This window comes from Shewanella sp. TB7-MNA-CIBAN-0143, assembly GCF_040310065.1.
GTDB lineage: Bacteria > Pseudomonadota > Gammaproteobacteria > Enterobacterales > Shewanellaceae > Shewanella.
Genome location: NZ_JBEOPL010000003.1, coordinates 115,344 through 173,014, shown reverse-complemented (window position 1 = coordinate 173,014; position 57,671 = coordinate 115,344). Strand labels below are relative to the sequence as shown.

56 protein-coding genes and 1 pseudogene (2 of these 57 cut by a window edge) are annotated in these 57,671 nt (G+C 42.5%); 33 read left to right on the top strand and 24 right to left on the bottom strand.

Going from position 1 to position 57,671, the window contains the following annotated elements; genetic code table 11:
• The 4 genes from AAEY97_RS03600 to AAEY97_RS03585 all read right to left on the bottom strand — a co-directional run.
• A protein-coding gene (locus tag AAEY97_RS03600) for an amidohydrolase (protein ID WP_182743321.1) crosses the window boundary here: on the bottom strand, positions 1 to 1,005 show its 5' portion. Its footprint begins 303 nt before the window's first position; 1,005 of the gene's 1,308 nt are visible here — the first part of the coding sequence; its start codon is at positions 1,003 to 1,005; its stop codon lies off the left edge, out of view.
• 124 nt (positions 1,006 to 1,129) lie between these two features.
• Positions 1,130 to 1,774, bottom strand: a complete 645-nt coding sequence (locus AAEY97_RS03595) for a class I SAM-dependent methyltransferase (protein WP_350996648.1) — start codon at positions 1,772 to 1,774, stop codon at positions 1,130 to 1,132.
• Positions 1,775 to 1,817: 43 nt separating this feature from the next.
• Positions 1,818 to 2,201: a hypothetical protein gene (locus AAEY97_RS03590; RefSeq protein WP_350996645.1), complete on the bottom strand. Its 384-nt coding sequence runs from the start codon at positions 2,199 to 2,201 to the stop codon at positions 1,818 to 1,820.
• A 5-nt stretch (positions 2,202 to 2,206) separates the two neighbouring features.
• Positions 2,207 to 2,818 (bottom strand): tRNA-uridine aminocarboxypropyltransferase, encoded by a 612-nt coding sequence (locus AAEY97_RS03585; RefSeq protein ID WP_350996642.1) that lies wholly within the window; start codon positions 2,816 to 2,818, stop codon positions 2,207 to 2,209.
• A gap of 101 nt (positions 2,819 to 2,919) precedes the next feature.
• On the opposite strand from AAEY97_RS03585, the gene AAEY97_RS03580 reads away from it, so the two are divergent.
• Complete coding sequence (locus AAEY97_RS03580; protein ID WP_157822754.1) at positions 2,920 to 3,885, top strand: putative porin; 966 nt, start codon at positions 2,920 to 2,922, stop codon at positions 3,883 to 3,885.
• 81 nt (positions 3,886 to 3,966) lie between these two features.
• Here AAEY97_RS03580 and AAEY97_RS03575 read toward each other — a convergent pair whose 3' ends face one another.
• Complete coding sequence (locus AAEY97_RS03575; protein ID WP_101084920.1) at positions 3,967 to 5,172, bottom strand: multidrug effflux MFS transporter; 1,206 nt, start codon at positions 5,170 to 5,172, stop codon at positions 3,967 to 3,969.
• A gap of 126 nt (positions 5,173 to 5,298) precedes the next feature.
• Between AAEY97_RS03575 and AAEY97_RS03570 the strand changes: the two genes are divergently transcribed.
• The 4 genes from AAEY97_RS03570 to AAEY97_RS03555 all read left to right on the top strand — a co-directional run bounded on the left by AAEY97_RS03570 (position 5,299) and on the right by AAEY97_RS03555 (position 8,460).
• Complete coding sequence (locus AAEY97_RS03570) at positions 5,299 to 6,282, top strand: LysR family transcriptional regulator (protein WP_101084919.1); 984 nt, start codon at positions 5,299 to 5,301, stop codon at positions 6,280 to 6,282.
• 121 nt (positions 6,283 to 6,403) lie between these two features.
• On the top strand, positions 6,404 to 6,757 hold the full coding sequence (locus tag AAEY97_RS03565) for a hypothetical protein (protein ID WP_350996637.1): 354 nt from the start codon (positions 6,404 to 6,406) through the stop codon (positions 6,755 to 6,757).
• A 379-nt stretch (positions 6,758 to 7,136) separates the two neighbouring features.
• On the top strand, positions 7,137 to 7,475 hold the full coding sequence (locus AAEY97_RS03560) for a hypothetical protein (RefSeq protein ID WP_192114022.1): 339 nt from the start codon (positions 7,137 to 7,139) through the stop codon (positions 7,473 to 7,475).
• Between the two features lie 346 nt (positions 7,476 to 7,821).
• Positions 7,822 to 8,460, top strand: coding sequence for an SDR family oxidoreductase (locus AAEY97_RS03555; protein WP_011635783.1), 639 nt, complete (start codon positions 7,822 to 7,824; stop codon positions 8,458 to 8,460).
• A 310-nt stretch (positions 8,461 to 8,770) separates the two neighbouring features.
• Here the strand turns inward: AAEY97_RS03555 and AAEY97_RS03550 are convergent, their stop codons facing one another.
• The 5 genes from AAEY97_RS03550 to AAEY97_RS03530 all read right to left on the bottom strand — a co-directional run bounded on the left by AAEY97_RS03550 (position 8,771) and on the right by AAEY97_RS03530 (position 14,897).
• Entirely contained in the window at positions 8,771 to 9,181 is a 411-nt protein-coding gene (locus AAEY97_RS03550; protein ID WP_157822753.1) for a hypothetical protein, read from the bottom strand.
• A gap of 371 nt (positions 9,182 to 9,552) precedes the next feature.
• Positions 9,553 to 10,044: a signal peptidase II gene (lspA, locus tag AAEY97_RS03545; RefSeq protein WP_101084914.1), complete on the bottom strand. Its 492-nt coding sequence runs from the start codon at positions 10,042 to 10,044 to the stop codon at positions 9,553 to 9,555.
• Between the two features lie 500 nt (positions 10,045 to 10,544).
• Positions 10,545 to 12,401 (bottom strand): SLC13 family permease, encoded by a 1,857-nt coding sequence (locus tag AAEY97_RS03540; protein WP_350996632.1) that lies wholly within the window; start codon positions 12,399 to 12,401, stop codon positions 10,545 to 10,547.
• Positions 12,402 to 12,633: 232 nt separating this feature from the next.
• Positions 12,634 to 14,142, bottom strand: coding sequence for a DUF4145 domain-containing protein (locus AAEY97_RS03535; RefSeq protein WP_182743338.1), 1,509 nt, complete (start codon positions 14,140 to 14,142; stop codon positions 12,634 to 12,636).
• A 32-nt stretch (positions 14,143 to 14,174) separates the two neighbouring features.
• Complete coding sequence (locus AAEY97_RS03530; RefSeq protein WP_101084911.1) at positions 14,175 to 14,897, bottom strand: hypothetical protein; 723 nt, start codon at positions 14,895 to 14,897, stop codon at positions 14,175 to 14,177.
• A gap of 170 nt (positions 14,898 to 15,067) precedes the next feature.
• Between AAEY97_RS03530 and AAEY97_RS03525 the strand changes: the two genes are divergently transcribed.
• The gene (locus AAEY97_RS03525; protein ID WP_182743340.1) at positions 15,068 to 15,613 is read left to right on the top strand and encodes a DUF2780 domain-containing protein; all 546 of its coding nucleotides are present in this window, start codon (positions 15,068 to 15,070) and stop codon (positions 15,611 to 15,613) included.
• A gap of 125 nt (positions 15,614 to 15,738) precedes the next feature.
• The gene (locus AAEY97_RS03520) at positions 15,739 to 16,188 is read left to right on the top strand and encodes a tellurite resistance TerB family protein (RefSeq protein WP_101084909.1); all 450 of its coding nucleotides are present in this window, start codon (positions 15,739 to 15,741) and stop codon (positions 16,186 to 16,188) included.
• An 11-nt stretch (positions 16,189 to 16,199) separates the two neighbouring features.
• Here the strand turns inward: AAEY97_RS03520 and yjeH are convergent, their stop codons facing one another.
• Complete coding sequence (gene yjeH / locus AAEY97_RS03515) at positions 16,200 to 17,483, bottom strand: L-methionine/branched-chain amino acid transporter (protein WP_350996628.1); 1,284 nt, start codon at positions 17,481 to 17,483, stop codon at positions 16,200 to 16,202.
• Between the two features lie 173 nt (positions 17,484 to 17,656).
• Here yjeH and AAEY97_RS03510 point away from each other — a divergent pair, with 173 nt between their 5' ends.
• Positions 17,657 to 18,085: an Lrp/AsnC family transcriptional regulator gene (locus tag AAEY97_RS03510; protein ID WP_101084907.1), complete on the top strand. Its 429-nt coding sequence runs from the start codon at positions 17,657 to 17,659 to the stop codon at positions 18,083 to 18,085.
• 48 nt (positions 18,086 to 18,133) lie between these two features.
• Here the strand turns inward: AAEY97_RS03510 and AAEY97_RS03505 are convergent, their stop codons facing one another.
• Positions 18,134 to 18,967 (bottom strand): HDOD domain-containing protein, encoded by an 834-nt coding sequence (locus tag AAEY97_RS03505; protein ID WP_162022087.1) that lies wholly within the window; start codon positions 18,965 to 18,967, stop codon positions 18,134 to 18,136.
• Between the two features lie 220 nt (positions 18,968 to 19,187).
• On the opposite strand from AAEY97_RS03505, the gene menD reads away from it, so the two are divergent.
• From menD to menE, 4 genes are read left to right on the top strand one after another with little or no spacing between them, the layout of a single operon-like run.
• Entirely contained in the window at positions 19,188 to 20,927 is a 1,740-nt protein-coding gene (menD, locus tag AAEY97_RS03500; RefSeq protein ID WP_350996625.1) for a 2-succinyl-5-enolpyruvyl-6-hydroxy-3-cyclohexene-1-carboxylic-acid synthase, read from the top strand.
• Positions 20,927 to 21,739: a 2-succinyl-6-hydroxy-2,4-cyclohexadiene-1-carboxylate synthase gene (gene menH / locus AAEY97_RS03495; protein WP_335692083.1), complete on the top strand. Its 813-nt coding sequence runs from the start codon at positions 20,927 to 20,929 to the stop codon at positions 21,737 to 21,739. Before menD ends, menH begins: the two co-directional genes overlap by 1 nt.
• 2 nt (positions 21,740 to 21,741) lie before the next feature.
• Positions 21,742 to 22,836, top strand: a complete 1,095-nt coding sequence (gene menC / locus AAEY97_RS03490) for an o-succinylbenzoate synthase (RefSeq protein ID WP_350996622.1) — start codon at positions 21,742 to 21,744, stop codon at positions 22,834 to 22,836.
• Positions 22,836 to 24,428: an o-succinylbenzoate--CoA ligase gene (gene menE / locus AAEY97_RS03485; RefSeq protein WP_350996619.1), complete on the top strand. Its 1,593-nt coding sequence runs from the start codon at positions 22,836 to 22,838 to the stop codon at positions 24,426 to 24,428. Before menC ends, menE begins: the two co-directional genes overlap by 1 nt.
• Positions 24,429 to 24,687: 259 nt before the next feature.
• On the opposite strand, the gene rpoH is transcribed toward menE, so the two are convergent.
• From rpoH to ftsY, 4 genes are all read right to left on the bottom strand, one after another.
• On the bottom strand, positions 24,688 to 25,545 hold the full coding sequence (rpoH, locus tag AAEY97_RS03480) for an RNA polymerase sigma factor RpoH (protein WP_011635768.1): 858 nt from the start codon (positions 25,543 to 25,545) through the stop codon (positions 24,688 to 24,690).
• A gap of 244 nt (positions 25,546 to 25,789) precedes the next feature.
• Positions 25,790 to 26,755, bottom strand: coding sequence for a permease-like cell division protein FtsX (ftsX, locus tag AAEY97_RS03475; RefSeq protein WP_101084901.1), 966 nt, complete (start codon positions 26,753 to 26,755; stop codon positions 25,790 to 25,792).
• The gene (gene ftsE / locus AAEY97_RS03470; protein WP_350996615.1) at positions 26,752 to 27,441 is read right to left on the bottom strand and encodes a cell division ATP-binding protein FtsE; all 690 of its coding nucleotides are present in this window, start codon (positions 27,439 to 27,441) and stop codon (positions 26,752 to 26,754) included. The genes ftsX and ftsE overlap by 4 nt, the downstream gene beginning before the upstream one ends.
• A 3-nt stretch (positions 27,442 to 27,444) precedes the next feature.
• A complete protein-coding gene (gene ftsY, locus AAEY97_RS03465) occupies positions 27,445 to 29,223 on the bottom strand; it encodes a signal recognition particle-docking protein FtsY (RefSeq protein ID WP_350996613.1) in 1,779 nt (592 codons plus the stop codon).
• Between the two features lie 181 nt (positions 29,224 to 29,404).
• Here ftsY and rsmD point away from each other — a divergent pair, with 181 nt between their 5' ends.
• Positions 29,405 to 30,004, top strand: coding sequence for a 16S rRNA (guanine(966)-N(2))-methyltransferase RsmD (gene rsmD, locus AAEY97_RS03460; protein ID WP_162022082.1), 600 nt, complete (start codon positions 29,405 to 29,407; stop codon positions 30,002 to 30,004).
• Between the two features lie 4 nt (positions 30,005 to 30,008).
• Positions 30,009 to 30,308, top strand: a complete 300-nt coding sequence (locus AAEY97_RS03455) for a DUF1145 domain-containing protein (RefSeq protein ID WP_101084897.1) — start codon at positions 30,009 to 30,011, stop codon at positions 30,306 to 30,308.
• Between the two features lie 81 nt (positions 30,309 to 30,389).
• Here the strand turns inward: AAEY97_RS03455 and AAEY97_RS03450 are convergent, their stop codons facing one another.
• Entirely contained in the window at positions 30,390 to 30,953 is a 564-nt protein-coding gene (locus tag AAEY97_RS03450) for a NapC/NirT family cytochrome c (RefSeq protein ID WP_350996609.1), read from the bottom strand.
• Between the two features lie 730 nt (positions 30,954 to 31,683).
• Here AAEY97_RS03450 and AAEY97_RS03445 point away from each other — a divergent pair.
• The 6 genes and pseudogenes from AAEY97_RS03445 to AAEY97_RS03420 all read left to right on the top strand — a co-directional run bounded on the left by AAEY97_RS03445 (position 31,684) and on the right by AAEY97_RS03420 (position 38,982).
• Complete coding sequence (locus AAEY97_RS03445; RefSeq protein ID WP_350996606.1) at positions 31,684 to 32,454, top strand: PepSY domain-containing protein; 771 nt, start codon at positions 31,684 to 31,686, stop codon at positions 32,452 to 32,454.
• Entirely contained in the window at positions 32,454 to 33,179 is a 726-nt protein-coding gene (locus AAEY97_RS03440; RefSeq protein ID WP_192114013.1) for a PepSY-associated transmembrane domain-containing protein, read from the top strand. Before AAEY97_RS03445 ends, AAEY97_RS03440 begins: the two co-directional genes overlap by 1 nt.
• A gap of 183 nt (positions 33,180 to 33,362) precedes the next feature.
• A complete protein-coding gene (locus tag AAEY97_RS03435) occupies positions 33,363 to 33,809 on the top strand; it encodes a CopL family metal-binding regulatory protein (RefSeq protein WP_350996603.1) in 447 nt (148 codons plus the stop codon).
• 105 nt (positions 33,810 to 33,914) lie between these two features.
• Positions 33,915 to 34,131: pseudogene (locus AAEY97_RS03430) on the top strand (heavy metal-binding domain-containing protein); the annotation flags it as partial.
• Between the two features lie 196 nt (positions 34,132 to 34,327).
• Entirely contained in the window at positions 34,328 to 35,836 is a 1,509-nt protein-coding gene (locus AAEY97_RS03425) for an efflux RND transporter periplasmic adaptor subunit (protein WP_192114012.1), read from the top strand.
• An 11-nt stretch (positions 35,837 to 35,847) separates the two neighbouring features.
• A complete protein-coding gene (locus tag AAEY97_RS03420; RefSeq protein WP_350996599.1) occupies positions 35,848 to 38,982 on the top strand; it encodes an efflux RND transporter permease subunit in 3,135 nt (1,044 codons plus the stop codon).
• Between the two features lie 88 nt (positions 38,983 to 39,070).
• Here AAEY97_RS03420 and AAEY97_RS03415 read toward each other — a convergent pair whose 3' ends face one another.
• From AAEY97_RS03415 to plsB, 5 genes are all read right to left on the bottom strand, one after another.
• On the bottom strand, positions 39,071 to 39,337 hold the full coding sequence (locus tag AAEY97_RS03415; RefSeq protein ID WP_123883622.1) for a hypothetical protein: 267 nt from the start codon (positions 39,335 to 39,337) through the stop codon (positions 39,071 to 39,073).
• Positions 39,334 to 39,597: a hypothetical protein gene (locus AAEY97_RS03410; RefSeq protein ID WP_059745865.1), complete on the bottom strand. Its 264-nt coding sequence runs from the start codon at positions 39,595 to 39,597 to the stop codon at positions 39,334 to 39,336. Before AAEY97_RS03410 ends, AAEY97_RS03415 begins: the two co-directional genes overlap by 4 nt.
• Before the next feature lie 232 nt (positions 39,598 to 39,829).
• Complete coding sequence (locus AAEY97_RS03405; RefSeq protein WP_350996594.1) at positions 39,830 to 40,606, bottom strand: VOC family protein; 777 nt, start codon at positions 40,604 to 40,606, stop codon at positions 39,830 to 39,832.
• Positions 40,607 to 40,750: 144 nt separating this feature from the next.
• Positions 40,751 to 42,007, bottom strand: a complete 1,257-nt coding sequence (gene mtr, locus AAEY97_RS03400) for a tryptophan permease (RefSeq protein WP_162022074.1) — start codon at positions 42,005 to 42,007, stop codon at positions 40,751 to 40,753.
• Positions 42,007 to 44,430: a glycerol-3-phosphate 1-O-acyltransferase PlsB gene (gene plsB, locus AAEY97_RS03395; RefSeq protein ID WP_101085352.1), complete on the bottom strand. Its 2,424-nt coding sequence runs from the start codon at positions 44,428 to 44,430 to the stop codon at positions 42,007 to 42,009. Before plsB ends, mtr begins: the two co-directional genes overlap by 1 nt.
• A gap of 264 nt (positions 44,431 to 44,694) precedes the next feature.
• Here plsB and lexA point away from each other — a divergent pair, with 264 nt between their 5' ends.
• The 6 genes from lexA (at position 44,695) to AAEY97_RS03365 (ending at position 50,836) form a co-directional block, all read left to right on the top strand.
• Positions 44,695 to 45,309 (top strand): transcriptional repressor LexA, encoded by a 615-nt coding sequence (lexA, locus tag AAEY97_RS03390; protein ID WP_059745867.1) that lies wholly within the window; start codon positions 44,695 to 44,697, stop codon positions 45,307 to 45,309.
• A complete protein-coding gene (locus AAEY97_RS03385) occupies positions 45,306 to 45,812 on the top strand; it encodes a cell division inhibitor SulA (RefSeq protein ID WP_350996592.1) in 507 nt (168 codons plus the stop codon). Before lexA ends, AAEY97_RS03385 begins: the two co-directional genes overlap by 4 nt.
• A gap of 395 nt (positions 45,813 to 46,207) precedes the next feature.
• Positions 46,208 to 47,794: a cytochrome c oxidase subunit II gene (gene coxB, locus AAEY97_RS03380; RefSeq protein ID WP_350996589.1), complete on the top strand. Its 1,587-nt coding sequence runs from the start codon at positions 46,208 to 46,210 to the stop codon at positions 47,792 to 47,794.
• 9 nt (positions 47,795 to 47,803) lie between these two features.
• Complete coding sequence (ctaD, locus tag AAEY97_RS03375) at positions 47,804 to 49,399, top strand: cytochrome c oxidase subunit I (protein WP_101084886.1); 1,596 nt, start codon at positions 47,804 to 47,806, stop codon at positions 49,397 to 49,399.
• Between the two features lies 1 nt (position 49,400).
• Positions 49,401 to 49,964, top strand: coding sequence for a cytochrome c oxidase assembly protein (locus AAEY97_RS03370; protein ID WP_162022071.1), 564 nt, complete (start codon positions 49,401 to 49,403; stop codon positions 49,962 to 49,964).
• Positions 49,961 to 50,836, top strand: a complete 876-nt coding sequence (locus AAEY97_RS03365; RefSeq protein ID WP_162022070.1) for a cytochrome c oxidase subunit 3 — start codon at positions 49,961 to 49,963, stop codon at positions 50,834 to 50,836. The genes AAEY97_RS03370 and AAEY97_RS03365 overlap by 4 nt, the downstream gene beginning before the upstream one ends.
• Before the next feature lie 16 nt (positions 50,837 to 50,852).
• On the opposite strand, the gene AAEY97_RS03360 is transcribed toward AAEY97_RS03365, so the two are convergent.
• On the bottom strand, positions 50,853 to 51,071 hold the full coding sequence (locus AAEY97_RS03360) for a DUF2909 domain-containing protein (RefSeq protein WP_041412724.1): 219 nt from the start codon (positions 51,069 to 51,071) through the stop codon (positions 50,853 to 50,855).
• On the opposite strand from AAEY97_RS03360, the gene AAEY97_RS03355 reads away from it, so the two are divergent.
• From AAEY97_RS03355 to AAEY97_RS03335, 5 genes are read left to right on the top strand one after another with little or no spacing between them, the layout of a single operon-like run.
• Positions 51,019 to 51,846 (top strand): SURF1 family protein, encoded by an 828-nt coding sequence (locus AAEY97_RS03355; RefSeq protein ID WP_350996585.1) that lies wholly within the window; start codon positions 51,019 to 51,021, stop codon positions 51,844 to 51,846. The genes AAEY97_RS03360 and AAEY97_RS03355 overlap by 53 nt on opposite strands.
• A 56-nt stretch (positions 51,847 to 51,902) precedes the next feature.
• Complete coding sequence (locus AAEY97_RS03350; RefSeq protein ID WP_350996583.1) at positions 51,903 to 52,454, top strand: redox-active disulfide-containing membrane protein; 552 nt, start codon at positions 51,903 to 51,905, stop codon at positions 52,452 to 52,454.
• Positions 52,454 to 53,434 (top strand): COX15/CtaA family protein, encoded by a 981-nt coding sequence (locus AAEY97_RS03345; protein WP_101084880.1) that lies wholly within the window; start codon positions 52,454 to 52,456, stop codon positions 53,432 to 53,434. The genes AAEY97_RS03350 and AAEY97_RS03345 overlap by 1 nt, the downstream gene beginning before the upstream one ends.
• Before the next feature lie 13 nt (positions 53,435 to 53,447).
• Positions 53,448 to 54,359, top strand: coding sequence for a heme o synthase (gene cyoE / locus AAEY97_RS03340; RefSeq protein WP_101084879.1), 912 nt, complete (start codon positions 53,448 to 53,450; stop codon positions 54,357 to 54,359).
• Positions 54,360 to 54,386: 27 nt separating this feature from the next.
• Positions 54,387 to 55,001, top strand: coding sequence for an SCO family protein (locus AAEY97_RS03335; RefSeq protein ID WP_502959432.1), 615 nt, complete (start codon positions 54,387 to 54,389; stop codon positions 54,999 to 55,001).
• An 18-nt stretch (positions 55,002 to 55,019) separates the two neighbouring features.
• Here AAEY97_RS03335 and AAEY97_RS03330 read toward each other — a convergent pair whose 3' ends face one another.
• Entirely contained in the window at positions 55,020 to 56,078 is a 1,059-nt protein-coding gene (locus AAEY97_RS03330) for a polysaccharide deacetylase family protein (RefSeq protein WP_350996581.1), read from the bottom strand.
• Positions 56,079 to 56,092: 14 nt separating this feature from the next.
• On the opposite strand from AAEY97_RS03330, the gene AAEY97_RS03325 reads away from it, so the two are divergent.
• Positions 56,093 to 57,436 carry an MATE family efflux transporter gene (locus tag AAEY97_RS03325; protein WP_350996578.1) on the top strand — a complete coding sequence of 448 codons (1,344 nt, stop codon included), beginning with the start codon at positions 56,093 to 56,095 and terminating at the stop codon, positions 57,434 to 57,436.
• Between the two features lie 71 nt (positions 57,437 to 57,507).
• Positions 57,508 to 57,671, top strand: partial view of an alpha/beta hydrolase family protein gene (locus tag AAEY97_RS03320; RefSeq protein ID WP_350996575.1) — the beginning only. 1,771 nt of this gene lie beyond the right edge of the window; the window shows 164 of its 1,935 coding nt (coding positions 1-164); its start codon is at positions 57,508 to 57,510; the stop codon falls past the right edge of the window.

Here is a 57,671-nt window from a genome sequence, read left to right as displayed (position 1 = left end):
AGGTTGGATCACGGTTACTGCAATGGCGCCAACTGTTTTAGCGGCATTAGCTGCCACTTCGGCCAATTTAACTTTAATGTCGGCGCGCATATCTTGATCGAAAGTACGAATAGTACCAATAAGTTCTACTTCATCAGGAATAATATTCGATCGAATACCACCATTAATGGCCCCAAAACTCACCACGGCGGGTGCTTTGGTGATATCCACCTGACGACTAATAATGGTTTGTACACTATTAATAATTTGTGCCGAGGCCACGATAGGATCAACACCACTCCAAGGACGTGAGCCATGGGTTTGCTTACCCATCACTTTAATCGTAAATGAGTCTTCACTCGCCATTGCAGGGCCGGAACGTAGACCAATCATACCTGTAGGCATGCTTGAAGTAACATGCATACCAAACACTTGCTCAGGCTTGCGCTTAGCAAATAAGCCTTGTTTGAGCATTAACTCCGCACCGCCTTGCTCACCTTCTGGCGCGCCTTCTTCGGCTGGCTGAAAGATAAACATTACATCACCGGCTAGGCTGTCTTTTACTTTTACGAGGTTTTCAGCCACGCCCATCAGCATGGCCACATGGGTATCATGACCGCAGGCGTGCATCACACCTACTGTTTGATTTCGATAAGTGTCAGTTACTTTAGAGGCAAAAGGTAAATCAACCACTTCGGTAACGGGCAGCGCATCCATATCAGCGCGTAAACCAATTAATGGCCCAGGCTTGCCGCCTTTTAGTATGGCGACAACACCGGTATGAGCAATACCCGTCTGCACTTCAAGTCCGAGAGATTTAAGATGTTTCTCAATCACTTTACTGGTGCGAAATTCGCGATTAGATAATTCAGGGTGTTGATGTAAATCGCGGCGCCATGCAATGACTTTGCTTTCAACTTGAGCGGTTAGCTCTGCAGCATTGGGCACGCTAGCCACGGTAGTCGTGCTGTAAACACTGGTGGCAAATACACTTGAAAGCAGTAAAGCAACAGACGTCAGGCGCATGTTTATTCCATTTATTATAGTAATTAGTGCAACAAAACTACCTTGAAATGACGCTTTTGTTAAATCTTTTACCGCTTTGCTAACAAGTCAATTGTATCTATTTATTAATACCCAACACTCACGACTAAACTGGCGACTTTGGAAGGTGAAAAAACACCACATCGCTGTCGATAATTTCAAGCTGCCAACCTTGCTGTAATGCTAACCATTGAAAGGTTTCTATAGAGTAGAAATTGATATGAGTTGGGTCAATTTTATAGTACCAATTGTTAAACTTATCTAAGCTGGGTACTTGTTTGGTCATTACTGCCAATATGCCGCCAGGCAACAATAATGTACTTAACTGCGTCATCAACGCCTGCGCATTGGCAATGTGCTCTATCACTTCAGTTAAGCAAACAAAATCATATTGCTGAGAGAGTACTTGAGTATCTGGGTGGTAAAATAAATCATAATTAACCACCTTAATACCTTGCGCTGCAGCCATTTTACTTAACACTGCGCCTTCACCGCAGCCAAAATCTAACCCTGTTGCGTCGGGTTTAATACGGGCGATTAATGGCGTTAAAGTACGAGATAAAAATTGTTGATAACCCACATCGGCAACGTCATTATTGTGGCAATCATAATGGGCTTTTTCAGCTATTTGATCCAAATGAAATGCTGCAGGAACCGATACCAAAAAACATTGCGAACAACGGACATAGGGACGACTTTTATCTTGAGAAAAAGCAACTGTTTCATGGTGACACAAAGGACAAGACGACAAAGCGAACTCCAAAATAAACCGAATGGGTCAATCAACAGCAAGACTAATCAGATTGAACTGGCTCTATACTGGTGTCTTTAGGGATTTTACGGGTTTGAGTAGCGGCCTCTTGCGCCTGTTGTAAATACTTTTGCTGACGGGTTAAACGCTCATCCGATTGAGCACGGGCTTTTTCGAGCTGCTGCGCTTCCCAATCGTTTGGCTGCGACTTAGCTAATACTTCTTGTTCACGTTCCGAGGTAGCCTTGGCTGCCTCACGCGCTTTTTGCAATTGCGTTTGCTCAAGTTCAGCCGACTCTTGGCGCGCTTGCTCGCCTTTTTCAGCCAAGGTCATTGTTTTATGTGGCTTATCAGCAGCTACTGTAAAAAACGCCAATGAACTGGCCGTAACGAGCAAAATAAATGAGCCTATTAGCCGATGTCTCATCTTGTCTATCCTTTGATTTTATCGCCGTTATAACGCTCACGAACCACAGCAGGCATGGCCGTTAACTTATGTTGCACCATTGCGTTAAACACTGCAAATATTGGCGCGATTTCAGCAGCGGGATTTAACGCAATCAACGTGTGGGCAACCGCTTCCAGAGTTGACAAGCTGTCGCTACGTTTCGCTTTACGAATGATATATTGCGACTCATCTTCACATTCTAGATGCAATGACGGGTAATTAAGTAACCACGGATTGAGCTGCAACATTCGATATGCTTTACGCCAAGTACCGTCGACTAAAATAATTATCGCAGCCTCACTTGCTCCAGTCTCGGCTACAGTTTGGCTGTGCTCATTTGGATAAACCACATAAATCGGCTTCGTTTGCGCAGCTAAATAATGTTGCAGCTCAATAAAGTCCGCGGCAGATTCACCCACGTAAATTTTCATCTGCGGCATCACCAGTTTCAATAACCTCACGGTGTTCTTAGCATGATCCACTTCAGATGGATGCTGCATCACCACCACCTCGGTATTTGACGTCACCGGTTTGAGCGCATGACACACGCAAGCCGACTGTGGGTATTGGCAATGGATACAATAACTTCTGCTCATTTTTTGTCTTATTTTGTTGCAAATCTGTTGTTGCAAATATGTAAAGTTGAGTTCAATATACTTCGCTCTACACCATAATACCTCAAGGAAGAACCATTACTATGACTAGAACAAAGATGTCTGTGGCATTAATGCTCGCATTGGCCACAATCCCTGCATATGCAGCACAAGATAATACCTATCACCACGAAGCAGAAATCGGTTTTTTAGACTCATCAGGTGAAGCGGATGGCCTAGTTAACGCCAATTATCGCTATTACTTTAAAGCGGTTGAACAAGCAGATAAGCCATATGCATTGGCGGGATTCTTTAATCAAGGATCAACTGTTTCTGCCCGTTATGCCACCACTGACTTCCAAGATTTATATCACATCTCTGGAGAATACGTTTTTGACTCAAAATGGTTTTTGGGGGCTGGAGTCAACCAGTTAAATGCAGATGATGCTGTATTTGACATCACAACATACGAGATTAGTGCTGGATATTTTTTTAGCGAACACTCAAAGTTATCCTTGAACTACACGACCAACTCAGAATCAGAATCTAACAATGGCGCATATCTAGAATATGAATTTGAATCATATTTTAGCCAAAACATTGATGCTATCACGTTAACTTACGAACATTTTATTCCATTACAATCAACCGCTGGAGTGTTTATAACTGGGGCTGTAGGTTATCAAAACCCACAATATATCAACAACGAAATGCTCACTCAAGTTGATGGCTCAACTCCGACTATAGTGCAAGATTCTAAAATAAACTTTGAAAATGACATTTATACTGTTGCAGTGTTTGCAGATTGGTATATCAATAACGCATGGTCAGTGGGTGCGACTTACTACCGGACAGATGTAAATACTGATTTAAGCAGCAGTAATATTGATTACTCAAATAAAAGTAGCCACAGCAACAACATCACTGAAACGGGTTTAAATACACGTTACTTCTGGCATTTTTCAGATGTATTCTCGGCTAAGTTTTCACTAGAACATTATTTCGATAATGGTGAGTATAATAGTGATTCAGAAACTAATGTTGGCATAGCAATTAACGCCCGTTTCTAAGTTTCATCATATTGAGGCAAAAAAATACCCGCGGAATGTGGTTAGCATTCTGCGGGTTAAAGGTGATATTACTAAAGCTAATTAGTCATGTTGTAACTGTTCTTGATGCAGATGGCTTAAACGGTTCATTGCCATAATGATCAGCAATACTGCACTAAAGCCCCCCATCACAACCGCTATCGCATAAGGTGCAGGTATATCTGTTAGCTGGATCAACGCCGTCAGTATTGATGCCCCACTCATTTGAATGCAACCTAACATCGCCGTCGCGGTACCAGCGCGCTCACCGAAAGCCGACAACGCCATACTGGTTGCTGGGCCAAGCAAAATAGCAAAGCCAATACATAAAATCATCATCGGAGCCATAAAGGCTATTGCGGCGGCTAATCCTTCTTGAGGGCCAGCAAAGTACATCGCGGCTTCGATAACAGCAGCAATCAACATCAACGATAATGCCACTACTACTCCCGGACGGTTACCGATACGCTTAACCAACACTGGGGCAGCAAAACATGCGGCAATATTTACCGCAGCATTAAGGCCAAATAAACCGCTGAAAGTTAATTCTGAAATGCCTAAATGACCAATTAACCATACTGGTGAATAAGACACGTAACATAAAATTGATGCCATCGCGATCATGCAACAACTGGCATAAAACATAAAATGAGGGTCGCCAATAACCGGCTTATAGCGGCTCCAACGGTATAAAGGCCCTGTACTGTCGGTATTTAACGGACGTGTTTCCGGAAAACGGAACCCCACCAAAAACAACACAAAAATGGCATACAAAGCCATAAAAATGAAGGTAGAACGCCAGCCAAACTGTAATGCTAATAAGCCACCAAATGTAGGTGCCAGTGCCGGGACCACACAAATTGCACCATTTAGATAACTGTACATCGACACACTTTCTTTGCGCGAATAGCAGTCACGTACCGCACTAAATACCACAATAGAGGTGGAACAAGCCGCTAAGCCTTGAAACACACGGGCAACCTGCAACCATTCAAACTCAACCGCATAAGCCCCTAATAAACTGCTAATGCCATAAAGTACAATCCCAAATAATGCGACAGGTTTACGGCCAAAACGGTCAGCTAACGGACCAATTAAAATTTGCCCTACGCCCATCGCAAATAAAAATAACACTAAGGTGGACTGTACTTCACTGTTTGATACACCGTACTCCAATGCCATTGCAGGCATAGACGGTAGATAAATATCAATAGCCAACGGGCTCAAAAGCACCATAAACATTAACAGTGGCAATAAGTTACGACGCATAAACTTCTTTCTCTCAAATTTTTAATGCACAAAGGTCACCCTTAATAGGGCGCTATAATAAGTCAAATGGAGGTATGAATGAAAATGATATAAAATCCGAAGTGAATTTCCATTTGAGAATATCACATGAATTTAGACAACCTTGCTCGAATCGATCTTAATCTATTAGTCATTCTACAAGTATTACTTGAGGAGCAAAGCGTCACTCGGGCTGCCCATCGCTTGCATGTGAGTCAATCTGCTGTCAGTAAAAGCTTAAATCGGTTGCGAGAAACACTAGACGATCCACTGTTTCAACGCACAGCACACGGCTTAAAGCCAACCGCACATGCTGATGCATTAAGACAACAACTGCCGTTAGTATTACAAAACTTGTATCAACTTACGCAACCGCCAACCTTTCATCCGGCGACCAGTAACCGCCAATTTTCATTCTCGATGGTCGAAAGTGCTTATGAAACCTTAATTCCCTATTTTATCGGACCATTATTACAACAGGCACCGTTAATAAAATTAGATTCCTATGTTTGGACCGAAAAATCCATGCAAGACCTACAGCAAGGACAAATAGATTTTGGCATTGCAGGTCGAGATATTCTGCCTCAAACCGACGTCAATATTGACAACGTACCTGAAGGCATTGAATCACAAGTCTTATTTAACGATCATCAAGTTTGCTTAGTGCGTAAAAATCATCCTATTTTACAGGCTGTAAAAGATGGTCGCTGGGATCAAGCTCACTACCTTAACATGTCTCATGTACAGGTAAGATGTGAAGGTAACGATTGGTGGGCACTAGATTACCACTTAGCCAACTTGGGCTTACATCGTAACCTATCGACCACAGTGCCAGATTTTTATGGTGCTGCCAGCGTTTGTGCCAATACCGATTTAATTTTTACCTTGCCCTCTAGCTTTGCTAACCATGCACAAAAACTATATTCGCTGGTGCCCATTCCCTTACCCTTTGAGTTTATGCCTATGGCTTATGTGTTTTTATGGCATGAACGAAATAATCAAGAGCCGGGACATCAATGGTTTCGCAATATTATTTTCAGCAGCGTCGATAAAGCCATTGCGAACCAACATATTAGTAAACACAACGGCTGACATTGAGCCTAAATTGAACTTTTAGCTCGCGCAACACTCAAATAAAACGACTAGATGACAAATAATCCATCAAGCCAACCTGATGGATTATGTAATAGGGTAAACCCTCGGAGATCAGAGGATGTTCAGTTCAATTTACACTCACAAAATAATGCAACGTCTGCAAAAAATGCGACCATTGGCAACATTAACAACGGTTGCCACAGTCTTGATCGGCGGCTTGCTATTATTACCGTTAATATTACCGTTAATATTACTGTTAATAGTACCGTTAATATTACTGTTTGTGTCTGTAGGTTTTATCGGTATGACACTGTTAAGCCGCCAATACATGCGCCAGCATCGTACTGCATCATCACCCCTTTCAACAGCTAATCCCAAAGATGATATTTATCATGATCATCCAAATATTGAACGAGAAAACTCGAATCAGAAATCTCGTTTGAGTCATGCCAAATCTGCAGGACTATCGTGACTAAAGTTGAAAAATAACAGGTTAGTATTGACTCACCTATTGACCATCATGCAGCCGTTAAAACATGACCGCGAAAGTAACCATCACTAAAAGTATTTTATAAACAGTATTCCTACACCTAGTGTCGATTTACTCTTTTGTATTATCCGTGTGATGAATAAACTTCATTCGGGCTCACAAATGCAATGTATTACATACAACTCAAATCCAAACTGATTTAACTCAATAGACTTTCGCTCTCAAACTTAAAACATTAACTAGGTTTAACGTGACATATTATGTCAAAACGTTGCAAGCTGTATATTAAGTCATCGTTACTAATTTATAGATAACGTTTTTTAGACACCTATTTTCAGACTAAGCGCATTCAGGAGCCATTATGAAATTTAATCAATCATTCCACACTGCCAATTTAAAAAGTCGATTCTCTGCTATGAACCCCATTTTGGCATTACTGATGTTTTTTAGCATCGCATTAACCACAATTGTGCTATTACCCTTTTTATTGTTACTGGGCTTATTAAGCTTTATTACTTTACAGCTATTAGGTAAAAAAATATTGCAGAGAAACCAGTCACAAGCCCAACAAGGTGATATCTACCAAGACCGCGCTGATGTTCAGCGCGAACAAGCAGCACCTTACGCAGATATGTTTAGCCGACCTAAATCGAATCAAACTGAACACACTGGTCGCACATTTGAGCATCAGGCAGATTAACTAACCGTTAGATGCGTTTAGTGACAACCTTACCGATTCTAGCCATTTTTCCAAATTGGTATTGGCTATGTTTATCTTAAGATTACCGTCATTAGTCGTCATTCCTGCAAGCTATTAACGATATCTAAGCCGGTAAAACCTTAAATATTCGCCAAAAATATCGGCTGGCTATGTTTATTATTTATGTAAAACATAAAGAGCGGCTAAACACTAGTCACCTCTTAGGCATTGAATCGCGCAGATCAAACCCCAATGTTATTAGAAGGCGGGCAAATAGAGTAGCAAACGATGCTGCAACATTTGCCAGTAATATAAGCCAAAAATTCGATACTGAGGAGAAGATAAAATGAACAAGACACTCATTTTAGGCGCAAGCGGACAGATCGGTAACATGGCGACAAAGCAGCTATTAGCAGATGGCCAATCAGTCATAGCGTTAGTGCGAGATAAAAATAAATTGGCTGATATCGCCAGCGATAAGAAGCTAGACATAGTTGAAGCGGATTTAGAACAGGACTTTAGCCAAGCATTTAACGATTGCGATCAGGTCATTTTCAGCGCTGGCTCAGGTGGTAAAACAGGTGCAGACAAAACTATGCTCATTGATTTATGGGCGGCCTGTAAAGCCATTGATTACGCAAAAGCGGCTAATGTGTCACATTTCATTATGGTCAGCTCTATCGGCGCTGACGATCCCGACCAAGGCTCAGAACAAATGAAGCCTTACTTAGTTGCCAAACACATGGCCGATGAATACTTGATCAGCAGTGGGCTTAACTACACTATATTTAGACCGGGTTCATTAACCGATGATCGTGCCACAGGTAAAGTCCAAACCCAACGGCCGAGCAGCAAAGAAAAAATGACCATTCACAGAGAAGATGTTGCTCGCGCACTGACTTACGCTGTAGGAAAACCACAGCTAGGCGGCAAAGTCTTTGAATTATTTAATGGCAGTAAATCCCTCACTGATGTCCTAAATTAATCCATTCAGTAGGCATTCGCCTAACAACGCCATAAACACTTAAACAACATTAAGGTCAGCACAACGCTGGCCGTTTTTTAGGGGGATTACCGATTAATTTAAGATACTGAAATATAGCTAGTTAAATAATTTGCAAAGAGGCTAAGGGAAATTGCTGACTACAGAAAAGTGGTAAATACCAATTACATCAAACAGCGCGTTTTCTCGAACTGTTATTGACATAATAAAGAGTAACATCTCATGTGTGCGGGCTTGTTCAACACTTGGGATAGGACGCGGCTTCGCGCGGCCTATCCTTATTTGATAGGTGCTACTTGTAACCCATCAAGCTTATTTCTATTGATGATACAGAACTAGAATCAGAAAAATCACGGCAGACGACTACTTTTGTGAACGTTTTTTCTGTTTCAATATTATATTTATCTACATCAGAGCTACATCTCTGTAGGAATACTCCCTTTTCATCACGAATTACCACTTCAATCTTATACATTTCAAAATTAGTCATCTGAGTAATCTTGTATTCACCCGCGACGACATAATTAGAACCTTCTAGGCGGCTGACTTTACTAGTTACCTCGAAACTTTCTATTTTTGTAGGATTGTAACTTTGCATTTTCTCATATTCACTTGGATTAACATATTGAGTAATTAAAATGATGATGGTTATTGATAGACCAAAACCTAAACCCCATAAGAATCCATTTTTAAGATTATCCACACGATCTCCTTGTATGCCTAACGTTTTAGTATTTATGCGCTGCGCTGTTTGCATGGCATAAACAGCTTGTTGGACTTGGCCGATACCGAGTCCAGATTAATAGGTACACTTTATGCTTTTGGTATTTGCTTTTTTTGATGCTGGCTCTGGGCTACAGAGCCGTTTTTATCAATTGATGTTGAGTAGTAGGTAAGTTTTTCATTGAAATCCCTTTTCATCGTGTTTTCCTTAATTGAAAATGTACAAATTCAACTCTGAAATTGAGGCCGTTGAAGACTCTTTACAACAGAATGCGTGAGCCTGATAGGTCTTCCTCGAACATATCCATGTAGGCTTAACCAAAACCAAATGAATGACCGGTTAGTCGACTTTTACACCGTAGGTTTATGCTTACTTTGAGCAAATATAAGCAGAAAGACACCAAACATTATTGCTATGTCTGCGACATTAAAAATGCCTGTTCGAATCGAGCCTATACCGATATTTAGAAAATCGATAACGGCCCCATTATTAACGACACGGTCGTAGAAATTGCTCATACCACCAGAAAACACTAACGATAATGCAATTAAAGGGACAAGGTGCTGTTTGGCATTAGAAATTAAATAAACCAGTAAAGCCAATAAAAACGTACCGACCAAAACAACAAAAAACCAGAACCGAGCTTGTTCAGATAGATTATTACCTAAGCCTAGAAATGCACCAATATTTTCTGTGTAACCCACTCTAAGAAGGTCATTAAGGTAGCTCGTCATTTGAAATTTAGGAAGATGTTCTGCCGCTAATAACTTCGTGCCTTGATCACAACCTACGCATGACAGCGTCACTAAAAAAATAACCAATAATCTTTTCCAAACGTCCATATTTACTTTATACCTTTTCTGGCTGCTTACGTTGTAGTATTTGTGCATTGGATTGTTTATAAAGCACAAATCTCTTGTTAAACCTAAACGATTTCTAGCTTAGGTTAATTGGTTTGATTTGCTAATAGGAATTTAGTTATTGATGTGGACTCTGAGTTACTGAGTAAATTGGTAGTAAGATATATCGAGTTGCTAGTAAGTTTTTCATTAAAATCCATCGTCATTATTGTGCTCCATCACATCTTTCTCACTCTAGCTGATTCAATGAGCATAATACACTCAACAGAATTCTCATATTGCTCTGTGCTACAGCTTAATTCAACAACTATTAATTCAACAACTATTAATTCAACAACTAATTGGACGGTTCACTCGATAAAGTCGGCCATTTAAGTTATTGCTCAATATCTTTCATTGCCTAATATCTTATTGATATAAATAATTTATGAACAATAAAAAACACATCACATACATTAAAAATAACTACGCCACTTCAAAGATTACCAACTGAGCGAATATATGACCGGCAGTAATAGCGATAAACTCAGCCAGACAATGATCGTTAGTGGGACGCCCACTCGGACAAAATCGGTAAATTTATAGCCGCCAGCATGCATTACCAGTAGGTTAGTCTTATAAGCCATAGGGGTGGCATAACTCATATTGGCACCAAACAGCACAGCAATAACAAAGGGTTCGGGATCAACCTGCAGTTGCTGCGCAATGCTGATAGCAATAGGAGTGCCTATGACTGCAGCAGCATTATTAAACACAATATTGGTCATAATGGCCATTAGCAACATCAGTCCAGATACAATAACCGCCGGAGAAGCCCCTGCGGTTAACGCGACAAAGACTTGTGCTAAATACTCTGCACCACCGGTTTTTAATAATGCCGCCCCCATCGCCAAACTCGCCGCCACAATCAAAATGACCTGAGTGCTTAGCGCCATAGAAGCATGACGCCAGGTTAGGCAGCGTGTGACCAGCATAAGCAGCACACCCCCTACAGCACTTATCGCAATGGGAACATCCCCAAATGCCGACACAAGAATAATTGCCGCCATAATCAGTAAAGCCGTTACCGCTTTATCCGTGTACGGAAGATCTGCGGTGGCATCGAGCACTAATAGCTCACCAGCACGCTTAATTTCGCCAATGGTGTCTTGATCTCCCTGAACTAAAAGAACATCACCAATGCGCAAACGGGCCTGTGCTATTTTTTCACGCAGTGTCTCTACTGAGTTTCCCTCTCGATGTATTGCCAGCACCATTAATTGATAACGATCATAAAAGTTAAGTTGCCTCAAGGTCATACCAAGCAAAGGTGAACCTTGCATGACAACTATTTCGGCAATCTGCTGTCCCTCACCGGATAAGGGATGTTCTTCATCAACAGGCGTATCTCCAACATAGAGCATGGCATCCAGAGCACTTTCCAGTTCCTTCAAATTGTCCGGAGTGTCATTCACCATTAACCTATCTCCAGCCTGAATTTGCGCATCGGGTAACGGTACAACATAGGTTCCAGTGCCCCGCATAATGCGTGATACTTCCAGCAAACCTGAGCTCTTTTCAATCAGTTCGGTCAATGTCTTACCGACTGCAAAACCGTCTTCCAATATAACCAGTTGGGCAGTAAATATTCTTGGGGAGGTATCGCTGAGTATGGCCTTACGAGCAGGCAGTAAGCGTGGCGCAATCAACCATAAATAAACAATAGCAATAGCGGCAACGATTGCTGCCGGTACAAAAAAATCAAACATCTGCAGTCTTCTTAAGCCCATATCTGCAGCAACTGAAACAACTAACAAATTCGTCGAGGTGCCAATACTGGTACTCATTCCTCCCACCAGAGTGGCAAATCCCATTGGCATTAACATCCCCGAAGCTGGCTCTCCGGTTCGCAGCGATACACTGATTAGAATAGGCAGCAGCAATACGACTATAGGTACATTATTAACAAATGCACTCAGAAAAGCGCCAACCAGCAAGGTCAGCAACATACTCAATGCGGGGCTTACAAGCCATAAGCGCGCCAGAATTCGACCAAGAGGTACTAGCGCTCCGGTGCGCACTAAACCATTTCCGGCAATCATTAAGGCACACACTGCCACCAGCGCTTCATGGCCAAAACCACTGAAAAACTGCAACGCCTCAAGATGTTGCCCCTGCGAATTGACGTAAGGAAAAACAGTAAAACCGATGCTCAGCATTGCCAGAATAAACAGACTCGACGTCTCAATGGCAATAGATTCTCTGGTAAATAGAAACAGGGCAAGCAACACAAGCAATAACACAGCCAGTGCATGCGCATCAGGAAGCGGTGGCAAAGTCGTTATATTAATTGCTGTCACCTGTCGTTAACCTTTTCTATTGGTATGAGCATGGTAAGGCTAGGCTTGCTGTGAAGTTTTTCCACAAAGCGCTTCAAAGCAGGTTGAGATATGTTGAATATATATCAGTTAAATATTAGGCATTGTTTCTAACTAAAGCGAATTGAAGAGACACGCTACACACTTATCTAGCGTGAGTCATCACTGAGTAACAACCCCAACTTAAAAACAACCATAACAAAGCAAATGTCATTTACGCGAGTAAGCACTTTGCCTGTTGCAAGGTAGTTAACTCATCTTCCGTTGGATTAAGCGCAATCACACTGTCAATTTGCATCAGTAACGACTGCCAAAGCGGCTCGATGACCTGGCGCTGAATCTCGTTGGCGTGCAAATTAGCTTGTTGTAGTAAATATGCTGCTTGTACCACATCGATACGGCCTAAAATTCCGTCGGCTAAGGCGACACTCAGTTCAATCATCGCGGTGACATTACGGCCGTATTTAATCACTTCATGCAAATAGTGTTCAGCAATATTAAGTTGCTCTTGGCTAGCGTCATCATCGTGCAAGATATCACTGCTGCAACGTAACATCGCATCCAACTGGCCTTGTTCTGCGGCTTCTTGCATCCATTGTTGGCTCGTAGCGATATCAACTTGGCATCCTTCACCTTGTTCAAGCATCAGTGCCAAATGATATTGTGCATGCGGGTAACCGGTTTGCGCTGCTTTATTTACCCATAAGTAAGCTTGTTCAAATTGTTGGTTTTGATAAAACAGCACCCCAAGGTTTGACATTGCTTCAGCATCTTCTGCATTAGCGGCTAATGTCAGCAATGTTTCGGCTTGATTAATATCCACTTCAAATTGATCACTGCCCACCAGATAAAAGAAACCTAACAAGGCCTGCGCATTAACAATACCTTGTGCTGCCGCTTGCGCAATAAACGCCTCGCCCGTCGCAGGATTTTCCACACCACTATAGCCGTGCAATAAGCTCACACCATGTTCAAACAATGCCGCTTGATGATGAGCTGATGCAATATGAAACCAATGTGCTGCTTGGGCAAATACATCCGCTGACGTTTGTTCAACCGTGGTTGATATTGGGCTTGGAGTGTTTGATTCTGCTGAATTTGAATTTGAACTTGAGGATGTTGAGCTTGATGATGCCGAACTTGAACTTGCTAAGAGTGAATCGTCAGTGGTGTGTGCCAACGCGCGCTCTTGCTCTTGTAGCATTAATCCTTTGACTTTAAGTGACATCCCCACTAAATACTGTGCTTCAGGATCATTTTTCATCACTGCGCGATAACATAAATCGCGGCCAGCAAATGAATCAAATGCTTCAAATTGATAATGCGGAGCAACACCTGGATGCAGAGAGGGATATAGCTTTTCAATTATCTGCAGAATTTGATGGATCGACTTTTCCGCGATGTTAACAAGCTGAGTTTGAGTTAAATGATATTTTTCAGGATGTGCGCCGCGATTACCATCACTGCGTAATCGGTGTAACGCCCGCACTGCGGCAACATCAATAACACGTCGCTGATTCAGCTGCTCAATACGATCATATAAGTTTGCTGAGGTAAACGTTACTCCATGCTGCACCGCTAATTGAGCGGCGAGTTTATGGGTAAAGCTTCGAATGTAGACTAACGCTTGGGTAGGAATATCGCGTACATAACTTTTAGCTAAACGATAATCGTCGCTTAACTCAGCAGAGAAACCATTAATAAACTCAATATCATTTAACAATGGTTTCTCCTTTTAGCGAGTTGATTGAATATTTATCCCTCTGCTTTATCGGCATCCGGTGTTTTACGATTAACCATATACAATCTAAATAACGCAATATTAACAAACAAACCTAAGAACGAAAACGTTGCTTCAACCACCAGTTGCAATGGAAAACCAACTTGCATCGCGACTTGTGAAAACATGCCAGCTAATAGAGACAATGGCACGTACAGCATTAATACCGCAATGGTTTTAATCGTTATAGGGCCGCTAAATTTAAAGCTACTCTTAATCGCTTCTAAAGGTGTTAAACGTTCAACCACCACCATAAAGTTCACATAGGCGAGGCGAGAAAACAAGTACAAGCTCACGATTAAGCCAATCAACCATAGTGGGCCAAACGCAGCAAAGATCATCACCGGCGCTAAAATGGCTAAACCAGAAAATACTCCAGCCAGTAATAATGGCGGTACAAAAGGCAAACTAGCCTTTAATATTTGTGCCGGGGCAAGATCATGGCCTTGAGAGCGTAGCTCTAAATACAAAGTTAATGCGGCAATTAAAAACGAAAACACCAACAATAACACCATCATTGCTGCAGCGTGTACTGCACCGAATTGTGGGTTTTCAGCATCAGCCTGTAGCATTTCATTACCTAGCCAAAGTTGAATAGCGACTTGGATTAACAGTAATGGCAGCGTCAGTACGGCAAGCTGACGGATGTGGTTTCGAAAAAAGTTAAATGCTTCAGTCAAAATTGCAAACAATGACATGTGGGTTCCAGTAATCTATTAACAACGAATATTGCGCTTAGGATACCCAAAAAAAATGCATTTTGCACAAGTCTAATGTGTAAAAATCGCGATCATCTGTCGCATTTATGTAAATCAGGGTAAAATGATGCATAAGTTTAGACATTGAGCCACATCAAAGGACACTCATTATGAAATTAGCTTCTGCATTACCGGTACTGTTTACCGTCTTCGTATTCTCAGCGCCAGCAACTGCGGGCTGGTTAGACAACGTTGCTGAAATAACTAAAAAACCAGCAACTGAACAAGCCAAAACCATTGCACTGTCTGAAACAACTGAGCAATCAAGTGCTTTAGTGGGTAACGTTATGTCTCAACTTGGCTTATCTCAAACCCAAGCTGAAGGCGGGTTAGGCTCACTACTTAGCTTGGCTCAAACCAATTTAGGTGAAAATGATTTTAGCCAATTAAGCAACAGCATCCCAAATGCGGACGGTCTACTGGCTGCAGTTCCTGCTTTATCATCAGGCAATGGCATGTCAGGATTATTGTCACAAGCAGGTGATTTAGGCTCTGCGTTACAAGGTAGCGCAATGGTATATGATGCTTTTGAAAAGCTTGGTATCTCAAAAGAATATATTACCCCTATGGTTGATATCGCTAAAAACTATCTCCAACAGAGTGGTGGTGACGGTACGGTTGATTTATTAATGAAAGGCTTAGGTTCAGTCTTATAATCATTATTAAGACGGCTTAAAGCTACCCTAACACCCGCGTTAACATTATTTAATCCCAAGCCATTCGCTTGGGATTAGCATTTTTGCTAGCATAAAAATGAATAGTAACATTGGACAGAATAATTATGATCGCCAAACTAAAGCAATTTCTCCAATCGCATACTCAAGAAAGTAGCCCAGAAGAGAAACAGAAAAACCTCAACCTGGCCGCGGCAACCCTATTGCAAGAGGTTGTGTACGCCGACGAAAATTTGGCTGCTGCTGAAGCTGCTTTACTGCCCGAAGTGCTCATCAGCACTTTAGGCATTAACCCAGAAGAAGCGATAACCCTTATAGAAGAAGCAAATCAAAGCCGTAAAAATGCTACGTCTCTATTTGAGTTTACCGCCGAAATCAATGCTCAATTTAGTATTGATGACAAACAAAAATTACTGCTGTCAATGTGGCAATTAGCTTATGCCGATGGTGAATTGTCGCAATATGAAGACCAAATTATTCGCCGTACAGCTGATTTACTGCATTTAAAGCACAGTGAACTGATTCAAATGCGCAATATCGCCATGGAAACTCGCTAAATAATAGCCAATTAGCCTTGGCTATTATTGAGTAAATACTTACGCGTAAGATGAGCTTTTTGCCACCACATAAAAGGGGCGATAACCAACACCAATACAATGGCGTAAATCATATTACTGCCAAGCGCGATGCCCAAACCAACACAAAACAAACAACCTGCAATCACTAATGGTAGATACCGCTTGCTGAGTAACTTAGCTGCAGACAACATCGCCAATAAGTAAATAATCACAAACACGCCATTACTCCAAGCGATTAAGTCTTCTAATTCTTGAGTGCTATAAAAGGTCACGATGATCACCACCGCCATAGCCCCCAAAATGGCAAACAAGGCTCTAAAGGGCACACCGTGTGGGTTTAATTTATCAAAATAGCGCGGTAAAATGCCTTCTTTACTGAAGCTCCACAATAAACGCGCGGCGCTAGCAGCATACACATTCACGGTTGCTAACCCGCTGGCAATACCTAATACTCCGATGATACACGCGCCATATCCACCCAAAAAGGTGTTTGATAACAAATAATCAAATGCCGATATCATCGCTAAGCCGTCACCCTCGGTTGGTACCATTAGCAATAAAAAAGTACAGGCTAAATAAATAACACCCACTAATACGGTGCCCATCATCATTGCAGGCAGCAAATCTTTTTCGGGTTGGCGAAAGTCGCTGGCAAGATGTGTCATGGCCTCAATGCCTAGAAAACTCCAAAAACCAATACCCATTGCTAGCATCACCCCACTAAACTGCGGATGACTGCCATGCGCAAAGGTTTGTAGCTGATCGACATTTAACCCGCTGGCACCAAATAATATTGCGACTACCGATACAATCAACAAGGTTAACGCAAACTGTAATTTTGCCGACACCTGAATACCTTTAATATTCAGCAGCAATAACACAGCCACAATCAATAACTCTGCGACTAATTGACCTAGCCCAGAAATCGATATTAATGCTTCTAAAAATTGAAAGGTCATTAAAATTGCAGCAGGTGCACCAATGGGGATCACTAATAAAAAAATCAGCCCAATTGTTCGGCCTGCTGTAGCACCAAATGCTTTTTCAATAAAGTAAGCTGGACCCGCTGCATGCGGGAATCGACTCGCTAACAAACCAAATACTAATGCGACTGGAATAATGGCTACCGTTAATAACAACCATGCTAATAGCGAACCTGAGCCTGCTACCTCTATGGTCATTTGCGGTAAAATAAATACCCCAGTGCCTAGCAATGTGGTGGCCATTAAGCCAGCGCCTTGCCAGCGTCCTATTGTTGCGGTCATTTGATTCATTATCTTATTCTTACTGTGATATATTGCGATATTATAAGGCCAAACAGTAAAACATTCTGCGGGTTAATGAGCTCAAGTTGCTTTGCTAAACCGACAATATGACGGATAAAAGGCAACTTTCCGTCATAATGACAGTATGTAGGTGTGACACACAATTATCGGGATATAAATCATTGGATAAATTTGATAAAGCGATTATAAACGAATTACGCCACAATGCTCGACAGAGTATTTCGTTTATTGCTGAGCAAGTGAATTTATCGCGCAGTGCTGTCACCGAGCGAATTAAGAAATTAGAACAAACGGGTGTTATCCGTGGTTATCAGGTGTTACTGAGTGAGTCGCAAAAACAAGGCGTGTCGGCATACTTTGAAATTCAGCATCGTTGCGCCCGTTGCGCCGAAGTCATCCATATTTTCACCACCATACCGGAAGTGATAACTTGCCAAGGCATTACCGGCGACATGGATTTATTGGTTTATGTGCATGCCAATTCTATGCAACGATTACATGAAATTCGCGAATTTATTGATGCTCAAGCTGACATCGTCAAAATTAAAACCCATGTGGTTATGAGCGAATGGATTAACAATCAAGCCTAAAAAAGCTCTGTATAGACAGAGCTTAATGGTTAAGTGTGTTAACTGTAACTAAGCTAATTGCTTACCTATTTCTAACCCTTTACCTCTTAACTCGATGAGCTTCTCGGCTAATCCGGCCATATCCATTTTGATGATACCGGCTTTGTGATTCGTTATATCTGCCAACCAAGCGGTAAAAGATTCATCATCGCGCTGATCATCCCAATGGGCAAACACCTCGTGCGACAAATAGATAACGGCAGCCAGCTTAGATGCAGGCTTAGCGTTAAGCGGTGCGCGTTGATGCTCGATCCCTTGCACTAAAGAGGGAGTAAATTTCCATGCTTTAGCTAATAGAGCACCAACAGAGGGTGAGTCGAAACCTAATAAGCTCGTTTCAAGCTGTTGCTTATCTGCCCCTTCAGCGACAGCGGCTCTGATTTGTGCTGCGACCGAAGGCTCAACAACGGCAATCAGTAAATCACCAATATTGTGTAAAATTGCGCACGTAAAAGCTTCATCTGGTGCAACGCCACAACGTTTGGCTACTTCTTGTGAATACAGGGCGACTTCAAAAGTCTCCCCCCAGAATTGGGCGAGATCAATCCCTTCTGCATTAGGAATTGCACCAATAACCGCAGAAGCAATCACTAACGTCCGCAACGTTTGCATGCCTAATCGAATCACCGCTTCGTCAATAGAACCCACTTCACGACTGCGACCAAAATGAGCTGAATTAGCTAACCTCAATACTCTAGCGCTAATAAGAGGATCTTGAGCCACTTTGGCTGCAATACTCTTTACGGTGGTATTTTCATTATTAACCGCATCTAACAATTCACTAACCGCTTTGGGTAAGCGAGGTAACTCATCAACTCTTTTTAATAATGCAGCAGATTCCATATTCCGAGAGTCCTTGTTATTATTTTTAATACAATAAATAAATCATATTAATAACATTAGCACAACATAAATAAAGCAAGAGAGGATGAGGCTGATATTTGATTGTAGCCTTAACAACTTATTTCGCAGATTTTGGATAAAAATCTGCGCTAAATCTTAGATATAACGCTAACTTGGCGTTACACTAATATTCGTTTATTTATTTGTAATATGAGCCAATATGCAACAACAGACCAGCGCCGATATGAATTTGTTATGGGGTCAATTGATCTTGGAAGAGCTTGCACGCTTAGGGGTTAAGCATGTGTGTATGGCACCAGGTTCTCGCTCAACTCCGCTAACATTGGCCGCTGCTAGTCAAACCCAGCTCACTCGTCATATTCATTTTGACGAGCGTGGTTTAGGGTTTATGGCCCTTGGATTGGCAAAAGCCAGTAATGCGCCAGTCGCCATCATTACCACCTCAGGCACCGCCGTGGCCAATCTTTATCCAGCCATTGTTGAGGCGTGGTTAACCCATGTGCCGCTGATTATTTTATCTGGTGACAGACCACCAGAGCTGATTGATTGTGGTGCGAATCAAGCGATTATTCAGCCTGCTATTTTTGCTCAATATGCTAAACAAGTTAACTTACCAACGCCTGATCTTGGTTATCCGGCTAATGCATTATTGAGTACTATCGATCATGCTGTAGCTAACCAACACCAGCCGGTTCACATAAACTGTATGTACCGTGAGCCGCTATACCCAACAGAATTGGTGACATTGGCTCACGTAAAAAAAACCGCGAGCTTTACAACTGCAACCTATCTTGCACCATTAAACCAGTGGTTTGAAAACACTAAACCACTGACGCGCTATGCTAGCCTAACGACTGCTGAGTTACCCACTACAGACACCTTAATGCGCTTTGTTCACGGTAAAGGCGTGATCGTGGTTGGTACCTTAGCTCCTGAAGATAATCCACAGCAAATCGTCGCGTTAGCACAAAAGCTTGGCTGGCCAGTATTAGTTGATGCACAATCACAATTGCGTCAGCATCCAGGCGTAATAGGCCACGTTGACCAGTTATTATTAAACCCGAAAGCCAACAAACAACTCGAGCAAGCTGAGCGGATATTAGTCTTTGGTGGGCGTTTTATTTCTAAACGTTTACTTCAATATATTGCCCAACAACCTTGGCATAGCTACTGGCATGTAGGTAAATACGGCGATCGTTTAGACCCGAGCCATCAATCTAAAGAATTTTATCAGGCAAATGTTCAAGCGGTATGCCAATTACCTTGGCCACGCTCATCACAAGCCAACTGGGCATTACAATTATTACCGCTAAATGAGTCATTGGAGTCGCTGTTTAAACAACAAATCGACAATACAACCTTTGGTGAAGCCCAAGTTGTGCGTGCCATAGCATTGGCTCAAACAGATCAACATATACTGTTTATCGGTAATAGTTTACCTATCAGGCTCTACGATATGTACGCACCAATTGCCACCAATACACCGGCAATTTATACCAACCGAGGGGCATCGGGCATTGATGGATTAATTGCAACCGCTTGTGGCGTAGCCGCAGACAAAAATGCATCTACAACCCTAGTGATGGGCGACCTATCCTGTTTGCATGATTTCAATTCTCTGGCACTGTTAAAACAAATGACTCAACCATTTGTGCTGGTTATTATTAATAATGATGGCGGTAATATTTTTAATCTATTACCTGTACCCAATGAAAGCCTGCGCAATGATTTTTACCGATTAAGCCACGGTTTAGAGTTTGGTTATGGCGCTGCTATGTTTGGTTTAGCCTATCGACAAGCAGATGATATTGAGTCGTTTAATCAAGCGTATCAAGAAGCCTTTGAGTTTAATTGTGCCTCAGTGATTGAAGTCAATGTCAGCCCAACTCAAGCCAGCGACCAAATAGCACAAATCAGTCAATGGGTGAAACAACACTAATGGTAATGATCAGTCGCTTTGGCCAACCACAATTACCAGCATTATTAATGCTGCATGGTTTTTTGGGTAGTAAAGACGACTGGTCTATTTTAATGCCACGTTTAAGCCAATATTTTCATTGTATTTGCATTGATTTACCAGGCCATGGCACTAACGTAGACACTTTAAACTCACCGGGATTACACCAAACGGCAGAGCTTATTGTGAGTAAAATGCATAGCATGGGTTATATGCAGTTTCATGTATTGGGTTACTCACTCGGCGGACGAATAGCGCTGCATATTGCAGATGATTATGCTGATTCGCTCTTGAGCTTAACGCTCGAATCCGCTCATCCTGGCTTGCAAGATGCTCAGCAACAAGCCGCGCGAGCTAAAAGCGATAGTATCTGGGCGAAAAAACTCCAGCATATGCCCATAGCGGACTTTCTCAGTCTTTGGTATCAACAAGCGGTTTTTAATGACTTGAGTCAATCTCAAAAGCAGCAACTTATTGCAATACGCCGCAGCAATGATCCACAACGCTTAACCAATTGTTACATGACAACGTCTCTTAGTTTGCAGCAAGACTGCCGCACTGTACTTGAGTCGCTAACGTGTCCATGTCATTTTATGTATGGGGTTGATGACAAAAAATTTGCTCAGGTGGCTATAGATTGGCAGGCGACACTGGCAGAGTCTGGTTTAGGCACTTTGCAGTTACATCCTTTGCACGCCGCAGGACATAATATTCACAGCCTGCATCCTCAATTGTTTACCGACACCTTACTGGGGTTATTGTGCTTAGATCCGTTAACGGATCCAAAGGAGTAACAATGTCATCAGATAACTCAACGATAACCAGCTGTACTCTGTATCAATATCAAATTGAGCTCAACCCTAGTTTACCTGTAGGCATACAACGAATTGATTTTCGTAAAGGGTTAGTGCTTGCTATCCAGCTCAATAATCAACAAGTGGCTTGGGTTGAAATTGCCCCATTATCAGGTATCGATATTGATAGCCAACCAATAACAGGGTTTAGCCAAGAGTCGCTTGATGAGGTGACATCACAACTGTTGTCAATATTACCGAGTTTGATCGATCAACCCTTAGCGATTTTAGCCAATATTGCCGAGCAGATGTCGCTGCCATCATTGGCATTCTCATTGAGCTTATTGGATGCAAAACTAACCCATCGATTGCCTGTTCGCATCGAATATCCACAGACTCAGTTAGCTGTGGTGCCATTACTTTACGATGGAATGTCAGCACACGTTATTACTCAAAAGTTACAGACACTGACCAGCATCAACAGCGTAAAAATTAAAGTCGCTCAAACCAGTATGGAAAGCGAAATCCAATTTATTTATCAAGTGCTGGCAATCGCACCTCACGTAACATTACGCTTAGATGCTAATCGTGGTTTTAGTCTTGAACAGGCTATCGACTTTTTAGCGTGTTTACCAAAACACAAAATTGAATATATTGAAGAGCCATGTATTAACCCCAGTGATAATGCCCAAATACACCGGCAATTAGGAATAAAATATGCTTTAGATGAGTCATTAAATTCATCTCAATTTGATCTCGATTTAGCATTACAACAACCCGGTTTAGGCGCATTAATTATCAAACCCATGTTATTGGGTTCGCTGGATAAATTGCAAAACATGATTAGCCAAGCTCATCTTGCTGGTGTGCGCGGTATAGTAAGTTCAAGCTTAGAAGCTGACCTCGGTATCAGCGACTTACGCATAGTGAGCCAGGCACTAACACCAGATGAACCACCAGGCCTTGATACATTAAGCGCCTTTGGCAAAACCTTGCTGTTAGCCACCTCTGGGTTATCTCCACGGCTAAATCATCAAGTGTTGCAATTACTGACTCACATCGGCCAACCACAAGACTCAGGCGAGGCTGATATATAATGATGTCACCTTTGCATCAAGCAGCATTAAATCATCCAGATGCTATTGCTATTGAAAGTAGCCATAAAGCCGTCAATCCGAGCATCACTACTGGTAATAAGACTTGCAACAATACTTGCCCCACGACTCGCGTCAGTTATGCTCAGTTAAGTGGTTTAGTTCACTGCGTAGTGCAACAATTGCAATCACAAGGTGTTAAGCATGGCGATATTGTAGCTTGTGTGTCACACAATAATATTGACATGATTTGCCTATATTGGGCATGCATTGATGCGGGATGGATATTTTTACCTTTGTCACCTCGATTGGCTGATGTGCAGATTAATCAGCTTATCAAACGCTTTGATCTCCAATGGTTATGGACCGATAACGTCAGCAGAAAAACCGCAATTGAGATTGCCTACTGGCTCGATATTGAACTGCCTCAAAAAGTAGATCAACTAAGCAACCAAGCTGTTGAGGTATCACCACATCAAGCTTCCAATATTATTCTCACATCTGGTTCAAGTGGAACACCCAAAGCTGCGGTACATTGCTTAACTAACCATTTGAGCAGCGCCAAAGGGGCTGCAACGTTTATTGCTTTAGCGCCGTCTGACGCTTGGCTATTATCGTTACCACTGTTTCATATTGGTGGGTTGGCCATTATTCATCGTTGCACTTTGGCTGGAGCCTGCATTGTATTGCGAGATCCCGCATTGACACTGGCCGAACAACTTGCAAGTAGCCATATCACCCATGTGTCATTAGTGCCAACCCAGGCGATACAGATACTCCAGCAACATCCCGCGGCGTTTACCAATGTAAGCGCATTGCTGTTGGGCGGCGGAGCCATAGAACCGGCTCTTATTGATGCACTACAACACCTGCACATTAACGCTTACACCAGCTATGGTATGACAGAGATGAGCTCGCAAATTACCACCGCTAAAGCCAATTTATTAAGCCATCATGGTTGTCCTTTGCCTTCAAGACAACTGAGGTTAAAAGACGGGGTGATTTGGGTAAAAGGTGAGTGTTTATTTTTAGGCTATTTAACCGACCAGGGGTTAAGCTTGCCATTAGATGATCAAGGTTGGTTTTGTACCCACGACAAAGGACTGTTAGATCCAGAAGGACAACTGAGTATTTTAGGCCGCATGGATAACATGTTTATTTGTGGCGGTGAGAACATTCATCCAGAACAACTTGAAGCAGTATTATTAACTCATCCCAATGTCGCGCAAGCGATTGTATTTGCCTTAGACGATACAATTTTTGGCCACTTACCTGCTGCCATTATTGATTATTGTGTCGCAGACAATAGTACTAATGCAATTGAACTCGAAACCGTTAATGCCAATCCAGTTGATTTCGAGACCGTTAACATGGAGGCTGTTGACTTAAAGACTGTTGATTTAAGAGCAATTGATGTCGACAACATTAACCTGCAGCTGAGTCAGTTAGTTGAATCAACACTGGCGCGTTTCAAGCGGCCTAGACAATTTTTTGGTTGGCCAAAAGACGTCGTCACCAGTGGTTTAAAAGTGCCAAGAAAAAGCATCATCAACGCCATTCAAACCCAGATAGACGCAGCAAAAATAGCACCATAATAATATTGATTGCTCAACAACGCTTAACCATCGGTGGCTTCGGGCTTATTTGATGGCACTAAATTCGCTTATTCGAAATTTGCCTATATACGACATTGACTGGCTCTAGAGTGAATGGGTCTGCATTGGATTGATCTCAGTTCAATATCAATGAGTGCTGATAAAGCTTCGCAGCCAAATTATCAAATTATCAAATTCCAGCCATAAAAAAACCTGCCGTAGCAGGTTTTAATCTATCAAAATCGAATACGCTGGAGTGTTACTCCATACAAGATTTAAGCTTGTTCATGGCATTCTTTTCTAACTGTCTGATTCGCTCAGCAGAGACTTCATAAGTCGATGCAAGTTCCTGCAAAGTCACTTTAGTATCATCTAACCAACGCGCACGTAATATATGCTGACTACGTTCGTCTAAGGTTTTAATGGCCGATAATAAACGTGTTTGAGAGTCTGCTTCCCAATTGGCATGCTCAACCTGATCCGCCACATCTGAAGAATGATCTTCTAAATATAATGCTGGGGCAAAATCATGATGATCGTCATCGCTGTCATTGGTTAAGTCGAAGGCCGGATCTTGGGCTGCCATCCGTGATTCCATTTCGGTCACATCAGCTTTCGATACACCTAAATTCTCTGCAACCATGGTCACTTCAGCGTCACTAAACCAACCTAAACGCTTTTTAGACTTACGAATATTAAAGAATAATTTACGCTGTGCTTTCGTGGTCGCTACTTTCACGATACGCCAGTTTTTCAACACGTATTCATGAATTTCAGCTTTAATCCAATGCACCGCAAAAGAAACAAGGCGAACACCAACATCTGGGTCGAAGCGTTTAACCGCTTTCATCAAGCCAATGTTACCTTCTTGAATAAGATCTGCCTGTGGTAAACCGTATCCTGAATAACCTTTCGCAACATGCACAACAAAACGAAGATGCGACATAATTAATTGCTTTGCCGCTTGTAGGTCGCCATTTTCTTGTAAACGCTTGGCGATGTCGTACTCTGTATCGGCGTCCAGCATATTGATGCTGGTCACAGACTGGATGTACGCTTCTAGGCTACTAGCATTATGCGGAACCGCCAGCGCCATTGATTGCGTTTGATAAGTCATTCGCTCTCCTACTACATTCAAAAATATATTCCAGCTAACTCGGTACGATTATTCTGTACGATGAATAAGGTCTCTTGGTTCACAACACAAGAGAGCTAACTCGATTTAGCCGATAAACTATCAACTATATGACATCATATGTCAAATAAGGTTCTACTAGATGAACATTTTTACCGCAAGGCTATCGCAATGCAAGTGAACAAACGTTCATTATTAAAGCTTAAGCTTCATTATACGCCTGCAATTATGACGGTTCAATGCTACGTAAGTGTTGTCGTACAGATAAATATGAGCCAAACCAGCCTAAGAATGATGCCAATAACACCAGTTTAATCAACTCTGAAAATGTTAATGACTGGATGGTTAATTCACTGCCATATAATCCCAGTAACTCTGCTAAGGCACCATCGAGATACCACACTAGCACATTAATAATGAGCCAAGCCAAAATGCCACCGATGACCCCATACCAAATTCCAGTATATAAAAACGGACGTTGAATAAAGGCTTCGGTTGCACCCACTAGCTTCATCACTTCAATTTCGGTTCGACGGTTCATAATCGCAAGCCGAATGGTATTGCCAATAACTAATACCACCGCAAGAACCAGCAAGGCAGCAATGGCCAACACTGTTTTTTCAAGTAATTTAAGTAATGCCTGCAGACGCTCTAACCATTCAATATCTAAACGACCAAAGTTAACTTCGGATTCACGTTCTAATTTTACCAGTAACTCACGCGCCCCTGTGGGACTAGAATACTTAAGCGAAGGCGTTACCGTAACGACTGCAGGTAGTGGGTTTTCATCTAAATATGACAACGCCTCACCAAAACCAGATAAGCGTTGAAACTCTTCTAATGCTTGATCGCGACTAATATAAGTGACCGATTCAACCTCGCGGAATGCTTTGATACGCGACAACAAACTTTGAATGGATTGCTCACTGCGGCCTTTATTAATAAATAACGAAATTTCAGCGGCACTGTTCCAAGATTGAGTGATGTTTTCAGCATTTTTTACCAGTACCTGCAATGCCGCCGGTAAACTTAAACTCACGCCCAATACTGCCATGGTCATAATGGATGAAACAGGGCTGCGCCAAAGTTCTCCCATACTCGACATGCCTTGTTGCACATGGCGAATAAAAAACATCACAATACGACCGCTTAAAGGTAATTTACTCTGAGTAATATTCACTTTTTTACTCATCGTATTGTCTCCCCACCAGCAGTAGAACGTTCTCCACCGAGCATACGTCCTTCACGCAGAGTATAAGTGCGATATTTCATGCGCGCAATAAGGCCTAAATCATGGGTGGCAATTAGCACGCTAGTACCCGAGTCATTAAAGGCTTCGAATAAACGTAAAATATCCATCGATAATTTAGGGTCTAAGTTACCCGTAGGTTCATCGGCCAACAACAGTGGTGGCTTGTTAACAATAGCACGGGCAATGCCGACTCGTTGTTGTTCACCACCCGACAGCATTATCGGCAAATGCCGTTCTTTGCCATATAAACCCACCATGTCGAGTGCGCCAGCAACACGCTTACGAATTTCGCCATGGGTGAAACCTTCGATCACTAACGGCAAGGCAATATTGTCAAATACGGTTTTATCCATCAACAAGTGATGATTTTGGAAGATCACCCCAATATTGCGACGTAAATAAGGCACATGTTTTGGCCCTACATTGGCAATGTTATGCCCATTAATAGACACCTTACCTGCCGTAGCACGTTCAATAACCGTAATGAGTTTGAGCAAGGTACTTTTACCCGCACCAGAATGGCCGGTTAAAAAAGCCATTTCACCTTGTCGAAGGTGAAAGTTGACATCCATAAGGGCCTTTTGGCCTCCAGCATAGATTTTACTGACCTGCTCAAATTGGATCATAAATTATTGGTCCGTTTTATCCTGGCTAAATAATGCTTCAATAAAGTCATTGGAGTTAAAAGTACGCAAATCATCAATTTGCTCACCGACACCAATATGACGAATAGGAATAGAAAACTTATCGGCAATCGCAAAAATCACCCCACCTTTGGCGGTACCATCTAATTTACTGATGGTAATCCCCGTCACGCCAACCGCCTCTTTAAACAACTGTGCTTGGCTAATAGCATTCTGGCCAGTGCTGGCATCTAACGTTAGCATGACTTCATGGGGCGAATCTGGGTCGAGTTTTTTCATCACTCGCACGACTTTTTTCAACTCTTCCATTAAGTGACTTTTGTTTTGCAAACGTCCTGCTGTATCAGCAATTAATACGTCTACTTTACGCGCTTTAGCGGCTTGCAAGGCATCAAATATGACTGAAGCACTGTCTGCGCCAGTATGTTGGGCCACGACCGGAATATTATTGCGTTGTCCCCACACTTGTAACTGCTCAACGGCTGCTGCGCGGAAGGTATCACCGGCTGCTAACATGACAGATTTACCTTGGCTTTGGTACTGTTTAGCCAGTTTACCAATTGTGGTGGTTTTACCCACACCATTGACACCAATCATAAGAATGACAAACGGGCCATTGGCGTTATCGGGAACTAAAGGAATGGCTACCGGATCGAGCATTTTTTGCATTTCTTCACGCATTAAATCATAAAGTGCTTCTGCATCTTTAAGTTGCTTACGTGATGCATGCTCGGTCAGGCTTTTAATTAATTTATTGGTGGTTTCGACACCCACATCAGCGATTAACAATTGTTCTTCGAGTTCTTCAAATAACTCATCATTAATTTTTTTACCGCGAAATAAGCCAATGAAGCCAGAACCAATATTCTCACTGGTGCGCATTAAGCCACGCTTTAAGCGGGCAAACATACCCTCTTTTTGTGGTTTAGCTTGCGGTTCATCTTGTTGTGCTAACTCAATAGACTCTATCGGTGCTTGTTGCTCGGCTACTTGTTGCTCGGCAGCCTGTTGTTCTGCTAATTGCTGTGCGGCTAGTTCTGTAGCTAAAGCTTCGGTTGCTAAGGCTTCAGCTGCTAACGTTTCTGCAGCAATACGTTCAGCATCGACACTGGCTTGTTCTGCTCGTTCACTGTCGACACGCTCTTGCTCAAGACGCTTATTTTCTAGATGAAGCTGTTCAAGACGAATCTGTTCAGCACGTTCGGCTTCTAAACGTTCAGTTTCTAAACGCTGAATCTCTTGTGCTTGCTTTTGTTGCTCAGCCTGCTCAGCGACTAGCTTTTCTGCAGCAATACGCTCAGCATCGATACGGGCTTGTTCTACTCGTTCACTGTCGACACGCTCTTGCTCAAGACGCTTATTTTCTAGATCAAGCTGTTCAAGACGAAGTTGTTCAATACGTTCGGCTTCTAAGCGTTCAGTTTCTAAACGCTGAGTCTCTTGTGCTTGCTTTTGTTTCTCTGCCTGCTCAACGGCTAGCTTTTCTGAAGTTAAAACATCAGCAGCTAACTTATCCGCGGCAATACGCCCAGTGTCGATATGCGCTTGTTCTGCGCGTTCGCTTTCGAGACGTTCTTGCTCAAAACGCTCAACATCTAGACGCGCTGTTGCTTCAGTTTGCTTTTGCAGCTCAGCTTGTTGGGTTTGGTCAGCAGACTCTGTTGCAACTTCATTTTCCGCATCAATATCGAGTTGTTGCTGTTCTTCAACTTCAGGGACGGGCTTATCTTTACGAAACCAGGAAAAAAAACCTTTCTTTGCCATGTTTGCTACCAGTATTTATATGCTTAAAAATTCAGTTGAAGCCGTTTGTTGCATCTCTAACCAGTAAAATGATGAATACTCACATTTAATCACAAGTTTGATATAAAATAACGGCGGTTCAGATTGTGGCATAGTCTACCACTTTCTATTTTCTTTGTTCAGGCAAAATCACGAGGGTGAGATGGCTAAAAAAAATACCAGCAGCGGTCAGGTGCGGATTATTTCAGGTCAATGGCGATCTCGTAAGCTACCGATCCATGATCTTGAAGGTTTACGCCCAACAACTGATCGCGTCCGCGAGACCTTATTTAATTGGCTTGCCAACGATATCCGTGGTGCCAGAGTACTCGATTGCTTTGCCGGCAGCGGTGCTTTATGCCTTGAAGCTTTATCCCGTTATGCTAGCTTTGCAACCATAATTGAACTGCAAAAAAATGCTGCTAATCAGTTGAAACAAAACCTTGCCACCCTGCAATGTCAAAATGCACAGGTTATTAATGCCGACAGTTTACAAGTGCTTGCTAAAGGCACACCCAGTGGTTTTGATATTGTGTTTATCGATCCACCATTTCGTAAAGATTTAGTAAACAAAACCATTGAGTTATTGATGCAACATCAATGGTTAAACCCCAATGCACAAATTTATCTCGAAACCGAATCAGAATTAACCTCAGTCAATGTGCCAGCAACCTGGGTTGCCTTAAAAGAAAAAAAGGCAGGTCAAGTATGTTATCGACTGTACCAATATCAGTCGAACAATACCGAATTATCGGCAGATTAAGTTAATGCCTATATCAATACACGATATTATACTAATTGGTAAAACGGCCACTTTGTCGATGTGGTGTTTGGTGGCTTACGGCTTGTTTATTTTCAGCCCTGATGTATCGCTGTTTATTAATACGTTTGCCTTTATAACCGCGGCAATGCACATGTTATTTGTGCTACTCACACGCTTAAAAAATTTCCGAAACAGTATACCTGCGGCACATTATCGGGCGATTTTGCTGTGGGGAGTATTTGCACTATTTGAGCAACATCATTCACAGTACGCTAGCCCGCTTGTTAACCGCAGCAACAAATAATAAAAATGACGATTATCTGAGACATTGGCATAAAAAAACCTCGTTATTTAACGAGGTTTTTTAGTTAACAACATCGGCACATTACTTTTTAGGGTAAGGATGCGCGACACCTTTATGACAATCGACACAGGTCTTTCTGTCTTCTGGTGCTTTTTTAAAGTTCATACTGTGCATTCTTACGGCCATTTTCTTCATCGTATCAGGCTGATCTTCATAAATACGAGTGTGGCAATGCTGACAGTTAGCCGAATCATTACCGCGAAAGTATTCTAATGCTAAATCAGCTTGTTCTTTACGGTTTTCATCTAACCATTCTTGCGTCATAAAGCCATCAATGGTCATCAAGCCAATAATGTCTTTAGAAACAATGATTTTTTTAACTAAATAATCAAATGGGCCATGTGGTAAGTGACAATCTTGACATTGTACTGTGACACCTGCTCTACCACCACCATGGGCTGACGCCATAACCTCTTCTCTTAACGAGTGGTCACGGTGACATGTCATACAAAAAGCATCGCTACTTGTTGCATGTAAAGTTTGTTGTGTTGCGAAATAACCTACGACACCCACAATTACACCAACCACAATAAGGGCAATAATCGAGTACTTCGCGCTTGGTTTAAATAGTGCACGCCAGTTCATTGTTCAATCTCCGTAATAGCAAAAAAGGAATTTCTAATATTTATAAGTCTAGTTTAGGATTATTCGAAATTATAAAATTGATTTTAGTCGCCATTTTGAGAATTGTTTATCTAAAATATGTCTAAAATGCGAGCTAGATCTCGACTTTTGCACATGCTGTACCGAAATAATGATCAATTACTGGATCAGGTCAACGAAGTGGCCAATAAAGATAACGTTGAGTAAAAGAGTGAACTTGTCAGTGTCCAAATTTGTTTTTGATTTTAAATTTGATTTTAAATTTGATTATTTGCCTTCACCCTTCACTAGTGGCTAACAACACTGAAGAGAAAAAATTAACAACAGCGGTGGTAGATAAATGCATCTTCTTTGATAAAGGCAGGAGATAACATTTATCTCCTGCCAAATATTAGTGAAACAATTACTCACTGCCCGCTAATTGATTCGGCGTTAGCGCTGACGACTAATGTTGAGTGTGATGCGACTCCATTGCAGGCATCGCATTGTTAGCCACTAATTGCATGCTAGTGATGCTATTGATGCTATTAGTGCTAGTAATGCTATTGGCGTCCGTTGACAGCTCTGCTTTAACTTCACGATTAACATAAATTGCTGCAAACTATGAGTTACTTAACAGATAATGGTATCTCGATGGTCATTTATAGCTTGATTTACTAGCCTAAAACACTTTCTAACTAAACCAATAATAAAAATAATAAGGTTAATTTGAATGCATAAAACCGCAAGAACACTCCATAAATGGTTGATGCTGTTTCTCGGGCTACAGTTTGTGATTTGGTCAGTAACAGGAACATATATGGTGTTTATGCATATTGACTATATTCATGGGGATTCGCTCATCAGTAACCCCCAAACAAAAATCAATCCCGATAAACTGCAGTATTCATTGACAAAACTGTTACAAACTTATCCTGAAGCAGAGCAAATAAGTGTCGGTAAACTGATGCAACAAGACGTATACCGCTTCTCTATCACGACCATAAATACGACTATAAATGCGACCATAAAATCGACTCAGCAGGTACTGCTAAATGCTCAAACAGGTGAACGTTTATCGCCACTTAATCAAACGGCAGCCATAGCATTAGCGCAATATTATTACCTTGGTAATGAGCCCATTAGCGAAGTGAGTTTACTGACCGATAACCCACCTTTTGAACTCAGTGCTCGTCACTTACCGGCGTGGCGAATTAATTTCGACCACTTTTCCGCACCATCACTTTATATCTCAGCTGACAGTGGATTATTAGTAGGCAAGCGCCATGCATTTTGGCGTTTATTCGACTGGGTGTTTCGTTTTCATGTGATGGATTATGGCGATGCTGAAGAAATCGATAACCAATTATTATTCTGGATAGCGTTGTTCTCAACTTTAGCTACCGTTAGCGGGTTAATATTAGTGTATTTCAGGGTATTACGTCGTACTAAAAACAAACGTAAGCCTATGTTGAGCAAGCGTAAACACAGTGGGGTTGCCTAATGTTTTGGGTCAGAAAACTGCATAAATGGGCATCAGTCATTGTAGGGGTTCAGTTACTCCTTTGGTTAATCAGCGGGCTGTATTTTAATCTTATGGATCACAATAAAGCCCAAGGACTTACCCACCTTAACGACACTCACACTGAAGTGGTAATAGAGACTCATCGTTTGCGTGAACCTAGTACTATTCTGGCCGCCTTTAAACCTAGCGTATCGCTTAACATCATTAATTTATTAGATAAACCTTACTACCTATTAACCCATGAAAAAGGCTTATACAATCATCTTAACAATGACTACACCTTGGTTGATGCTTATGACGGTAACCAAGTAATAATTAATACCACTATGGCGCAACAGTTGGCCAAAGCATCTTACTCTGGAGAGGCTGTAATAAGTTCAACTCTCTTACTCACTCCGCCATTGGACGACTTTCCAAAACAGCGCAATGACACTTGGCAGATAAATTTCGCCGATAATATTGGCACCAGTGTTTATATTGAAGCACAGTCGGGTCGACTCGTCGGCCACAGTGATGAACATACACGTTTAGCCGATATATTTTTTATGCTGCACTTTATGGATTACACCAGTGAAGGCAGCTTTAATAACATCCCTATCAAGATTTTTGCGTTTATAACGTTATGGTTAACCTTTAGTGGATTGATTTGGGTGATTGATATGCTTAAGCGCAACAGGTATCGGCCCAAACTAAAGCGCAAATAATGGCGATTTAAACGTAAGTTGACCCTAAATTAATGAAATGGAATGTGTATCACACGATACTGATCATAAAAGCGTTATCATCATTTTCAGATTAATAAATTTAATCTGTTATTACTTGAAAGATTTTTACTTAAGTAAAGGTCTGTTAAGCTAACCCCTAATAAACGACTTGGTTAAGGCTAAATGAGAGCAAAGCAGTCAAACTATTGGATCATCGTAATCACTTTGTTCGCACTTGTCGGACAGGGGTTGCTGACTAATGACAGTTTGATGGTGCCAATGGCCCATGCAGAAATGACTCAAGCAATGTCCGCTCAAACCGACAAAACAACCAACACCACATCAGCCATGTCGCATAAGGCAATGAAGAATTGCCACGATAATATGCAAAATATCGTCAATGATATGGATGAACCTATTGCCGCAAAGTTACCGCAAACCAGCTGTTGTAATGGTTCCGGATTTTGCAGCTTGGATTGTAACCACTGTTTGACTATTTCGTTTACTGCCAACCTAATTGATATTCCATTGGCAACGACCAATATTCCCGTTTACTCTGCACCGCTTGCGATGGTTGTTAACCATGTGTCAATCGCATTCCCTCCTGCGTTCCGCCCTCCTATCGCTTAATTCAATTGATCATTCTTGTGCGTTAAGCACATTCAATACTATTGTTTTTTAGCGTTTATCATCATGCCGGTTATCAGTATTGTCATGATGAATATCGAGGTTATTATGAAAAAATTGCCATTTTTTAATGTGCTATTAAGCGCATTCGTTGGGGTCATCATCCCCGCAGCTCTGACATCAACGGTTGCTTATGGCGCAGAGCACGATCATGCCCAGCATCAGTCGCAAGCCAGTAAAACCTATACCTGCCCGATGCACCCTGAAGTGATCAGCGATAAAGAAGGGCGCTGTCCCGTCTGTAATATGTTTCTCGTCGTCAAAGATGAGCAACAAGAGTCCAGTGCTGGCGACACTCAACATCCAATGGCTAACATGCATGGCGCTATTCAAAAAGAACCAAGCCTAGCAGACAAGTTTAATTGATCATTCTTGTGTGTTGAGCACATTCAACATTATTGTTTTTAGCGTTTATCATCATGGCAATCGTCAGTATTGTCATGATGAATATCGAGGTTGTTATGAAAAAATTCCCACTTTCTAGTGTGCTATTAGGCGCGTTTGTTGGGGTAATGATCCCCGCGGCTTTCACATCACCTGTCGCTTATGGCGCAGAGCACGATCATGCCCAGCATCAGTCACAAGCCAGTAAAACCTATACTTGCCCGATGCACCCTGAAGTGATCAGTGATAAAGAGGGAACCTGCCCCATCTGTAATATGTTTCTCGTCGTCAAAGAGGAGGAAGAAGAGTCCACCGTTGACGGCACTCAAGATCCAATGGCAAACATGCAAAGTGCGACTCCTGTAAAACAAAGCCAAGCAGATAAGGTGTTTAGCCAACCTAAACCTACATTAGTGCCGACAGCAAATCAGAGCGATAGCACCAATGTAAAATATGTCTGTCCAATGCATCCACATGTAGTGTCCGATGCTCCTGGTACCTGCCCTATTTGCGGGATGAATCTAGAGAAAGTCACCGTTACCGATGCAAGCCAAGAAATTGTTGTCGGTGTTTCTGGCGGGATGCAACAAGCTTTGGGTATGCGAAGCCATGTAGTTGAAAAAACCAGTTTGTCGCGCCAAGTGAATACCATAGGCACAGTGCAATATAATGAAAATGCGATTGGCCATGTGCATACACGCGCAACCGGATGGATCGAAACGCTCACGGTACATAACGTGGGACAACAGATAAAAAAGGGCCAACTTTTATATGAGCTTTACTCGCCCGAACTCGTCAATGCCCAAGACGACTATTCCCAAGCTCAAGACTACCTTTTGCAAGATAAAAAACGAGGTAGCAGTTTATTACTTAAAGCACGTAAACGCTTAGAGTTGCTTGGCGTCGATACCTCGATAATTGATCGTTTAGAAAAAACCGGTGAAACCATTTTTAAAGTGCCTTTTTATGCCCCACAAGATGGCTTTATCAGTAAGCTAACCGTGCGTGATGGCATGTATATTCAGCCTGGAGATACCTTGTTTGAAATCGTTAATTTAGACAGTGTATGGGTCATTGCTGATGTATTTGAAAATGAACAAAGCTGGCTACAACAAGGCCGTAAAGTCAGTGTTAGCGCTGCAGCACAAGGGCTGTTTGATATTGACTCGACAATTGACTATATCTACCCAGAATTAGACCCTGTCACCCGAGCGATGCGGGTGCGGATCAAGCTTAACAATCATAACGACAAACTCAGACCAGGCAGTTTAGTTGATGTGACCTTATTTGGTCTGCCTAAGAATAATGTGCTCACGGTACCAACTGAAGCACTGATCCTTACCGGACGTGAAAACCGTGTGGTGGTGCAACGCAGTGATACCAGCTTTGCTTCCGTGCCAGTCAAAATTGGTATGATGGCAGACGGTAGAGCCGAAATCTTAGAAGGACTGAATGAACATGACAAAGTGGTTATTTCAGGGCAGTTCTTATTGGACTCAGAAGCCAGTATTCAAGGCAGTTTACAGCGTTTAAGTAATGCTCCAACGACCAAAGAATCAACCACTACCGATGCTCACCAGCACTAAGGAGCACGACAATGTTAGCAAAAATTATCAGTGCTTCAATAAAGCAACGCGTTATGGTGTTGATACTCACGGCCGTTATCGCGTTAGTGGGTTATCAAGCCATGCGCATGACCCCACTGGACGCGCTACCTGATTTATCAGACGTACAAGTTATTGTAAAAACCTCTTACCCAGGCCAGGCACCGCAATTAGTTGAAGACCAAATTACCTATCCATTGTCATCGGCCATGCTGGCCGTGCCGGGAGCCAAAACAGTACGTGGCTTTTCAATGTTTGGTGACTCGTTTGTGTATGTCATTTTTGAAGATGGCACCGATATCTATTGGGCGCGTTCACGGGTGCTTGAATATTTATCGCAAACCCAAGACCAACTGCCAGCCGGTGTCACACCCAGTATTGGCCCAGATGCATCGGGAGTGGGTTGGATTTTCCAATATGCCTTAGTCGATCGCAATGGACAGTATGATTTAGCCCAACTGCGTTCATTACAAGATTGGTTTTTAAAACTAGAATTACAAAGTGTTGCAGGGGTATCAGAAGTTGCCACTGTTGGCGGGATGGAACAAACATATCAAGTGGTCGTCGACCCACATAAGCTAGCACTGTATAAAATCGACTTAATGACCATTAAAAACGCCTTAGATAATTCCAATAGCTCGACAGGCGGCTCGGTGATTGAAATGGCCGAAGCAGAATACATGATCACTTCAAGTGGTTATCGCCAAACCATTGCCGACTTTGCTGAAATCCCACTGGGCATTTTATCGGAAACTGGTACGCCGGTATTAATGAAAGACGTTGCCCAACTACGAACCGGCCCAGCGGCGCGTCGTGGTATTGCCGAACTCGATGGTAAAGGCGAAGTTGTCGGCGGTATTGTGGTGATGCGCTATGGTGAAAATGCTCTTGAAACCATTAATAATGTTAAGCAAAAACTCAAAGAGATCAGTAATGGATTACCTGATGGGGTCGAATTAGTCACCACTTATGATCGCTCAGAGTTAATCTTACGCTCAGTCGATAATCTTAAGCATAAAGTGCTAGAAGAAATGCTGGTTGTCGGACTTATTTGCCTACTATTTTTACTGCATGCACGCTCAACGTTAGTCGCGATAATCACCTTACCTATTTCGATTTTAGTCAGCTTTATCGCCATGAATATCATTGGTGTCAATGCCAATATTATGAGCTTAGGCGGCATTGCCATTGCCATAGGAGCGGTGGTTGATGCGTCAATTGTGATGGTCGAAAATACCCATAAACATTTGGAACATTATCGCCAAAAACACGGTAAAGCTCCTGAGGGAGAAGACCATTGGCAACTCGTCAGAGAAGCCTCTATCGAGGTCGGCCCTGCATTATTTTTCAGCTTGTTGATTATCACTTTAAGCTTTACGCCGGTCTTTGCCCTTGAAGCGCAAGAAGGACGTTTATTTCACCCGCTAGCATTTACCAAAACCTTCGCTATGGCGGCATCTGCCATTTTAGCAATTACCTTAATTCCGGTGTTAATGGGTTATTTTGTGCGAGGTAAAATCCCTGATGAGCGTAAAAACCCCATTAGCCGAGTATTAATTGCCATATATCAACCATTGTTAAAGTGGGTACTGCATTTCCCTAAAATCACCATCGGATTAGCCATTATTGTGCTATTCAGTGCTTACTACCCATTAAGCCAAATGGGTTCAGAGTTTATGCCCACCTTAGAAGAAGGTGACCTACTTTATATGCCCACCACGCTACCCAGTGTAAGTGCAGGCAAAGCAGCAGAAATATTGCAGCAAACAGACCGGCTGATAAAAACAGTACCCGAAGTTAAACGAGTATTTGGCAAAGTGGGCCGAGCCATGACAGCAACAGACCCTGCGCCGCTAACAATGCTAGAAACCACCATCATGCTCAAACCGCCTGGCGAATGGCGTGAAGGCGTAACCTTAGAGAGCATTATTGCAGAACTGCAAAAAACCGTGCGTATTCCAGGAATGACCAATGCTTGGGTGCAACCGATTAAAACCCGTATCGATATGTTATCTACCGGCGTGAGAACGCCTGTCGGCATAAAAATATCGGGCGCAAATGTTGAAGAGCTACAACGTATTGGTGCAGAAATAGAAGCGGTAGTAAACCAATTACCGGGAACTGAGTCGGCATTTTCACAGCGTAGTAGCGGCGGCCGCTATATTGATATCACACCAGACCTTAAAAATGCCGCACGTTATGGCATGACCTTAAAAGACATCCAAGATGTGGTAAAGATTGCCATTGGTGGCATGACAATAGGTGAATCAATACAAGGTCAAGAACGCTATCCAATCAATATCCGTTACCCGCGAGAGCTACGTGACAACATCGAGAAGCTCAGAAATTTACCCGTTCTGACTAAAACGGGTAAGTACTTACCGTTAAGTTATTTAGCCGAACTGAAAATTACCGATGGTGCGCCTATGTTAGCCAGTGAAAACGGTCGCCTTATCTCGTGGGTGTTTGTCGATCTGAAAGACATTTCTATCGGTGAATATATCGTTGCAGCAGAAAAGGCACTTAAACAACAAATTACCCTTCCTCCACGCTACAACTATAGCTTTGCTGGGCAATACGAGTACATGCAACGCGTAGATGCCAAAATGAAAATGGTGATCCCATTAATGATCGCGGTGATTTTTATGCTGTTGATGATGACTTTCAACTCAGTAATACAAGCATCTGTAATCATGTTAAGTTTACCCTTTTCATTGGTGGGTAGCGCATGGCTACTTTATGGGCTGGACTTTAATTTTTCAGTTGCTGTATCTGTCGGCATGATTGCCTTAGCTGGGGTCGCCGCTGAGTTTGGCGTAGTGATGCAGGTGTACCTTAATAATAGTATTAAGGCCTATAAAGAAGCCGACAATTACCACAGCAAAGCGGATTTAACGGCTGCATTAATTGAAGGTGCAGTGATGCGAATTCGCCCTAAAGCCATGACCGTCGCCACCATCTTTTTTGGTTTACTGCCGATCATGTGGGGCAGCGGTACGGGTAATGAAGTGATGCAAAAAATTGCTGCACCAATGGTCGGCGGTATGGTCACGGCGCCGCTACTGTCGCTATTTGTTATCCCAGCAATTTACTTACTCATATACGGCCGCAAGTTGCCCAAGCAATAATTCACTTAAATTTATTTACTTTTTATCTCTATAAATAAAAATCCCAAACGATTAATCGCTTGGGATTTTTTATGTGCTAATCACAGCGTTATTTACGCTTAAGTGATTCATTAAGTTGGTCGGCTTCATCTTGTTTCTTTTTACGACACGCAGCAATATCTTCAGGATGCCCATATTTGCATGGATCGCTGGCTAAAATTGCCCTAGGGACATTCAGTATCATGTAATCTGTGTCATTTTTATTGTCATCTGCATTGCCAATATTATTACCAATATTGATGATATCGGTACCACGGCATCCCGTAAGTATCACTAAGCTAGATAACAAGCTTAATTGGATTATCCGTTTTTTCATTGTTGTAATATTCCTTGTTTTTGACGCGCAAGCAGCATCATGCGGATAATCCCCCATAGCATAATAATCGCACCGATAATCAACATAATAATAATGATCAAAGGGTTGGCTAACATAGGCAAGAAATCTTGGTCAAACCCTACAAGGATACCGTAGAGCCCAAGACCAAATAATATCGTGCCAGGAAAATCGATCAGTGCCACTAACAACATACTGCGATGAATACTGGCTAATGTGATTTGGGTGTTTTCCTGTGTCATTCACTCATCCTTGTTTAAATACACTAACTCTTACCAACAACTAATAGTAACACTTTACTAACAGTAACATTTTTCCAACAACTCAATATGACATCACTTAATAATCAAGGTTCAATCGCCCTTCTATCTTAAATCGGCACTCTACATTAAACGATACTCTAGCTTCAATCAGCAACACTGCGAATAGAAATAATCAACATTCATTATGTAAAAACATAATTTTCAAATCTATTTATTCTGCAGTAAATAACGCAATAATTGAAAACACCCCACCTTGTGGATCATTGAGTACAGAAAAACGGCCTACGTTAGGAATATCAGTTGCAGGCACACAAACTGAAGCCCCCAAGGTTTGTGCTTTAGTCACTGATAAATCACAGTCATCAACGGCAAAATAGCTCATCCAATGAGCAGGAGTATCGCCCCATTCTGCAGTCATTTCCATCAATCCACCAATGGCTTGTTCCCCCGCATACCATTCGGTGTATTCAAAATCAGCTACATCATTAAGCTGAGTTTGATAACCTAATACTCGGCTATAAAACTGTTTCGCCGCAGCGGTATCACGACAAGCAAGCTCAACCCAACATAGGGTATTTGATTCTTGCGATCGCTTAATGCCAATATGGTCTTGGCCTTGCCATAATGCAAATCGACAGCCTTCTGGATCTGTGCATAGCGCCATTCGGCCAGCATCTCCGACAGAATGAGGCCCTGCAATAATCTCACCTCCAGCTTGAGTCACAGCCTTAGAGGTAGCATCAACATCATCGACCGCAAAATAAATTGTCCAATGAGTCGGTAAGGCTTCCATTTCTGCTGGCATTGGGTACATTGCCGCAATATCATCACCGTCGATTTGCAGCATAGTATAATGCCCTTCTGGCATAGGCATATCATCTGCTCCCCAGCCAAATAGCGCCTGATAAAATGCTTTACCTGCCGCCCAATCATGAGTTGCTAATTCAATCCAGCAAGGCTGTCCTTGTTGATACTGTTGTACCTTCATTATCCTAATCCTTTATAAAATAGTTGCCTTGATATAGCCAACATGAAACTTGTCTCATAAGTTAAGTCGATATCAGCAGAAAAGCAAAAAGCCTTCAAACGAAGGCTTTTGGGTGAATGGCTATTTGATTGAAGTGTGTTGGGTCTATTTAAACACCGGTAAAATATCGGCCATTGCCAGCAAATGACATGTAGCTGTGATAACCCCAAACAACACCACAATAGCAATTAACGGGGTTCCACCAGGGACTTTAAATCCCTTTGAGTCAGGATATTGTTGTCTTACTTTATAGGCTAATAACGCTGGTACAATAACAGCCCAAATAGTGGCAGCTAGCGCAGCAAAACCAATCGCTAAAATAAATCCATTCGGAAATAACAAACCAAGGATTGTTGGCGGTACAAACGTTACCGTTGCCGTTTTAATTCGTCCTGAGCGCGAGTCGTCAAACCCAAATAAATCAGCAAGGTAATCGAACAAGCCTAGTGTCACACCTAAAAATGATGAGGCAACGGCAAGGTTGGCAAATAGGGTTAGCATGTTATCAAGCCATTGGCTGGCAATAACCCCAGACAACGCACCCACTAACACACCTATATTGCCACCTTGAGCAATAATATCGGCAAACTGGCTTCGTTGAATATTACCCATCGTTGCCACTAACCAACATATATAAATCACCAATGCGATAGTGGTTCCGGTAATAATCGCCTTAACGATGGTTTTGGCATCTTTACCATAATATTTGACTAAACTTGGCACATTACCGTGATAACCAAAACTGGCCAATCCAAAAGGGATAGCGGCAAGTAAATAAGGCAGGTAACGCGATTCACCATCAGGCGATACTAGCTTTATGGTATCAATGTCGATTAGTAAGTTACCGATAGCCAAAAAGAAAGTAATCACCATACCACCAAGCATGATTGTGGTGATACGGTCGACCGCTTTAGTACTAATAAATACCACCAAAGCCAAAACTACCGCAAACACCAATCCGGCCACACTCTGGGGTAGGCTCACGCCCAATGCTGACAGACTGTGATTCACAATCGAACCACCACCACTGATGTAAGCATAGGTTAAAATATATAACACAAACGCAATCGACACGCCGTTAATCACCCGCCAGAACTGCCCAAGAGTCACCCGAGTTAAGGTGTCAAAACTGTCGCCTGGTTCAAAATGCAAATTGGCTTCTAATAACAATAAACCCGACATTAGCATGCAAAACCAAACGCCGAGCAACATCGCGATAGAATAGCCAAACCACATTCCAGCACCAACAACGGGTAACGAAAACATGCCCGCTCCCACAGTGGTTCCGGCAATAATCATCGCCCCACCCAATACAGATTTACCGCTGGTACGATGCTTGGCAGCATTCATATGATTAGCCATTATTGTCCGTGCTCCGCTTCCACACTATCAACAATGGTTTGTCTTACTAAAGAGCTGAGTAATTTATTAGCGTTATCACGAATTCTGATCACTTCAGCACGATGTTCGTCGCTGCATAAATAACCCAATTCTTTCAGTTTCACACTCAGGGTGTTATATAATTTTTTGTCATAAAATTCTGGTGCGGTAATGCCATGCAGCGCGCCTAATCGTTGGGCTAACAAATGGCTATCGCGTTCCAGTTCTGAGCGCTCAAGATCAGGTTTTATTGCGAGTAAATTGAAGATAATCGCATAACGTTGCAACGTTTCACTGATAGTTTCAGCAAGCAGTAACACTTGGGTAATATGACGAGGCGTTATCTCAAACTGATCGCTACCGGTCAGTAAACCTTGTTCAACCATGAAATCTAAAATGCTATCCACATGTTGAGGCACATCATCAATGCTCATAAATAACTCAGCTTTAAGTAATGGATAAAAGTCCATTACAATGCCATGAATTCGCTGGCGATCGCACACGTCATAATGCACTAAACAACTGGCAATTAATGACGGCAACGCCATCAAATGAATAATATTATTACGGTAATAACTCATGGTGATGGCAATTTTTTCATCAACTGAAATAATTTCACCAATAAGGTCTTTGGTACTCACAAACTTATTTAACGACAGACAGTGATCAATAATTGACTTGCCATTACCTTCGGCCACAGAGGTATAATCGGTATAAGGCACTGTTTTAAGTAAGGCTAAATACAAATCAAGCTGACGTTCTAACTGGCTTCTTTCTAACGCATTTTGCTCTGACGCTAATAACACTAAACTAGTCAATGTTACTGAACTGGCTGCGGCAGCTCCATTGATATTAGTCATTACGCGGTTAGCTAACAAATTAACTGAGGGCGTAAACCAAGATGGTTTTTGGTCAGGATCTTTAGCTAGCTCATCACGCCACTCTGGCGCCTGCTGATTTAAGAACTGTTGTAAATTAATCGGCTCACCAAAATTCACATAACCTTGGCCAAAATTGCCTAACTTACGAATAGCACCAAATACCTGCCATACAGATTCTTTTTTCTTTTTCTTACCGCTTAATTCTTTGTGGTACGTCGCCACTTCCATCACATGGTCATAACCTAAATACACGGGTACTAAGGTTACTGGGCGCTCTATCCCACGTAGCACACTGTTAATTGTCATAGCCAACATACCGGTTTTAGGCGCTAACAAACGTCCTGTACGCGAACGACCTCCTTCAGTGAAATACTCGACCGCATAACCCTTAGCAAATAACTGATCTAAATATTCACGAAATACTGCGGTATAAAGTTTATTACCATTAAAACTACGACGGATAAAGAATGCCCCACCACGGCGGAACATCGGCCCTGCTGGCCAAAAATTAAGGTTAATACCGGCAGCAATGTGCGGCGGAACCATGCCCTGATAATACAAAATATACGACAGTAGCAAGTAATCCATATGGCTACGATGACAAGGAACGTAAACAATTTCATGACCATCATGATGTAACTGTCTTACTTGCTCGGCACCTTTGATATTGATGCCACTGTATAATTTGTTCCATAACCAAGTCAGGAAACGTTCGGCAATACGCACCAAACTATCAGAATAGTCGGCGGCAATTTCATCAAGGTATTCAATGGCGGTTTCACGTGCTTTCTCGACTGTTACTTTCTTATTTGCAGACTCTTCTTCAATGGCTTTTTTGATAGATTCTGATTTTAATAAAGAGGCAAACAACGCTTGTCGATTCGGTAATTGTGGCCCCGTCATGACTTTGCGTTGACGGCGGAAATGCACACGGGCGACTCGGGTTAATTTGTGAGCAATTCTTTTATCAGTACCATGTTCATCGGCCATATGACGAAGCGATAATGCATTAGAAAACTGCACGAAATTATGGCGTCCTAAAAATAAAATCATTAACCATTTACGTAACCACGTAGGGTTTTCACGTTCAAATACAGCAGCTTTCATGCTGTCTTCTTCTTTACCTGGGGTACGTCCCCAATAAAGGCAAACAGGAACCAACTGTATATCTAATTCAGGGCTCTCACTATGAAGTGACAATAAACTGGTAAAATAATTAAGGAATTTGTCACCACTTTCACGTTTACCAAATAGTGGTTTGCGGCCCTCTAAACAGACCACACGAGGCACGGTTAAGCCATCAAGCTGTAATGGCTCATAAGGACTGGGCAGACCAAAGCCCTCGGTGATTTCGCTCAACGCGGCAATATCGCTAATAGATTCCGTTTTCATTAAATAAACCAAAGGTTTAGTTGGATCTATATTGAGGTCATCAAAAGGATCGTGAGGGACCACAATGGTCTGTACCATCCACTTTTGAATCCATCTTAATGCTCGTAAAAATATTGAATCTGGTTTTGACATGGTTATTTTCGCAACATAAGCCACTGTAATATTGTCGTATAGGATACCAGAAACCACCCTGCTTACACTATCAGACCGATCTATCTTTACGTTTAAGCTCTCACTATCAGAAATAACATAAGACAGAAAATTAGTAATAGTTAATTAAAACATATTGTTGAGTGATACTTAATCAACAAAATACAAAAAATAGTTGGTTAATACTTGCGCGAACACAAACACTGTATATAATGACAGTCACTGTATAAAAAGACAGGAATCATCATGAGACCGTTAACGCCGCGCCAAGCAGAAATTTTAGACTTAATTAAAAACAATATCGCCGAAACAGGTATGCCACCCACTCGTGCTGAAATTGCGAATCGTCTTGGCTTTAAAAGTGCTAATGCCGCCGAAGAGCATTTAAAAGCATTAGCCAAAAAAGGCTTTATCGAGATCATGCCTGGTACCTCAAGAGGCATTCGTTTACCTCATGAAGAACAGGTTGAAACCGGTCTGCCACTCATTGGACAGGTTGCTGCTGGTGAACCAATTTTGGCCCAAGAGCATGTAGAGCAATACTATCAAGTCGATCCAAACATGTTTAAGCCCGCCGCAGATTTTTTATTGCGAGTGCGTGGTGACAGCATGAAAAACATCGGCATTTTAGAAGGTGACTTACTCGCTGTACATAAAATGCAGCAAGCACGTAATGGCCAGGTTGTTGTGGCACGTGTTGATGATGACGTCACCGTAAAACGATTTGAACAAAAAGGTAATGTGATTTATCTGCATGCCGAAAATGAAGATTACAATCCGATAAAAGTAGATTTAAGTTGCCAAAGCCTAACCATCGAAGGGCTTGCCGTTGGCGTTATCCGTAATGGAGATTGGTTATGAACAAACTAATGGGCATCGCGCCACGCCACCCGGGCTTATGGGTAGATTTAACTGAAACAGAACTGCATGGCACCCAAACCATTCAAACATTACAAACTGTCACCCAAGGTGAAGCTGAACTGAGCCAATTGTGCAGCCAGTTAGCAATATTGAGCCAGCAAGGCAGATGGATTGTATTAATTAGCCCGCCCCATATTGGCTATAAACATATGCTGGCAAGTGCTGGTGTAAGAATGGATCGCATTTTACTGGTGCACACCAAAGATGAAGTCGAAACATTATGGGCCATGGAGAAAGCGCTCACTAGCGGTACATCGAGCGCAGTAGTAACTTGGACAAGCTCACTTGATGCTCGCGATAGTCGCCGTTTAGAAATTGTCGCCAAAAGTGCACGTGCATTAGGGGTGGTAATTGAAGATGTGAATGCTCACTTACCTCACAAACATCAACTTGTTAGCCCTAATTTAACAAATGGAACAAGTAATTTTTGCTCATTTCACTAAGCACGAACCCTTCATTACCAAGCCCTGTATTGAATTCAGGGTTTTTTTTCATCTTTTTTCAGCCTATTAGCCAACAAAGAGATCTTGATCAATGTTTAATCTACAAGTAATGTGGTTAACAAGGATGAAACATTTTTTATCTTTAATTGGACGTGAATGGCAGTAATCAAGATTACTTTCAAACAAATGAGCCAAATCAAAATTGATAAGTTCAGTAGTAGGTACAAGCGTGGTGCACAGCTAACAATAAAACCGTAGACCGTATGTTTACAGCCACCAAAGTACTTTGAGGTCATCAAACTTTTTTCGGGAACCGAAGAGTTTGCATAGAGCAGAGAATTACTGTGTGACTCTTCTTTGTAGTTGCTATTTGCAATTAGCAGAGGAGTAGTCTTGTGAAGCAATGGTTGTATTGTTTACTGGTGGTGTTTGTAGCATTTCCGCTTGGGGCATCAGAAATGCCCCTCAACATGACTCAAGGCGTGACAGATATCAGTGGCAAGGTTTATGACCTCCACATGACGATTCTTTACATCTGTTGTGCAATTGGGTTAGTGGTGTTTGGGATCATGATTTACTCAATGATTTATCACCGCAAATCAAAAGGCGCTGTCGCGGCCAATTTTCACGAAAGTACCAAAGTGGAAATTGCTTGGACCGTCATCCCTTTCATCATCTTAATCGGCATGGCTATTCCAGCCACCAAAACCTTGATTGCTATGGAAGATCCCAGTGATGCTGATCTCACCATAAAAATTACCGGGTCGCAGTGGAAGTGGCATTACAGCTATTTTGATAAAGACATCGAATTTTATAGCACATTATCCACTCCCAGAGCACAAATTGATGGCAGTGAGGCCAAAGGCGAACATTACCTCCTTGAAGTCGATAAGCCATTAGTACTGCCTATTAACCAAAAAGTGCGCTTCTTGATGACATCAGATGATGTTATCCATTCATGGTGGGTGCCCGCGTTTGCCGTTAAAAAAGATGCCAATCCAGGCTTTATCAACGAAGCCTGGACTCGTATTGATAAGCCTGGAACGTATCGCGGCCAATGTGCCGAGTTATGCGGTAAAGACCATGGTTTCATGCCGATTGTGGTGCAAGCATTATCGGAGGCCGATTTTGATAATTGGTTAGTGGAGCAAAAAAAACTAGCAAGCAATGCAGCTGCAGCCGCTGCGGCATCAATGTCTAAAACCTTGTCTCTTGAGGAGCTAACCTCACAAGGTGAGCAAATCTATATTGCTAGGTGCGCCGCTTGTCATCAACCCAATGGTGCGGGTCTTCCTGGTGTATTCCCATCATTAATTGGCAGCCCTATCATAAAAGGCCCTGTTAAAGATCACCTGAATATCGTCTTAAACGGTAAACCAGGTACTGCAATGCAAGCCTTTGCAAAGCAACTTAGCGCCCAAGAAATTGCCGCAGTCATTACCTTTGAGCGTAATGCGTGGGGCAATAATAGCGGTGACGTAGTTCAAGCTGCTGATATAGGCAACTTTTTAGGCAGTAACGAGGCAAGCACCGAACCAAGTAAAGCAGTAACCGATGCAACAAGTACTATTGCAGCAACGACAACTGACATTACCGATGCGGTTACCGACAAAGCCAATCAAGCTGTCGAAGCCGCAGCAGAAGCTGTTGTACCAGAGGATCTGCCCACGTTAACCTTGGAGCAATTAATTGCTGAAGGTGAGCAGGTTTATGCTACGACATGTGCTGCATGTCACCAAGCCACTGGCGCTGGATTACCAGGCGCTTTCCCTTCACTTATTGGCAGCCCTGTTGTTACTGGACCGGTTAGCGGACATATCGATATCGTTATGCACGGAAAACCAGGTACCGCAATGCAGGCATTTAGTAGTCAACTTAGCCCGCAAAAGATGGCGGCTGTGATTACTTATGAGCGCAATGCGTGGGGCAATAATTCTGGCGAAGCGGTGCAACCTGCCGATGTCGCTAGCCATGGACAGTAGGGGAAAACAATGAGCACAACAACGCACGATACACTGGCTACCGCTCATGATGATCATCATCACGGCGCTCCGAAGGGGCTAATGCGCTGGCTACTCACCACTAACCATAAAGATATCGGCTCGCTGTATTTATGGTTTAGTTTCATTATGTTTCTTACTGGCGGTGCGATGGCAATGGTGATTCGAGCTGAATTATTTCAGCCTGGATTACAGCTAGTAGAACCTAACTTTTTTAATCAGATGACCACAGTTCATGGCCTCATCATGGTGTTTGGGGCGGTGATGCCCGCTTTTACCGGGTTAGCAAACTGGTTAATTCCAATGATGATTGGTGCCCCAGATATGGCACTACCGCGAATGAACAACTGGAGTTTTTGGATTTTACCCTTCGCCTTTACCATTTTATTAGGTTCACTCTTTATGGAAGGCGGCGGCCCTAACTTTGGCTGGACATTCTATGCTCCGCTCTCAACCACCTATAGTCCTGACAGTACCGCCCTATTTGTTTTCTCCATTCACATAATGGGAATAAGTTCGATAATGGGCGCAATTAACGTCATTGTAACCATTGTAAACTTGCGAGCTCCTGGCATGACCTGGATGAAGTTACCTTTATTTGTGTGGACTTGGCTCATTACCGCATTTTTACTGATTGCGGTAATGCCGGTGCTCGCAGGTGCGGTCACCATGGTATTAACCGATAAGTTTTTTGGTACTAGCTTTTTTGATGCTGCAGGTGGTGGCGATCCGGTGATGTTCCAGCATATTTTCTGGTTCTTTGGCCATCCCGAAGTTTACATCATGATTTTACCGTCCTTCGGTATTATCTCCGCGATAGTACCAACCTTTAGCCGTAAAAAGCTGTTTGGTTACTCCTCGATGGTTTACGCCACTGCCAGTATTGCCATTCTGTCATTTTTGGTATGGGCACATCACATGTTTACTACTGGTATGCCTGTTTTTGCCGAATTATTTTTCATGTATTGCACAATGTTGATTGCCATTCCAACCGGGGTAAAAGTGTTTAATTGGGTCGCCACTATGTGGCGCGGTTCAATGACATTTGAAACTCCAATGCTGTTTGCAGTGGCATTTATCATCCTGTTTACTATTGGTGGCTTTTCGGGCTTGATGCTGGCAATTACCCCTGCTGATTTCCAATACCACGACACTTACTTTGTCGTGGCTCACTTCCATTATGTACTGGTGACTGGGGCGATATTCTCCATTATGGCGGCGGCTTACTATTGGCTGCCTAAATGGACCGGCCATATGTATAACGAAACTTTAGGTAAGTGGCACTTTTGGTGTTCGGTAATATCCGTCAACGTGTTGTTTTTCCCAATGCACTTTCTAGGCTTAGCAGGTATGCCGCGTCGGGTTCCCGACTACGCGGTACAGTTTGCCGATGTGAATCAAATTGTGTCGATTGGTGGCTTTGCATTTGGTTTATCTCAGCTAATTTTCCTTGTTGTAGTTCTCAAATGTATCAAGGGTGGCAAACCCGCTGGAGATAATCCTTGGGAAGCAGCCGAAGGCTTGGAATGGTCGATTGCCAGCCCTGCGCCATATCACTCGTTTACCACTCCACCGGAGATTAAATGAGATGACACAGCCAACAAAATCAAATCGTAAGCTATTAATCATCCTGATTGCCGGGTCAATTGGTATGTTTGGGTTTGGTTTTGCGCTGGTACCGCTTTATGACGTGCTCTGCGATACATTGGGGATTAATGGCAAACCCCAAAATAGCGCCAGTAGTTATGAAGCGGTGGTGGTTGATAAAAACCGGACCGTAACCATTGAATTTGTGACTCAAGTTCAATCAGGTATGCCATGGGAATTTAGCCCTAAAGTTAACCAAATAAGCGTACATCCTGGGGAGCTCACTCATGCACAATTTTTGGTTAAAAACCTATCGACACGTGACACTGTAGGCCAAGCAATCCCTTCGGTATCGCCAGGGCAAGGGGCGGCATACTTCAATAAAACGGAATGTTTTTGCTTTAATCAACAACCTTTGGCTGCAGCAGCAACAGCAGAACTACCACTGATTTTTTACGTGGACCCTGATTTACCAGCGTCCATTAACACATTGACTCTCTCTTATACCCTTTATGACATCACCGATAGACAGGCGATCGTCATAGAGCAAGGAGCAGCAAAATGACAACAAAGTATCAAACTTATTATGTGCCAACCCAAAGTGCTTGGCCAATAATCGGTGCTATCGGTTTATTTTTAATTGCGTTTGGCGCAGGTAATTATGTACAACAATTAACCACTGAAAAAACCTCTGGCGGTTACATTTTAATAACCGGCTTGGCCGTGATTATCTTTATGATTTTTGGCTGGTTTAAGACCGTTATTGATGAATCCATGGCTGGACTGTATTCACCGCAAATGGATCGTTCATTTAGGCAGGGAATGAGTTGGTTTATTTTTTCAGAGATTATGTTTTTTGGGGCATTTTTCGGCGCGCTATTTTATGCCCGCATGATTTCAGTACCTTGGCTGGGTGGCGCATCTAACAATGCCATGACCCATGAAGTGTTGTGGCCTGCATTTGAAGCTATGTGGCCATTGGTTAAAACACCTGATGGCACTGCAACAGAAGCCATGCCATGGACGGGTTTGCCGTTAATTAACACTATTATACTGCTAACCTCGTCGGTTACCTTGCACTTTGCTCATACCAATCTCGAAAAAGCCAATCGTAAACCTTTGATAATCTGGTTAGCGTTGACGGTAATTCTGGGTATTGCGTTTCTCAGTTTACAGGTTGAAGAATATAGCCATGCCTACCAAGAGATGGGACTTACGCTCTCTTCTGGTGTCTACGGCAACACCTTCTTTTTGTTAACCGGTTTTCACGGCATGCACGTAACGATTGGCACCCTGTTCTTGATTATTTTATTACTCAGAATTGTAAAGGGCCACTTTAGCCCCGACAAGCATTTCGCTTTTCAAGCTGGGAGTTGGTATTGGCACTTCGTTGATGTGGTGTGGTTATGTTTATTCATTTTCGTATACGTACTATAAAACCACGTATTAACGACTAATAAGGTCTGGGGTTAGGTTGAATGTAACCAAGCCCCAAAGCCACCAGCAATACCATTATAACGACAACAGAAAACAATACGCGCCGGCCGAGAAAACGACTCATTGATTGTTGATGCTCGCCCTTAACCATAATAAATAAGGCCCTACCTAAGTTAAATAATATGAATACAAGCAACGAGACTAAAACTAACTTAACGATGAAAGGTGTTGTCACAGGCAATCCTTTTAAAAGCGTGGGGGTGTCTCGCGTATTATTCGTAATCATTACTTTGGTCGTGTTTAGCTTGTTGGTCAAGTTAGGATTATGGCAGTTATCACGAGCAACCTTTAAACAAGAGTGGCAAAGCACACTACTTCAGCGTCAACAGCAACAAGCTGTCACTTATGAGGAAATGTTGGCAATAGTTGAATTGTCAGCAGCATCAACAAGCTCTCAGCCGGAGACGAAATTACTCACGGGTTACCGTCTATCGATATCAGCTAAACCAATTAACAACATGATGCTGTTATTAGACAATCAAGTGTATCAAGGCCAGGTGGGATATTTAGCGTATCAAATTTTTGAAATAACCCCTGAACAACCTTGGATATTGGTCGAGTTAGGCTTTGTACCTGCAAACAAGGACCGCCGAATTTTACCTGAACTAACCCCGTTAAAAACAAATTACTACACGCTGGTTGGCCGAGTTTATCAAAAACAACCCAACCCATTAAGTGACCGACTCGATGCAGAGCAATTAACCGATACTCATGCTCCAGTACGTTTTCAAAATATCAATATACCCGCACTCACTGACATGCTTGGCCATACGCTGACGCCTGTGGTGCTGCAACCCGACAATGTTCCAAATTATCACCTGCCTCAACCTTGGATACCCATTCCATTGTCGGCACAAAAACATCAAGGGTATGCCTTGCAATGGTTCACCATGGCAGCAGTCTTTTTAGGACTAATGAGTTGGATAGCATTTCGACAATTTCGACGCTAAGCACCGTCGTTCATAATTAACTTAACAATAATATCAAATGATAAAGAGGAGATGGAATGAACTCCCTACCGAAAAAAAGCAATAAAGCACTACTGGTCTTACTGCTGGTATTTATTTTACCGGTTGTCTTAGCCAAATTAGTGTTAAGCCTAGAGCTGTATAACGGAGCAGCAACCAACAAAGGGGCGCTGATCGCTCCCGACATAAACTACACCAACTTAGCCATGGAAAACCCTAAACCTCATGCATGGCAAGTACTGTTTTTTCTACCCGAAACCTGCAATGAGCAATGCCAAGAACGGCTGTACATTTTACACCAAAGCTATATTGCCCTGGGCAAAGATAGGGATCGTGTGACCCCAATCATTGTAGTAAACAGCCACAGTGACACCAAAATTCTCAAGCAATTAAATATCTCATTTGACCAAGCAAACGCCAATGACGCACTTGCTGCACTACTGACCAATCAACAGCTTATTATTGTCGACCCTCTCGGTAGCTTAGTCATGCAATATGACAACGTAATAGGTCACGACGCCAATATTGCTCAGGGCAAAGCCATGATTGCTGATTTACGCAAAATGCTTAAGTTGTCGAGGGTTGGCTAATGGCAATACAGCGATTAATCAAATTCACTTTAGTGTTTACCTTGGCCGTTATTTTAATGGGCGCCTATACACGTCTGTCTGATGCTGGATTAGGTTGTCCTGACTGGCCAGGCTGTTACGGCCATTTAGCGGTGCCGAGTGCAAGCCATGATTTAGCCAATATTGAAAGTCGATTTCCTGATGCTCAAATTGAGCCAGAAAAAGCCTGGCTTGAAATGATCCATCGCTATATCGCAGGTACTTTAGGGTTAATGGTTTTAGCCATTCTAATTATGTGCCTTAAACAGCCGCAAGCACCCAAAAAACTGCCCGTTTTTATTGCGGTACTCATTGTGTTTCAAGCCGCATTGGGAATGTGGACTGTCACCATGAAATTAATGCCTGTTGTAGTAATGGCGCACCTTATAGGCGGTTTTAGTTTATTCGCCTTGTTACTGCTGTTATATCTGCGGCTTAAACCATTAAGGATCCCCGGAGGTGATACCTATGCGCGTAAGCTCATTCCGTTAGCACTAGTCAGTTTTGGTGTATTAGTCATTCAAATTATACTCGGTGGCTGGACCTCATCAAATTACGCCGCGCTTGCCTGTACCACCCTGCCCATATGTGAAGGTAATTGGGTCGATAATTTACGTTTAGCCGATGCTTTTTCACCATTCCAAGGCGATCATCCCAGTTTTGAATTTGGCGTTTTAGACTATTCCACCCGCATGACCATTCATGTCAGCCATCGAATTTGGGCAGTGGTAACCGCCATAACGCTAATCGTACTTGCACTCAAATTACGCTATGCACAATCACATATAATGCGTAACAGTGGTTACTTATTAGTGTTACTGGTCATCGCTCAAGTCGGACTGGGTATTAGTAATGTGGTGATGAATTTACCTTTAGGCATCGCAGTATCACACAATGGAGGCGCAGCCTTATTGCTGCTTACCTTAGTCTTTATTAATTACGCCCTGTTGCGTAAAGCATAAGTGAGGATCAACCATGACAAAACCTCTTACTATTAGTCAGGTTCAACCTAAGATAACTCTACAATGGCGCGCCTATTTTGAAATGACCAAACCCAAAGTCGTAGCACTTATGCTGCTTACAGTGTTGGTCGGCATGTGTTTATCTGTGCCTGGCATTGTACCGTTACAACCTTTGGTTGCGGGAATGGCAGGCATTGCGATGATGGCAGGCTCTGCGGCGGCGTTTAATCACTTAATTGATCGTAAAATCGATGGTTTGATGGCTCGAACTTATAATCGTCCGCTGCCTAAAGGAAAAATCTCCAGCATTAAAGCGGCAACCTTTGCGGTGTCGCTCGGATCACTCGGCTTTGTGGTGTTATATACCTTAGTTAATCCCCTCACAGCTTGGTTAACCTTTGCCAGTTTAATTGGTTATGCCTTGGTGTATACCGCCTATCTTAAACGGGCGACCTCACAAAATATTGTCATTGGTGGATTAGCCGGCGCTATGCCGCCATTATTAGGCTGGACCGCAATAACCAATGAACTGCATGGCTACGCCTTGTTACTGGTTATTATTATCTTCACTTGGACTCCACCGCATTTTTGGGCATTAGCCATTCATCGCCGTAAAGAATATGCCAAGGTCGATATTCCAATGTTACCGGTGACACATGGGGTAGAATTTACCAAAACCTGTATTTTGCTTTACACCATTTTATTAGCCATTGCCTGCCTGCTACCCGTTTTAGTCGGCATGTGTGGTCCAATATATTTGGTGGGTTCAACGTTATTGAGTTGTGGTTTTATCTATAAAGCGTGGCAGTTAAAGTTTCATGACTATCCAGAGCTGTCTATGCAAGTCTTTAAATTCTCAATTTATCATTTAATGGTGTTGTTTATAGTATTATTAGTTGACCATTACTTTTGGGTAAACGCTTAAATTAGAAAGGAAAATATATTGAAAATAATGATAGCGGTAGGGCTAATGTTATTAGCCCTAGTGGGTGGTGTCGTTTATCAACAGACGCAAACAGAGCCTATGCCATTGGCGACCAGTTATGTATTTGAGCAGCAGCGCCCATTAGCACCATTTACATTAGCAGACCAATACGGCAATGCGTTTACTAACCAAACGTTACAAGGTAAATGGAGTTTGTTCTTTATTGGTTACACCGCTTGCCCGGATGTATGCCCTACCACTCTGAATAAACTCGCAGCGGCATATCCACAACTGCAAAAAATAGCCAGCAATGTACAAGTGGTGTTTGTGTCAGCAGACCCTAAACGTGACACTCAAGCTAAACGATTAGATTACATAAATTTTTTCAATAAAGACTTTAAAGCGGTCAGCGCAGAACACACCGACTTATTTCCGTTTAGTCGTGACTTAGGCTTTGTGTATGCCATGGTGGGAGAGGACAGTGATTACCAAGTAGACCATAGCGCATCGTATGTGTTGGTTTCGCCAAGAGGGGAAAAAATAGCAGTATTTAAACCCAAACCACAACCTGGGCAGCTCGCACAAATTCTTAATGCTGAGCTCATTGCTGACTTTAGCCAAATCGTTCAATCTTGGCGTTAGTGATTCACGGTACTGTCGTTATTCTTCGAGCCACTGACCATTATCTTGCGGGCGGATCCACGCTTGTGAGAACCAATAATAACCCGTTTTAGTTTTGCTGGGTGCTGTACAGTTATAACGTGAACGCCCTGGAGCTAAATCTGATGATGCTTGAATCGATAAGCGATTTTCACTTAACCAAATAGGTTTCTTCGGTCCTTGGCCTTGAATAAAACACATCACTTGATGTGGGTAAATATCCTGCGTATCAAGAGTTAACTCCAATTTAGGTCGCCACTTACCTGATACCAATAATGGATCGCTGATGTTCTGCTTAATCACCGGCATCGGTAAACTGGAAAACTTAACCGTTAAACTCGCTAAATCAGCATAAGCATTGGCAACCGGAAAGCGCGGTAATGCCGTTAGTGAAGCATATTCCCCTGCGGCACCAGATTGCTGACCAAAGCCAACAAAGCCCTGTTTCGCCAAAATTGCTTCTAATTTGTTAGTGTATTCACCATACGGGTAGGCAAACATTTTTACACTTTGGCCAGTACGTTTTAATATTTCAGCTTCTGTCGATAAGATATTATCTTCGACACGGGCTTGCCATTGGGCTTGGGTTTCTTTGCCTTGACGACGAATTAAATGTTCGTGTCCCCAGCTGTGGTTGGCAATCGTCACGCCTTGCTCGGATAAGGCAGTAATGTCTTTCCAACTCATCATGCCCTTGAAACCGGCATCGATGGGGGCAACAGAAATAAACACAGTGTACGGAAATTGATGTGAGGCTAGAATGGGCGCAGCATTGTTGATAATGCTGTCATAACCGTCATCGAAAGTAATCACAATACGTCTATCGGCTATTGGCGTGTTATGCTTTATTGAATCAACAGCTTCAGCTAATGAAATCACGGTAAAATCATTATCAGCCAAGTACTGCATCTGTTCAGCAAACTGACTTGGCGTGACACTCGTGCTTTTGGGGGTATTTTCCGACACGTGGTGATATTGTAAAATGACCACCGCATTGGCATCAAAATTCAATACACTCAAGCTGAACAACACCAACAATAAAGCTATTTTTTTAACCATGATTATCCATACCTATGTCAGTTAGCGCATTACTATTAAACCGCCAAAAAAATCGTCAATTATTGGCTTTAGCGACACCAATGATACTGTCGAATATCACCATTCCGCTATTAGGATTAGTTGATACTGCGGTGATTGGTCATCTTGGACAAGCTTACTATCTTGGTGGCGTAGCACTAGGCAGTACCATTATCACCTTAATGATTTGGTTACTCGGCTTTTTACGCATGTCCACCACCGGGTTAGTCGCACAAGCCTACGGTGCTAATGATACCTCAACTCAACAACAATTACTGATACAAGGTTGCAGCCTAGCATTAACCTTGGGAGTAGCTTGTGTAATATTACACTCTCCCATACTTGATTTAGCATTAAGCCTCAGCGATGCCAGCGAACAAGTGATGTTCTACTGCCGCCAATACGTCGAAATTCGAATCTGGTCACTGCCTTTTGCTCTCGTCAACTTAGTGTTATTAGGCTGGTTACTCGGACGCCAAGCGCCGAAAGCAGCCATGTGGCAATTAATTATCGCTAACAGCGCTAATATTATTCTCGATATTGTATTTGTCATCATCTTTAAATGGAATGTCCAAGGCGCTGCATTGGCATCGGTTATAGCTGATATCAGTGCTTTTTCAGTGGCATTGATTATGGTCAAACGCCAGCTAGTACATACTGGAGGGCTTAATTTAAGCCAAGTTATCGCCCATTTATCATGGCGCGGATATGCTCGTTTACTCACCTTAAACCGTGATATTTTTATCCGCAGTTTGTGCTTGCAAGCCGCCTTTAGTTTTATGACCTTTTATGGTGCCGGTTTGGGCGACAATACGATTGCCGCTAACGCAGTGCTGCTTAATTTACTCATGCTGATATCTTATGCGTTGGATGGTATAGCTTATTATGCTGAAGCCGAAGTGGGCCGCGCATTTGGTCAAAAAAATCCAACATTACTGCATGACAGTGTCGTATTGGCATTTAGCTGGTCGGCAATGGTTGCGGTGTTATTTAGCCTGCTTTTTTGGTCGGCAGGACCATGGATAATTCAGCTATTAACCAATATTGAAGCGGTACAAAACGCTGCAAACAACTACTTAATCTGGCTCATTTTTATGCCTATCTTGGCATTTGGCTGTTACCTGTTTGATGGTGTGTATATTGGTGCAGCGCACGGGAATATTATGCGAAACAGCATGATAATTGCTACCTTTGGCGTTTACTTTCCGAGTTGGTACCTATTGCAAGATTGGGGCAACCACAGCCTTTGGGCTGCGATGTCAATATTCATGCTATGCCGAAGCTTGACTCTTGGTTGGCACTATTACTACAAACTCAGATATCAACTGGCGGCCGTATAATATATTGAAGACCTTGATATAAAAATGTAACATCCAAATAACATTTTTATATCGCATTACATGGACCTTTAATGAAACGGATTTTATGGCTTGTTGTTATTAGTTTATGTCTATTTTCGCTTAGCTCATTTGCCAAACCTCTGCCTATAGAAGCCTTTGCCAGCATCCCAGATGTCCGCTTTGTTAGCTTATCTCCAGACGGTAAAAAAATTGCGTCGCTCGTACGAGTCAGTAC

What these genes read in the sequence shown, in the direction of transcription:
- AAEY97_RS03590 (WP_350996645.1), bottom strand. Translation starts at nt 2,201, where the DNA reads ATGAGACATCGGCTAATAGGCTCATTTATTTTGCTCGTTACGGCCAGT.
- AAEY97_RS03585 (WP_350996642.1), bottom strand. Translation starts at nt 2,818, where the DNA reads ATGAGCAGAAGTTATTGTATCCATTGCCAATACCCACAGTCGGCTTGC.
- AAEY97_RS03580 (WP_157822754.1), top strand. Translation starts at nt 2,920, where the DNA reads ATGACTAGAACAAAGATGTCTGTGGCATTAATGCTCGCATTGGCCACA.
- AAEY97_RS03575 (WP_101084920.1), bottom strand. Translation starts at nt 5,172, where the DNA reads ATGCGTCGTAACTTATTGCCACTGTTAATGTTTATGGTGCTTTTGAGC.
- AAEY97_RS03570 (WP_101084919.1), top strand. Translation starts at nt 5,299, where the DNA reads ATGAATTTAGACAACCTTGCTCGAATCGATCTTAATCTATTAGTCATT.
- AAEY97_RS03565 (WP_350996637.1), top strand. Translation starts at nt 6,404, where the DNA reads ATGTTCAGTTCAATTTACACTCACAAAATAATGCAACGTCTGCAAAAA.
- AAEY97_RS03560 (WP_192114022.1), top strand. Translation starts at nt 7,137, where the DNA reads ATGAAATTTAATCAATCATTCCACACTGCCAATTTAAAAAGTCGATTC.
- AAEY97_RS03555 (WP_011635783.1), top strand. Translation starts at nt 7,822, where the DNA reads ATGAACAAGACACTCATTTTAGGCGCAAGCGGACAGATCGGTAACATG.
- lspA (WP_101084914.1), bottom strand. Translation starts at nt 10,044, where the DNA reads ATGGACGTTTGGAAAAGATTATTGGTTATTTTTTTAGTGACGCTGTCA.
- AAEY97_RS03530 (WP_101084911.1), bottom strand. Translation starts at nt 14,897, where the DNA reads ATGTCATTGTTTGCAATTTTGACTGAAGCATTTAACTTTTTTCGAAAC.
- AAEY97_RS03525 (WP_182743340.1), top strand. Translation starts at nt 15,068, where the DNA reads ATGAAATTAGCTTCTGCATTACCGGTACTGTTTACCGTCTTCGTATTC.
- AAEY97_RS03520 (WP_101084909.1), top strand. Translation starts at nt 15,739, where the DNA reads ATGATCGCCAAACTAAAGCAATTTCTCCAATCGCATACTCAAGAAAGT.
- yjeH (WP_350996628.1), bottom strand. Translation starts at nt 17,483, where the DNA reads ATGAATCAAATGACCGCAACAATAGGACGCTGGCAAGGCGCTGGCTTA.
- AAEY97_RS03505 (WP_162022087.1), bottom strand. Translation starts at nt 18,967, where the DNA reads ATGGAATCTGCTGCATTATTAAAAAGAGTTGATGAGTTACCTCGCTTA.
- menD (WP_350996625.1), top strand. Translation starts at nt 19,188, where the DNA reads ATGCAACAACAGACCAGCGCCGATATGAATTTGTTATGGGGTCAATTG.
- menH (WP_335692083.1), top strand. Translation starts at nt 20,927, where the DNA reads ATGGTAATGATCAGTCGCTTTGGCCAACCACAATTACCAGCATTATTA.
- menC (WP_350996622.1), top strand. Translation starts at nt 21,742, where the DNA reads ATGTCATCAGATAACTCAACGATAACCAGCTGTACTCTGTATCAATAT.
- menE (WP_350996619.1), top strand. Translation starts at nt 22,836, where the DNA reads ATGATGTCACCTTTGCATCAAGCAGCATTAAATCATCCAGATGCTATT.
- rpoH (WP_011635768.1), bottom strand. Translation starts at nt 25,545, where the DNA reads ATGACTTATCAAACGCAATCAATGGCGCTGGCGGTTCCGCATAATGCT.
- ftsX (WP_101084901.1), bottom strand. Translation starts at nt 26,755, where the DNA reads ATGAGTAAAAAAGTGAATATTACTCAGAGTAAATTACCTTTAAGCGGT.
- ftsE (WP_350996615.1), bottom strand. Translation starts at nt 27,441, where the DNA reads ATGATCCAATTTGAGCAGGTCAGTAAAATCTATGCTGGAGGCCAAAAG.
- ftsY (WP_350996613.1), bottom strand. Translation starts at nt 29,223, where the DNA reads ATGGCAAAGAAAGGTTTTTTTTCCTGGTTTCGTAAAGATAAGCCCGTC.
- rsmD (WP_162022082.1), top strand. Translation starts at nt 29,405, where the DNA reads ATGGCTAAAAAAAATACCAGCAGCGGTCAGGTGCGGATTATTTCAGGT.
- AAEY97_RS03455 (WP_101084897.1), top strand. Translation starts at nt 30,009, where the DNA reads ATGCCTATATCAATACACGATATTATACTAATTGGTAAAACGGCCACT.
- AAEY97_RS03450 (WP_350996609.1), bottom strand. Translation starts at nt 30,953, where the DNA reads ATGAACTGGCGTGCACTATTTAAACCAAGCGCGAAGTACTCGATTATT.
- AAEY97_RS03445 (WP_350996606.1), top strand. Translation starts at nt 31,684, where the DNA reads ATGCATAAAACCGCAAGAACACTCCATAAATGGTTGATGCTGTTTCTC.
- AAEY97_RS03440 (WP_192114013.1), top strand. Translation starts at nt 32,454, where the DNA reads ATGTTTTGGGTCAGAAAACTGCATAAATGGGCATCAGTCATTGTAGGG.
- AAEY97_RS03435 (WP_350996603.1), top strand. Translation starts at nt 33,363, where the DNA reads ATGAGAGCAAAGCAGTCAAACTATTGGATCATCGTAATCACTTTGTTC.
- AAEY97_RS03425 (WP_192114012.1), top strand. Translation starts at nt 34,328, where the DNA reads ATGAAAAAATTCCCACTTTCTAGTGTGCTATTAGGCGCGTTTGTTGGG.
- AAEY97_RS03420 (WP_350996599.1), top strand. Translation starts at nt 35,848, where the DNA reads ATGTTAGCAAAAATTATCAGTGCTTCAATAAAGCAACGCGTTATGGTG.
- AAEY97_RS03415 (WP_123883622.1), bottom strand. Translation starts at nt 39,337, where the DNA reads ATGAAAAAACGGATAATCCAATTAAGCTTGTTATCTAGCTTAGTGATA.
- AAEY97_RS03410 (WP_059745865.1), bottom strand. Translation starts at nt 39,597, where the DNA reads ATGACACAGGAAAACACCCAAATCACATTAGCCAGTATTCATCGCAGT.
- AAEY97_RS03405 (WP_350996594.1), bottom strand. Translation starts at nt 40,606, where the DNA reads ATGAAGGTACAACAGTATCAACAAGGACAGCCTTGCTGGATTGAATTA.
- mtr (WP_162022074.1), bottom strand. Translation starts at nt 42,007, where the DNA reads ATGGCTAATCATATGAATGCTGCCAAGCATCGTACCAGCGGTAAATCT.
- plsB (WP_101085352.1), bottom strand. Translation starts at nt 44,430, where the DNA reads ATGTCAAAACCAGATTCAATATTTTTACGAGCATTAAGATGGATTCAA.
- lexA (WP_059745867.1), top strand. Translation starts at nt 44,695, where the DNA reads ATGAGACCGTTAACGCCGCGCCAAGCAGAAATTTTAGACTTAATTAAA.
- AAEY97_RS03385 (WP_350996592.1), top strand. Translation starts at nt 45,306, where the DNA reads ATGAACAAACTAATGGGCATCGCGCCACGCCACCCGGGCTTATGGGTA.
- ctaD (WP_101084886.1), top strand. Translation starts at nt 47,804, where the DNA reads ATGAGCACAACAACGCACGATACACTGGCTACCGCTCATGATGATCAT.
- AAEY97_RS03370 (WP_162022071.1), top strand. Translation starts at nt 49,401, where the DNA reads ATGACACAGCCAACAAAATCAAATCGTAAGCTATTAATCATCCTGATT.
- AAEY97_RS03365 (WP_162022070.1), top strand. Translation starts at nt 49,961, where the DNA reads ATGACAACAAAGTATCAAACTTATTATGTGCCAACCCAAAGTGCTTGG.
- AAEY97_RS03355 (WP_350996585.1), top strand. Translation starts at nt 51,019, where the DNA reads ATGAATACAAGCAACGAGACTAAAACTAACTTAACGATGAAAGGTGTT.
- AAEY97_RS03350 (WP_350996583.1), top strand. Translation starts at nt 51,903, where the DNA reads ATGAACTCCCTACCGAAAAAAAGCAATAAAGCACTACTGGTCTTACTG.
- AAEY97_RS03345 (WP_101084880.1), top strand. Translation starts at nt 52,454, where the DNA reads ATGGCAATACAGCGATTAATCAAATTCACTTTAGTGTTTACCTTGGCC.
- cyoE (WP_101084879.1), top strand. Translation starts at nt 53,448, where the DNA reads ATGACAAAACCTCTTACTATTAGTCAGGTTCAACCTAAGATAACTCTA.
- AAEY97_RS03335 (WP_502959432.1), top strand. Translation starts at nt 54,387, where the DNA reads ATGATAGCGGTAGGGCTAATGTTATTAGCCCTAGTGGGTGGTGTCGTT.
- AAEY97_RS03330 (WP_350996581.1), bottom strand. Translation starts at nt 56,078, where the DNA reads ATGGTTAAAAAAATAGCTTTATTGTTGGTGTTGTTCAGCTTGAGTGTA.
- AAEY97_RS03325 (WP_350996578.1), top strand. Translation starts at nt 56,093, where the DNA reads ATGTCAGTTAGCGCATTACTATTAAACCGCCAAAAAAATCGTCAATTA.